The sequence below is a fragment of the Nevskia ramosa DSM 11499 genome (genome assembly GCF_000420645.1).
GTDB classification, from domain to species: domain Bacteria; phylum Pseudomonadota; class Gammaproteobacteria; order Nevskiales; family Nevskiaceae; genus Nevskia; species Nevskia ramosa.
Map to the genome: position 1 here is coordinate 575,868 of NZ_ATVI01000005.1, position 56,336 is coordinate 632,203.

General features: G+C 65.3%; 54 protein-coding genes (2 of these 54 cut by a window edge). 20 read left to right on the plus strand and 34 right to left on the minus strand.

Annotated elements, in window-relative coordinates:
• The 4 genes in view from G513_RS0103385 to G513_RS0103400 are tightly spaced (at most 16 nt apart) and all read right to left on the minus strand, a layout consistent with a single transcriptional unit that may run on beyond the window.
• Positions 1-884, minus strand: partial view of a glycosyltransferase gene (locus G513_RS0103385; RefSeq protein WP_022975417.1) — the 5' portion only. Its footprint begins 220 nt before the window's first position; 884 of the gene's 1,104 nt are visible here — the first part of the coding sequence; its start codon is at positions 882-884; the stop codon falls past the left edge of the window.
• A 16-nt stretch (positions 885-900) separates the two neighbouring features.
• On the minus strand, positions 901-1,851 hold the full coding sequence (locus G513_RS0103390) for a hypothetical protein (RefSeq protein WP_022975418.1): 951 nt from the start codon (positions 1,849-1,851) through the stop codon (positions 901-903).
• Complete coding sequence (locus tag G513_RS21155; RefSeq protein WP_051144318.1) at positions 1,848-2,819, minus strand: diacylglycerol/lipid kinase family protein; 972 nt, start codon at positions 2,817-2,819, stop codon at positions 1,848-1,850. Before G513_RS21155 ends, G513_RS0103390 begins: the two co-directional genes overlap by 4 nt.
• Positions 2,816-4,003: a CDP-alcohol phosphatidyltransferase family protein gene (locus tag G513_RS0103400; protein ID WP_156891369.1), complete on the minus strand. Its 1,188-nt coding sequence runs from the start codon at positions 4,001-4,003 to the stop codon at positions 2,816-2,818. Before G513_RS0103400 ends, G513_RS21155 begins: the two co-directional genes overlap by 4 nt.
• 113 nt (positions 4,004-4,116) lie before the next feature.
• Between G513_RS0103400 and G513_RS21160 the strand changes: the two genes are divergently transcribed.
• From G513_RS21160 to G513_RS0103430, 6 genes are all read left to right on the plus strand, one after another.
• Positions 4,117-5,019, plus strand: a complete 903-nt coding sequence (locus G513_RS21160) for a metallophosphoesterase family protein (RefSeq protein WP_022975421.1) — start codon at positions 4,117-4,119, stop codon at positions 5,017-5,019.
• Positions 5,020-5,081: 62 nt separating this feature from the next.
• Entirely contained in the window at positions 5,082-5,528 is a 447-nt protein-coding gene (locus tag G513_RS0103410; protein ID WP_022975422.1) for an HIT family protein, read from the plus strand.
• Entirely contained in the window at positions 5,528-6,721 is a 1,194-nt protein-coding gene (locus G513_RS0103415) for an LptF/LptG family permease (RefSeq protein WP_022975423.1), read from the plus strand. Before G513_RS0103410 ends, G513_RS0103415 begins: the two co-directional genes overlap by 1 nt.
• A complete protein-coding gene (locus tag G513_RS21165; RefSeq protein WP_022975424.1) occupies positions 6,718-7,806 on the plus strand; it encodes an LptF/LptG family permease in 1,089 nt (362 codons plus the stop codon). Before G513_RS0103415 ends, G513_RS21165 begins: the two co-directional genes overlap by 4 nt.
• A gap of 84 nt (positions 7,807-7,890) precedes the next feature.
• A complete protein-coding gene (locus G513_RS0103425; RefSeq protein WP_051144345.1) occupies positions 7,891-9,054 on the plus strand; it encodes a hypothetical protein in 1,164 nt (387 codons plus the stop codon).
• Positions 9,051-9,851, plus strand: coding sequence for an NTP transferase domain-containing protein (locus tag G513_RS0103430; protein ID WP_022975426.1), 801 nt, complete (start codon positions 9,051-9,053; stop codon positions 9,849-9,851). The genes G513_RS0103425 and G513_RS0103430 overlap by 4 nt, the downstream gene beginning before the upstream one ends.
• A gap of 4 nt (positions 9,852-9,855) precedes the next feature.
• Here G513_RS0103430 and G513_RS0103435 read toward each other — a convergent pair whose 3' ends face one another.
• The 10 genes from G513_RS0103435 to G513_RS21175 form a co-directional block, all read right to left on the minus strand.
• Complete coding sequence (locus G513_RS0103435; protein ID WP_022975427.1) at positions 9,856-10,353, minus strand: hypothetical protein; 498 nt, start codon at positions 10,351-10,353, stop codon at positions 9,856-9,858.
• Positions 10,354-10,557: 204 nt separating this feature from the next.
• Positions 10,558-11,181, minus strand: a complete 624-nt coding sequence (locus G513_RS0103440; protein ID WP_022975428.1) for a sterol desaturase family protein — start codon at positions 11,179-11,181, stop codon at positions 10,558-10,560.
• Positions 11,181-11,951, minus strand: a complete 771-nt coding sequence (locus G513_RS0103445; protein ID WP_022975429.1) for a phosphocholine cytidylyltransferase family protein — start codon at positions 11,949-11,951, stop codon at positions 11,181-11,183. The genes G513_RS0103440 and G513_RS0103445 overlap by 1 nt, the downstream gene beginning before the upstream one ends.
• 142 nt (positions 11,952-12,093) lie before the next feature.
• On the minus strand, positions 12,094-12,885 hold the full coding sequence (locus G513_RS21170) for a S1/P1 nuclease (RefSeq protein ID WP_022975430.1): 792 nt from the start codon (positions 12,883-12,885) through the stop codon (positions 12,094-12,096).
• Positions 12,885-13,394 (minus strand): peptidylprolyl isomerase, encoded by a 510-nt coding sequence (locus G513_RS0103455; protein ID WP_022975431.1) that lies wholly within the window; start codon positions 13,392-13,394, stop codon positions 12,885-12,887. The genes G513_RS21170 and G513_RS0103455 overlap by 1 nt, the downstream gene beginning before the upstream one ends.
• Positions 13,395-13,461: 67 nt before the next feature.
• On the minus strand, positions 13,462-14,199 hold the full coding sequence (locus tag G513_RS0103460) for an SDR family oxidoreductase (protein ID WP_022975432.1): 738 nt from the start codon (positions 14,197-14,199) through the stop codon (positions 13,462-13,464).
• The gene (locus G513_RS0103465) at positions 14,196-15,500 is read right to left on the minus strand and encodes an FAD-binding oxidoreductase (protein WP_022975433.1); all 1,305 of its coding nucleotides are present in this window, start codon (positions 15,498-15,500) and stop codon (positions 14,196-14,198) included. The genes G513_RS0103460 and G513_RS0103465 overlap by 4 nt, the downstream gene beginning before the upstream one ends.
• Positions 15,497-17,962: a UbiA family prenyltransferase gene (locus G513_RS25310; protein ID WP_022975434.1), complete on the minus strand. Its 2,466-nt coding sequence runs from the start codon at positions 17,960-17,962 to the stop codon at positions 15,497-15,499. The genes G513_RS0103465 and G513_RS25310 overlap by 4 nt, the downstream gene beginning before the upstream one ends.
• Positions 17,959-19,806 carry a 1-deoxy-D-xylulose-5-phosphate synthase gene (gene dxs / locus G513_RS0103475; RefSeq protein ID WP_022975435.1) on the minus strand — a complete coding sequence of 616 codons (1,848 nt, stop codon included), beginning with the start codon at positions 19,804-19,806 and terminating at the stop codon, positions 17,959-17,961. The genes G513_RS25310 and dxs overlap by 4 nt, the downstream gene beginning before the upstream one ends.
• 27 nt (positions 19,807-19,833) lie before the next feature.
• The gene (locus G513_RS21175) at positions 19,834-20,103 is read right to left on the minus strand and encodes an exodeoxyribonuclease VII small subunit (protein ID WP_051144319.1); all 270 of its coding nucleotides are present in this window, start codon (positions 20,101-20,103) and stop codon (positions 19,834-19,836) included.
• Between the two features lie 92 nt (positions 20,104-20,195).
• Here G513_RS21175 and G513_RS0103485 point away from each other — a divergent pair, with 92 nt between their 5' ends.
• From G513_RS0103485 to parE, 4 genes are all read left to right on the plus strand, one after another.
• Positions 20,196-20,627 (plus strand): DUF6249 domain-containing protein, encoded by a 432-nt coding sequence (locus tag G513_RS0103485; protein ID WP_022975437.1) that lies wholly within the window; start codon positions 20,196-20,198, stop codon positions 20,625-20,627.
• Positions 20,628-20,654: 27 nt separating this feature from the next.
• Complete coding sequence (locus G513_RS0103490) at positions 20,655-21,266, plus strand: RNA polymerase sigma factor (protein WP_022975438.1); 612 nt, start codon at positions 20,655-20,657, stop codon at positions 21,264-21,266.
• Positions 21,263-21,670, plus strand: a complete 408-nt coding sequence (locus tag G513_RS0103495; protein WP_156891371.1) for a hypothetical protein — start codon at positions 21,263-21,265, stop codon at positions 21,668-21,670. The genes G513_RS0103490 and G513_RS0103495 overlap by 4 nt, the downstream gene beginning before the upstream one ends.
• A gap of 115 nt (positions 21,671-21,785) precedes the next feature.
• Complete coding sequence (parE, locus tag G513_RS0103500; RefSeq protein ID WP_022975440.1) at positions 21,786-23,726, plus strand: DNA topoisomerase IV subunit B; 1,941 nt, start codon at positions 21,786-21,788, stop codon at positions 23,724-23,726.
• A 32-nt stretch (positions 23,727-23,758) separates the two neighbouring features.
• On the opposite strand, the gene G513_RS21180 is transcribed toward parE, so the two are convergent.
• Genes G513_RS21180 through nthA form a run of 5 tightly spaced genes read right to left on the minus strand, consistent with a single transcriptional unit; the run spans position 23,759 to position 26,475 of the window.
• Positions 23,759-24,811 (minus strand): HoxN/HupN/NixA family nickel/cobalt transporter, encoded by a 1,053-nt coding sequence (locus tag G513_RS21180; protein ID WP_022975441.1) that lies wholly within the window; start codon positions 24,809-24,811, stop codon positions 23,759-23,761.
• The gene (locus G513_RS21185) at positions 24,805-25,179 is read right to left on the minus strand and encodes a nitrile hydratase accessory protein (protein WP_022975442.1); all 375 of its coding nucleotides are present in this window, start codon (positions 25,177-25,179) and stop codon (positions 24,805-24,807) included. The genes G513_RS21180 and G513_RS21185 overlap by 7 nt, the downstream gene beginning before the upstream one ends.
• Entirely contained in the window at positions 25,176-25,529 is a 354-nt protein-coding gene (locus tag G513_RS26340; RefSeq protein ID WP_211219595.1) for an SH3-like domain-containing protein, read from the minus strand. The genes G513_RS21185 and G513_RS26340 overlap by 4 nt, the downstream gene beginning before the upstream one ends.
• Positions 25,529-25,852 carry an SH3-like domain-containing protein gene (locus G513_RS26345; protein ID WP_211219596.1) on the minus strand — a complete coding sequence of 108 codons (324 nt, stop codon included), beginning with the start codon at positions 25,850-25,852 and terminating at the stop codon, positions 25,529-25,531. Before G513_RS26345 ends, G513_RS26340 begins: the two co-directional genes overlap by 1 nt.
• Positions 25,849-26,475 carry a nitrile hydratase subunit alpha gene (gene nthA, locus G513_RS0103520; RefSeq protein ID WP_022975443.1) on the minus strand — a complete coding sequence of 209 codons (627 nt, stop codon included), beginning with the start codon at positions 26,473-26,475 and terminating at the stop codon, positions 25,849-25,851. The genes G513_RS26345 and nthA overlap by 4 nt, the downstream gene beginning before the upstream one ends.
• Before the next feature lie 161 nt (positions 26,476-26,636).
• On the opposite strand from nthA, the gene G513_RS0103525 reads away from it, so the two are divergent.
• Positions 26,637-28,178: an amidase gene (locus G513_RS0103525; RefSeq protein ID WP_022975444.1), complete on the plus strand. Its 1,542-nt coding sequence runs from the start codon at positions 26,637-26,639 to the stop codon at positions 28,176-28,178.
• Positions 28,179-28,232: 54 nt separating this feature from the next.
• On the opposite strand, the gene G513_RS0103530 is transcribed toward G513_RS0103525, so the two are convergent.
• The 4 genes from G513_RS0103530 to G513_RS25640 all read right to left on the minus strand — a co-directional run bounded on the left by G513_RS0103530 (position 28,233) and on the right by G513_RS25640 (position 31,020).
• A complete protein-coding gene (locus tag G513_RS0103530) occupies positions 28,233-29,771 on the minus strand; it encodes a ShlB/FhaC/HecB family hemolysin secretion/activation protein (RefSeq protein WP_156891373.1) in 1,539 nt (512 codons plus the stop codon).
• Positions 29,772-29,888: 117 nt separating this feature from the next.
• Positions 29,889-30,266: a hypothetical protein gene (locus G513_RS0103535; protein WP_022975446.1), complete on the minus strand. Its 378-nt coding sequence runs from the start codon at positions 30,264-30,266 to the stop codon at positions 29,889-29,891.
• A 159-nt stretch (positions 30,267-30,425) separates the two neighbouring features.
• Positions 30,426-30,806 (minus strand): hypothetical protein, encoded by a 381-nt coding sequence (locus G513_RS0103540; protein ID WP_156891375.1) that lies wholly within the window; start codon positions 30,804-30,806, stop codon positions 30,426-30,428.
• Between the two features lie 70 nt (positions 30,807-30,876).
• Positions 30,877-31,020, minus strand: a complete 144-nt coding sequence (locus G513_RS25640) for a hypothetical protein (RefSeq protein WP_169560490.1) — start codon at positions 31,018-31,020, stop codon at positions 30,877-30,879.
• Between the two features lie 82 nt (positions 31,021-31,102).
• On the opposite strand from G513_RS25640, the gene parC reads away from it, so the two are divergent.
• Both parC and htpX read left to right on the plus strand, forming a co-directional pair.
• Positions 31,103-33,352, plus strand: coding sequence for a DNA topoisomerase IV subunit A (parC, locus tag G513_RS21195; RefSeq protein ID WP_022975448.1), 2,250 nt, complete (start codon positions 31,103-31,105; stop codon positions 33,350-33,352).
• Positions 33,353-33,419: 67 nt separating this feature from the next.
• Positions 33,420-34,292 carry a protease HtpX gene (gene htpX / locus G513_RS0103550; protein WP_022975449.1) on the plus strand — a complete coding sequence of 291 codons (873 nt, stop codon included), beginning with the start codon at positions 33,420-33,422 and terminating at the stop codon, positions 34,290-34,292.
• Between the two features lie 148 nt (positions 34,293-34,440).
• Here htpX and G513_RS24630 read toward each other — a convergent pair whose 3' ends face one another.
• From G513_RS24630 to metG, 6 genes are read right to left on the minus strand one after another with little or no spacing between them, the layout of a single operon-like run.
• Positions 34,441-35,709 (minus strand): EAL domain-containing protein, encoded by a 1,269-nt coding sequence (locus tag G513_RS24630; protein ID WP_084711321.1) that lies wholly within the window; start codon positions 35,707-35,709, stop codon positions 34,441-34,443.
• A 25-nt stretch (positions 35,710-35,734) separates the two neighbouring features.
• The gene (gene epmB / locus G513_RS0103560; protein WP_022975451.1) at positions 35,735-36,745 is read right to left on the minus strand and encodes an EF-P beta-lysylation protein EpmB; all 1,011 of its coding nucleotides are present in this window, start codon (positions 36,743-36,745) and stop codon (positions 35,735-35,737) included.
• 20 nt (positions 36,746-36,765) lie between these two features.
• Positions 36,766-37,479: an endonuclease III gene (nth, locus tag G513_RS21210; RefSeq protein ID WP_022975452.1), complete on the minus strand. Its 714-nt coding sequence runs from the start codon at positions 37,477-37,479 to the stop codon at positions 36,766-36,768.
• A gap of 7 nt (positions 37,480-37,486) precedes the next feature.
• Positions 37,487-38,128 (minus strand): RnfABCDGE type electron transport complex subunit B, encoded by a 642-nt coding sequence (locus G513_RS0103570; protein WP_022975453.1) that lies wholly within the window; start codon positions 38,126-38,128, stop codon positions 37,487-37,489.
• Positions 38,125-38,484, minus strand: coding sequence for a hypothetical protein (locus tag G513_RS0103575; protein WP_022975454.1), 360 nt, complete (start codon positions 38,482-38,484; stop codon positions 38,125-38,127). The genes G513_RS0103570 and G513_RS0103575 overlap by 4 nt, the downstream gene beginning before the upstream one ends.
• The gene (gene metG, locus G513_RS0103580) at positions 38,481-40,625 is read right to left on the minus strand and encodes a methionine--tRNA ligase (RefSeq protein WP_022975455.1); all 2,145 of its coding nucleotides are present in this window, start codon (positions 40,623-40,625) and stop codon (positions 38,481-38,483) included. Before metG ends, G513_RS0103575 begins: the two co-directional genes overlap by 4 nt.
• Positions 40,626-40,779: 154 nt before the next feature.
• On the opposite strand from metG, the gene G513_RS0103585 reads away from it, so the two are divergent.
• Positions 40,780-42,480, plus strand: a complete 1,701-nt coding sequence (locus G513_RS0103585; RefSeq protein WP_022975456.1) for an acetolactate synthase large subunit — start codon at positions 40,780-40,782, stop codon at positions 42,478-42,480.
• Here G513_RS0103585 and sbcB read toward each other — a convergent pair.
• Positions 42,477-43,922 (minus strand): exodeoxyribonuclease I, encoded by a 1,446-nt coding sequence (gene sbcB / locus G513_RS0103590; RefSeq protein WP_022975457.1) that lies wholly within the window; start codon positions 43,920-43,922, stop codon positions 42,477-42,479. The two genes, G513_RS0103585 and sbcB, sit on opposite strands and share 4 nt — an antisense overlap.
• A gap of 87 nt (positions 43,923-44,009) precedes the next feature.
• Here sbcB and apbC point away from each other — a divergent pair, with 87 nt between their 5' ends.
• From apbC to dcd, 3 genes are read left to right on the plus strand one after another with little or no spacing between them, the layout of a single operon-like run.
• Positions 44,010-45,092 (plus strand): iron-sulfur cluster carrier protein ApbC, encoded by a 1,083-nt coding sequence (apbC, locus tag G513_RS0103595; RefSeq protein ID WP_022975458.1) that lies wholly within the window; start codon positions 44,010-44,012, stop codon positions 45,090-45,092.
• A 17-nt stretch (positions 45,093-45,109) separates the two neighbouring features.
• Positions 45,110-45,724, plus strand: coding sequence for a hypothetical protein (locus G513_RS0103600; protein WP_022975459.1), 615 nt, complete (start codon positions 45,110-45,112; stop codon positions 45,722-45,724).
• A 41-nt stretch (positions 45,725-45,765) separates the two neighbouring features.
• The gene (dcd, locus tag G513_RS0103605; protein ID WP_022975460.1) at positions 45,766-46,332 is read left to right on the plus strand and encodes a dCTP deaminase; all 567 of its coding nucleotides are present in this window, start codon (positions 45,766-45,768) and stop codon (positions 46,330-46,332) included.
• 57 nt (positions 46,333-46,389) lie between these two features.
• Here the strand turns inward: dcd and G513_RS0103610 are convergent, their stop codons facing one another.
• The 3 genes from G513_RS0103610 to rlmKL all read right to left on the minus strand — a co-directional run bounded on the left by G513_RS0103610 (position 46,390) and on the right by rlmKL (position 49,754).
• Positions 46,390-46,749 (minus strand): DUF1428 domain-containing protein, encoded by a 360-nt coding sequence (locus G513_RS0103610; RefSeq protein WP_022975461.1) that lies wholly within the window; start codon positions 46,747-46,749, stop codon positions 46,390-46,392.
• The gene (locus G513_RS21215) at positions 46,746-47,342 is read right to left on the minus strand and encodes an SRPBCC family protein (protein WP_022975462.1); all 597 of its coding nucleotides are present in this window, start codon (positions 47,340-47,342) and stop codon (positions 46,746-46,748) included. Before G513_RS21215 ends, G513_RS0103610 begins: the two co-directional genes overlap by 4 nt.
• A gap of 138 nt (positions 47,343-47,480) precedes the next feature.
• Positions 47,481-49,754 carry a bifunctional 23S rRNA (guanine(2069)-N(7))-methyltransferase RlmK/23S rRNA (guanine(2445)-N(2))-methyltransferase RlmL gene (gene rlmKL, locus G513_RS21220; RefSeq protein ID WP_022975463.1) on the minus strand — a complete coding sequence of 758 codons (2,274 nt, stop codon included), beginning with the start codon at positions 49,752-49,754 and terminating at the stop codon, positions 47,481-47,483.
• A gap of 228 nt (positions 49,755-49,982) precedes the next feature.
• Here rlmKL and G513_RS25935 point away from each other — a divergent pair, with 228 nt between their 5' ends.
• Complete coding sequence (locus G513_RS25935) at positions 49,983-50,633, plus strand: YjbF family lipoprotein (RefSeq protein WP_169560492.1); 651 nt, start codon at positions 49,983-49,985, stop codon at positions 50,631-50,633.
• 85 nt (positions 50,634-50,718) lie between these two features.
• Here the strand turns inward: G513_RS25935 and yjbE are convergent, their stop codons facing one another.
• The gene (gene yjbE / locus G513_RS0103630) at positions 50,719-50,988 is read right to left on the minus strand and encodes an exopolysaccharide production protein YjbE (RefSeq protein WP_022975465.1); all 270 of its coding nucleotides are present in this window, start codon (positions 50,986-50,988) and stop codon (positions 50,719-50,721) included.
• Between the two features lie 221 nt (positions 50,989-51,209).
• Between yjbE and G513_RS0103635 the strand changes: the two genes are divergently transcribed.
• Together G513_RS0103635 and G513_RS0103640 are read left to right on the plus strand one after the other, a co-directional pair.
• Positions 51,210-54,128, plus strand: a complete 2,919-nt coding sequence (locus G513_RS0103635) for an SLBB domain-containing protein (RefSeq protein ID WP_156891382.1) — start codon at positions 51,210-51,212, stop codon at positions 54,126-54,128.
• Between the two features lie 54 nt (positions 54,129-54,182).
• A protein-coding gene (locus tag G513_RS0103640; protein WP_022975467.1) for a YjbH domain-containing protein crosses the window boundary here: on the plus strand, positions 54,183-56,336 show its 5' portion. The gene runs 30 nt beyond the window's last position; only the first 2,154 of its 2,184 coding nucleotides appear in the window; it begins with the start codon at positions 54,183-54,185; its stop codon lies beyond the right edge, outside the window.

Genomic DNA, 56,336 nt, shown 5'->3' on the forward strand with positions numbered 1-56,336 from the left:
ACGCTGCGGCGCAGTTCGCCGACCGGCGTCGCCACCACCGGCAGCGCCGCCTGCATCGCTTCATGGGCGGCGATGCACATGCCCTCGTGATGCGAGGGCTGCACATAGCCGTGCAGGCTGGCCAGAAACGCGGCGGGTTGATCGATGAAGCCCATCAGCCGGACGTTGTCGAGGCCGAGCCGCTCGATCCGCGCCGCGAGCGCCGCCGCTTCCGGACCTTCTCCGCCGATCAGGATTTCCAGCCGCCGTGCGGCCGCCGGATGCTGGTCGCGCAGCCAGGCGGCAGCATCGATCAAATCCTCATAGCGCTTGTTCGGATGCAGGCGGCCGAGGCTGCCGATCCTGAAGCGGCCTGCGGTGGCGCAGACCACTGCTTGCGGCACATCCCCACGAGCACGGAAGATCGGCCAGATGTCGATCAACGCGGGCGCCACGCCGAGCGTTTCCTCGGTGAATGTGGCGACCGCCTCGGAATCAGCGACCCAGCGCGCCGCCCAGCGGCCGGTCAGTCGCAGCAGCAGGCGATTGCCCGGCTTCAGGAAGGCGTTGTGCTGCCAGCTCAGCACCGGAATGCCGAGCAGGCGACCAGCGATCTGGCCGTAGACGCAGGCACGGCTCAGCGAAGTCCAGATGAAGTCCGGACGATCCTCGCGCAGCAGCGCCAGCAATTTGCGGAAGCTCGGCAGGAGGTCCGTAGGGCCGCTGCCGATCAGCATCCAGTCGAGGCCGGCGCGGTCGAAGCGCTCGGCGGCGCGGCGGTCCTGAGGCATCAGCGCGACTACTTTCACCGTGTCGCCATGGCGCTGAGCGGTCGCGATCAGTTCCGGCACCGGAAACGCGGCGCCGCCGCCGTTCAGGCCGTTGATCAGATACAGGATGCGCATCGCGCCAGGCCAGCCGTCAGCGGATCGCGCCGCGTCGCCGCAGTTCCCAGAGCACCCGCGGTGACGCGAGGATCGGGTGGCGCCGCTGCCAGGGCGTCAGCTCCATCTTGACGCCGCTGTGCCGCTCGATCTTCCACAAGAGGTAGTCGACGCCGCCATCGAAGGTGTACGCGCTCTTGACCAGGCGCACGAAGTTCAGCGGCTTGCCGAGACCATGGCGCAGCGCCCAGCCGGCGGCGGCAGACTGCCGATCCGATGCGCTGAGCTGAGGCGTCAGCGAGCCGTCTTTGGCCGTCGTGTAGGCGAGGCCGGCGGCATCCCAGGCCAGCGGCAGCAGGGTTGTGTAGCGATCGCCGCCGAAGGCCATCAGGCTGTCGGTGCGGCTGGCTTTCTCCACTCTCAGCTCGGCGCTGTAGGTGCGCTTGTACAAGGCCTGCCAATAGTCCCCGGCCGCGCCGGATTCGGGGCCGAGGCGGGCGGCCCAGCCAGCGGCGCTGATCACCGCTTCGCTGATCGAAGTGACGACATCCTTGCGGGCATCGTCGTCGCGGCTCCAGGCCAGTGCAGCCGGTTGCGAATAGCGCGCCCACATCGTTGTGTCGAGACCGCCACGGCGCATGCCGCGCCGGAACTGATCGGCCCTGAGCACGGCGACTTTCGCGCGCAGCTTGCGGCCATCGATCTCGGGTTCCAGATACAGGATGTTCGGCGGCAGCAGCCGGTTCGCGGCGGCTGGCAGGCGCTTGCCGTACCAGCTGCGCAGCGAATCGACCAGCACGTAGTAGTCGAGCACGCCATCGAGCTCGCCTGAGCGCAGATTCGAGCCGTAGAACAGCACGGCGACCACCGAGCCATGACCGCGCTCGGCAAGCATCGCCGCGACCTGATGGATCGCCGGTGGCAAGGGCAGCGAAAGCTCGTCGGCGATCGCTGTCTGCAGCGTTTCACGGGCAGGATTGGCGGTCATGCGGGGCTCGGCGAATAGAAAGCGATGCGCGGGCCGGTGTGCAGTTCGACAAATCCATACGGGCCGGCGGTGTAAGCCTCGCCATCGACCACCAGCGGCGCCTGCAGGCGCAATGCCAGCGATTGCGCGCCGCCGCTGCGATAGGCGTGCGAGTGACGCATCCAGTGGCTCGGCTTGCCGCGCAGCAGACCCGGCAGGCTGCGCACGAAGCGCGGCGGCGGCGCGTCGATATCAAGCCAGCGCAGCGGTGAATCGCCGTGGTCGTAGAACGGCCAGAGGCCGTTGAACAGGCTGTGCAGGCTGGTGGCGAGGAACAGGAAGCGCGCGCCTTCGCGTTCCGGCGCGCCGTCGACGGCGATGCCCATCATGGTGCCGGCCTGCCAGTCACTGTGCGGACCACCCGCCAGCGTCTGCCAGAGCGCGCCGGCCATCGTCGCGGCAACCGCCGGGCCGTGCATGAAGCCGCGATCGTGGACGGCGCCGAGTGCCAGCTTCCAGCCTTTGTAGAACGCCGCCGCGCCGACAAAGAAGCCGAGCACCGGCGGCCGCGAGCCATCCGGCCAGCGCAGTTCGATCGGCTGCCGCTCCGCGACATGGCCGCGCTGGCCGCTGGCCAGGGCATCGAGCAGCCGTTGCAGCGCCTGCGGACCATGACCAGCGCCGCCGACATCGGAGGTCGCCAGATTGGCGTTGCCGCCGGCAACCAGGCTCAGCATCGGCAGCCGCGTGCCGAACGCCGGAGGCAGCGCGGTCATCGCTTCGCGCAAGGTGCCGTCACCGCCGTCGACGATCAGATGGGTGACGCCGCGCGCGCCGTACTCGCGGACCACGGCGGGCACATCGTCGGCGGTGGCCGCATCGATGCGCAGCAGTTCGACCTGCCGAGGCACCACGACTTCGCCGAGGCGGTCGCCGATCCGGCGGTTGCGCTGGCTGTTCGGGTTGCGGATCAGGCCGATCCGCATCATGCCGCCAGCCAGGACCGCAGCGGGCCGTGACGACGGGCGGCGAGGCCCTGAAGGATCTGCACGGCGTGCACGACCAGGCTCAGCGCTGTCCACAGCGCAACCAGCAGGATGCCGAGGTCCGGCCGGCCGACGAGCGCGAATGGCGTCAGGATCACCAGGTTCGGATTGCGCCGCGCGGTGATCAGGCGGAAGAAGCTGTCGAAGCGCCGCCAGACGTGCACGTGCATGTCGAACAGCGACATGAAGATGCCTTCCAGCACCCGCTGCACGACATAGCCGATCAGGATCACCCAGAGCGCCAGATCGGCGTACGGCGTCGGCGTGCCATAGGCGACGAGGCCGACGATCCAGGCCCACCACCAGAACGGCGGATGGATCAGATCGATGCCGTGATCGAAGACGTTGCCCATCGGCGATGAGGTGAGGGTGACACGGGCCAGCTTGCCGTCGACGGTGTCGAGGAAGGTCATCAGCCAGCCGCTGGCGAGGCCGAGCAGGTAGTGGCCGTTCCAGAACGCCCAGAACGAGATCAGCACGGCGATGAAGCCGATCAGGGTGACCTGGTTCGGGCTCATGCCTCCATGCGAGCACCAGCGCGTCACCACTTCGGCCGGGCGTGGCCACCAGAACTTGGTGACGAAATCGGTGACGCCCTTGTAGCTGCCGCTGAACATGCGCCGTTCGACGGCGGCCAGCGTTTCCGGTGTCAGCCGCAGCAGATATGGCGATTCCTTCTTGCGCAGCTCGTGGTTGTAGTTGCCGCCGACGTCTTCCGCCGATAGCGGCTGCACCTCGGCTGGCAGGCTGCCTTGGCCGCGCTCGATCAGCGCGATCACCGCCGACAGCAGGGCGGCGTCGACATTGGCGGCAACCGCGCGCTGCGTTTCGCCGTCGATGATCACGGTGTTCGGCCGTATTGCCAGGCCCTTGATGATCGAGACATCGAAGACCCAGTCGTTCGACACGATCACGACCGAGCCGCCCGCCAAATCGTCAACGGCATCGCCGAGGCGATCGAAGCTGCGGATGTCCTTCACGCCGGCAATCTTGAGGCTGCGGTTTAGGCGCTCGGTCGAGCTCATGCCCCAGAGGCGAGTCGGATTGCGGCCGATGACCACGCCGAGCGTGGCGGGCGCGGAAGGCGAGGGGCGCAGGGGCTGGCGCGGAGATTCAGGGGGATTCATCAAAAGCTGCCGTGAAAAAGCGCCGTATTATGGTGCAAAGCGGCAGGGTCTGACGGTCGCGCCGGCCGCGGTTTCAGCTCGCGCGCCGCCTCATTCCGCAACGATCAAGAACCATGTTCCGGCTGGCCCATTTTTCCGATCCGCACCTGCATCACGCCGAGGCGCCGCCGAGCTTGGCGGAACGCTTTTCCAAGCGCTCCTTGAGCCGCTTGTCCTGGGCGCGCGGGCGGGGTGCTTTGCAGCGGCCGGAGATCCTCGCAGCCGCGATTGCCGACATCCAGGCCCATGCGCCGGATCACTGGCTGTGCAGCGGCGACATCACCAATCTGTCCCTGCCGGACGAGTTCGCCGCTGCCGGTCGCTGGCTGGCGACTTTCGCCAGCGTCGACAGCCTGTCGATCGTTCCCGGCAACCACGATGCCCTGGTGCCGGTGCCCTGGGCTGAGAGCTGGGCGCATTGGCAACCGTGGATGCGCGGAGATGACGAGGCGGGATCAGTCAGCGCCAGCCACTTTCCGTATCGCCGCGTGCGCGGGGACATCGCGATCATCGGCTTGTCGTCCGCGGTGCCGACGCCGCCCGGCTTTGCCGGCGGCCGGCTCGGAGCCGCGCAGCTCGATGCATTCGCCGAACTGCTGCTGTCTTCGCAGCGCGATGGTCTGGCCAGAGTGGTGATGCTCCATCACCCGCCGGCTGATGGCGTGGTGCGTGCGCGCAAGGCGCTCGAAGATCGGGCCGCGTTCCGCAAGCTGGTCGCTCGCTGCGGCGCCGAACTGATCCTCCACGGTCACTCGCGGGACGCGCGTTTCGATCCGATCCGCGGACCGGATGGTCTGGTGACGGTGCTGGGCGTGCCATCGATCTCGGCGGTCCCCAATCCGAAGGACGAAGGCGCGCGCTGGAACCTGATCGGCCTGGCCCGCGACGCCGGCCGCTGGACGATCGAGGTCACCGCCCGCCGCTGGTTGCCGGCGGCATCGGCCTTCGTCACGGCAGCGCATTACCGGATCGTCTGAGGCCGCGGTCGCGGTTGCGGGCCGCACAAGCTAATCTTGCCCATCGTTTTTGCCCGCTCCGCATGCCGAATCCCACCGCGCTGAAGTTCGCCTGGCCCCGTTCCCGGATCGCCGAGACCGCCTGCTGGACCGTGCAACTGCGGCCCAAGCAGCCGACGCTCGGCAGCCTGGTCGTGATCTGCAAGGAGCCGGTGACGGCGTTCTCGGCGATCAGTGCCCGGGCGTTCGCCGAACTGGCCGAGGTCACGCAAGGTGTGGAGCGCCTGCTCGCGGGGTTCAACGGCTATGAGCGGATCAACTGGCTGATGCTGATGATGGTCGACCCGGACGTGCACTTTCACGTCATTCCGCGCTACGCCGGAACCCGCGAGCACGCCGGCCTGAGCTTTCCCGACGCCGGCTGGCCGAATCCGCCGGCGCTGGCCGAAGCGGTCAGCTTGAGCGATGCGCAGCTCGAAGCGTTGAGCGTAGAACTGAGTGCCCGCTGGTCAGGAGCGGAGGCCCGCTGATGCCGACCATCCTTGATCGCTACCTGCTGCGGCAGCTGCTGCCGACCCTGCTGCTCTGTCTCGGCACGGTGCTGATCGCGCTGCTGCTGGAGCGCCTGCTGCGGCTGTTCGACATCCTTGCCGAGAACAGCCACGCGCTACCGGCGGTGTTCAAGCTGGTGCTGAATCTGGTGCCGTACTACCTCGGGTTAGCGCTGCCGGCCGCGTTCTTCGTGGCGCTGTTCGTGGTCGTCTCCAAGCTTGGTGACGAGAACGAGCTCGATGCCTATCTCGCCGGCGGCCAGTCGATCGCCCGACTGACTCGGCCGTTCCTGGCGGTGTCGATCGTCCTTGCCGTGCTCAGCGCCTGGGTGTTTGGCTGGCTGCAGCCGTACTCGCGCTACGACTACCGCGCGGTGATGTATTCGGCGCTGAACGCCGGCTGGGATGCCCGTCTGCAACCGGGCACCTTCGCCAGCGCCGGCAGCGGCTACATGCTGACGGCCGATGAAGTCGACAAGACCGGTCGTGGCCTGCGCCATGTGTTCATCCGCCGCGAAGTCGCCGGCCGCGAGGAACTGACCACCGGCGAAACCGGCGCGCTGACGCCGTCCGAGGACGGCAGCCGGCTGACCCTGAGCCTGGTCGGCGGCGATCACTACCGCGACCGACCGGGCGCCGGTCTGCTGGCCGTGCACTTCGCCACGCTCGACAGCAACACCGCGTTCACCCCGGATGCGCCGCCGTTCCGCGCCCGCGGCGGCAACGAGCGCGAGCTGAGCTTCCCCGAACTGCTCGGCGGTGGTCTGCCTGATCCGGCGACACCGCTGACGCCCGCGAAGATCGCCGGCGAGCTATACGGCCGCATTGCCCGCACCTTGTCCTTGCCGCTGCTGCCGCTGCTGGCGATCCCGCTGGGCATGTCGGCGAAGCGCGGCAAGCGCACCGCCAGCCTGATCGTCGCTGCCGTGCTGATGCTGCTGTTCCATCACGGCCTGCAGCTCGGCGAAAGCCTGGCGGAATCCGGCAAGGTCAATGCGCTGGCCGGCGTCTGGACGCCGTGGCTGCTGTTCGCGGCACTGTGCGGCTACATCTACAGCCAGAGCCTGTCGCGGCCTGGCGACAATCCGGTGACCCGGGTCGTCTCGGCCATCGAGGATTTCGTCGGTGCGATCGTCAGCCGCCTGCGGCCACGCAAGCGAGCCTCGTCATGAGGACCTTGTTCTTGGGCGGCTCGCTCGGCGGCTATCTGCGCGGCATGCTGGCGATGCGCTGCTTCGCCGTGGTCTGCGGGCTTGGCGGTCTGTTTCAGGTGCTCGATCTGCTCGAGTCCTCGACCGACATCCTGAGCCGCGGCCAGGGCATGCTCGGCATCGCCTATTACAGTTTGCTGCGCACGCCCAGCGTGCTGCTGCAGGCGTTTCCGCTGGCTGCGCTGCTGGGCGCGATCTTCAGCTTTTCGACCCTGTCGCGGCAGAACGAGATCTGCGCGATGCGCGCCGCCGGCCTGCCGTTCCGCCGCGTACTGCTGGCCTTGCTACCGGTGGTGGTCGGGATCGTCCTGCTTCATGGCCTGCTCGCCGAAGCGATCGTGCCGAAGACCCAGAATGCGCTGACCGCCTGGTGGGCGAGCCTGCCACCGTCGCCGGACAAGGATCCGGATGACGAGTTGCTGTGGCTGCGCACCAATGGCGCGGTGGTTGGCCTCGAACAGGTGATGCCTGACGGCAAGCGGCTCGATGGCGTGCGCATCTATCGCCGCGATGAGGCTGGCTCGCTGCTCAGCCGTACCGTCGCGACCCGAGCCCAGTACGAAGACCGCCGCTGGACCCTGATCGATGCGGTGACCACCGATCTGCGCGCCGGAAAGAGCGAAGCCGTGCAGCCGAGGCTCGATTGGGAGACGCCGCTGAAACCGGCCGATCTGATGCGCCTGTCGGCAGCCGAGCCCTATGTATCCGGTGGTCTCGCTTCGGCGGTGCTGGCTGGCACGCAGTCGGGCACCAAGACCGAATCCTTCTACCGCACGCGGCTGGCCCGTTCCTGGACCGATCCGCTGGCGGCGCTGGTGATGATGCTGCTCGCCACGCCGGTGGCGATCGCACTGACCCGCGGCGGTGCCGGCGGCGTTCAGGTGCTCGGCGCGCTGGCCTGCGGCCTGGTCTTCCTGCTGGTCAACGGCCTGATGGCCGCGCTCGGCGAAGCCGGTACCCTGAGCCCGCTGCTGGCAGCCTGGCTGTCACCGGCGAGCTTTGTCCTGTTGGGCCTGTTGCTGGTGTTCCGGCTCGATCGGCGCTGAGCCGCGCCCAGCCCTCGCATCAAACTTCTTTCTGCATTGACGATCGAGCCTCCGAAGGCCCGCCTGACCCGAGACCGCGCTGCCATGACTGCCGCCACCGCCCCCGCATCCGTGCATCGGAGCCCTCGTGGCCCGCTGACGATCATCCCGGTCGAAACCGCCGCCGAGAAGAAGCGCTTCATCCGCTTGCCGGCACGCCTGCATGCCGATGATCCGAACTGGGTCACGCCGCTGGACATGGAGCGCAACGAAGCGCTTTCGCCGAAGCACAACCCACTGTTCGCCCATACCGACGTGCAGCTCTGGCTGGCGGTACGCGATGGCGTCGACGTCGGCCGGATCAGCGCCCAGGTCAATCGCGAAGCCACCGATGGCGTCGGCCACTTCGGCATGATCGCCGCCGAAGACGATGCCGAACTGATCGAAGCGCTGTTCGCGACGGCCGAAGCCTGGCTCAAGGCGCGCGGCATGCGCGAATCGCTGGGGCCATTCAGCCTGTCGATCAACGAGGAAACCGGCCTGCTGATCGAAGGCCACGACACGCCGCCGATGCTGATGATGGGCCACGATCGCCCGTATCTGGCAGCGCGCATCGAAGCGCTCGGCTACGACAAGGCCAAGGATGTCTTCGCCTACCTCAGCGACATCACCAAGCCGCTGCCGAAGTCGATCTGCACGCTGATGCGCCGGCCGCTGCCGGATACCTTCAAGCTCCGCCATCTGAGCTTCAAGCAGTACGAGAAGGACATCGAATCGATCAGTTCGATCTTCAACGATGCCTGGGCCGCGAACTGGCGCTTCGAACCGCTGACCGCCGCCGATACCAATCACCTCGCCAAGGCGATGCGGCCGATCCTCAACGAGAAGCTGGTCTGGTTCGTCGATGTCGACGGCGAGCCGGCCGGCTTCGGTGTCTGCCTGCCGAACATCAACGAAGCGATCCAGGATCTCGACGGCAAGCTGCTGCCGTTCGGCTGGGCGAAGCTGCTCTGGCGTCTGAAGGTCAAGGGCGTGAAGACGGCGCGCGTGCCGCTGATGGGCATTCGCCGCAAGTACGCCACCGGTTTCGTCGGCGCCGTGCTGCCGTTCCTGATCATCGACGCGATGCGCACCGAGGCCCGCAAGATCGGCTACACCAGCGCCGAGCTGTCGTGGATCCTCGAGGACAACATGCCGATGCGGCGCATCAACGAAGGTCTTGGCGGCATTGCCTACAAGACCTATCGCATCTACCGGAAAGCGCTTTGAGCCACGTCGTTGCGGGCGGCCTGACCGCCCTGGTACTTGCCGGCTCGCGCGGGCCGGATGATCCGATGGCGCGCGCCTTCAGCGTGCCGCACAAGGCGCTGATCCCGGTCGCTGGCGTGCCGATGCTGCTGCGAGTGATCACCGCACTCGGTGCCACGCCGGAGATCGCCCGCATCGTGGTGATCATCGAAGCGCCGGAGGTCGTCCAGGTGCTGCCAGGTCTTGCCGCTGCTGCGAACGGCAAGCCGGTGGATACCTTCCTGGCCGCCGGCAGCCCCAGCCTCAGCGTCGTCGCGGCACTCGCGCAGTACGAGACGCCGCTGCTGATCACCACCGCCGATCACGCCTTGCTGCAGCCGGTCTGGGTCAGCCATTTCCTTGAGCATGTGCCGGCCGGTGCTGACGCCGCTCTGGGCCTGGCGCGCTCCGAAGTCGTGCTGGCCGACATGCCGGACACCCGGCGCACCTGGCTGCGCTTCGTCGAGGGTTCGTACAGCGGCTGCAACCTGTTCTATTTCGCGACACCGAAAGCGCAGGCGCTGGCCGAGCTCTGGAAGCAGGTCGAAGCGCTGCGCAAGCAGCCGGTGGCGATGCTGCGCCTGCTCGGCTGGAGTTACGCGCTGCGCTATCTGCTTGGCAGGCTGCGGCTGTCTTCGGCAATCGCAAGGCTCGGCGAGCTTGCCGGTGGCGCCAAGGCAGCCATCGTCGAAATGCCGTTCGCGCGTGCGGCGGTCGATGTCGACAAGCCAGCGGACAAGGAACTGGTCGAGAGCCTGCTCGCTGCAGATCAGCGCTGAATCTTCAGCGGTCGCGCAGCGCAAGTCGTTCGCTTCCGCCGAGCAAAGCAGCACTGACGGCTTCAGCCAGCGCGTCCTCGATGTCGACGATCCGGCTGGCGGAATCACCAACGCCCATCGGCGCGCTGGTGACCGATAACTGTCCGTGGCCGACGACGGCGCCGTCGCGCTCGGCGTAGATCGTCAAGGCCAGGTCGGTGTGCACCTGGGCCAGGCCGCTGACCATCGAGCGCACGTAGCTGTTGCCCTTGTCGTAATCGGTGATCGCGACATCGACGCGATAGCGGGCAAGACCTTCGCTACGCGCTTCGGCCGGGAGTCGATCGCGAATCTTGGCCGCCACCCGCTGACCGTCGACTTCGAGCAAGGCGACATGAGTGGTTGCCGAACGAAAGCCGATCGTTACCGGACCGTCTTCCGGCAGCAACGGGGCTGCTACTGCTACGCCGCCAACAATCAGCAGCGCAGCGCCAGTCAGCAGGCGAATCGAGGTGGGAATCATCGGTGTCTCCGGATCTGCTGAGCGGCGACCTCGCGAGGCGCGACGAACCGGTTTCAGCGTCGCCAGCGTCGCTGTTGGTCAGCCGTCGAGATAGAGCCTCGCGTCCGGGATTCATGACTTGCCCGCCGCTTGGGTTTCAGCACCCGGCCGCTTGAAACGAAAAACCCGGCACCAGGCCGGGTTTTTCATCTGTGCTGTAGCCGTTCAGGGCGCCATGCGCCGCGTGCCCATGATCCAGTCCCACAGCGGGCTCGACACGCCGTAGCCGGTGTTGCCGTTCACGAAATGGTGCTGCATGTGGTGCACCTTCAGCTTCTTGAACAGCGGCTGCTGCCAGGCGTAGTGATGGAGCGCGTAGTGCAGGGTGTCGTAGATCACGTAGCCGACGATGAAGCCGCCGAACACGGCCATCAGCACCGGGCCGGCGAAGGCCAGCGCGAACAGGCTGTAGAACCCATACGCGAGCGGGATGCTGACCGAAGGCGGCATCACCAGACGCAGGCGATCGTTCGGGTGATCGTGATGGACGCCGTGCCAGATGAAGTGCAGGCGTTCTCCGATCTTGCCCGGCGGCGTCCAGTGAAACAGGAAGCGGTGCAGGAAATACTCGGTCGCCGTCCAGATCGCCAGGCCGCCCGCGAAGGCGGCAAGCCAGGTCAGCACGCCGAGGCCCCCAGTGAAGGCCGTCCAGGTCATCCACGCGAACAGCGGCAGATACAGCGCCATCGGCACCCAGAAAGGAATCTTCGACAGCGCTTCCATCCAGTCGGCCTCGAACATCCGGATCGACTCGTTCGGGCTGCGACGCATCGGGCGCGCGGCGGCCATCAGGCGGCTCCGCTCCGGGATGAAGGAATTGCGGCCGGCGCTGGCCAGCCGGCGACCAGTTCCTCGTTGCGGGTGACATCGGCGAGGAAATCCATCTCGCCCCAGCCCAGGCCTTCGATCGACTGGTAGCCGACTTCGCCGCTGTCCTTGGCGATGCGATCGATCACCGACAGATACCAGAGCTTCAGGCCTTCCGGCGTGCGCATGATCCGCTCGACTTCGCCGACGAAGCGCGCCGAGCCTTCGGTGGTGAAGCGCAGGAAGCCGATCGATTCGCCGTTGACGATCGACGCATCGAGCTTCTTGCCGATCGCGCAGAGGCGCTCGTCGACGGTCTGCACCTTCATGTCGTCGGCGTCGTACCAGTCCTTGCGGTCGATGGTGACGGTGATCGGATGGCTGATCTTGCCGAGCACGCGCTCGACGATCGCGGTCTCGATCAAGGTGTCGCCGTTGAGGATCAGGCACTCGCCGCGCAGTTCGCTGCGGGCGATCCAGCAACTGGCGAGGTTGTCGGCGGCTTCGTAGAACGGGTTGTACAAGGTGCGCACCGTGATGCCGGCCGGCGTATGCGCTTTCAGCACTTCCTCGACCTGCTCGGCGCCGTAACCGACGACGACCACGGCTTCACGGACGCCGCCAGCCACGAGGCTGATCAGCTGCCACTCGAGCAGGCTGCGGCCACCGAGTTCGATCAGGCACTTCGGCCGCGACGCAGTCAGCGGCAACAGACGGCGGCCCTGACCGGCGCTGAGGATGATCGCCTTCACGAACGGCGACCGGACAACTGGGAAGGAGACAGGCAGTAGCGCATCGGATCAATCTCGGCAGCTCGCGCGCAGGCGCGAAACGTTGCAATTCTAAGACAATTCGTCCGGCGGCTTGTGACAGCGGCCGCCGCCAGTGAATGGCTCAGCCGGGAAACAGCGTTCCGAGCAGCGCTGCCAGCCGGATACCGGCAAGATTCAGGCGAACATCGACGGTGCCCTGCCAGGCGGTCAGATAATCCGGGCCGGGTTCGCGATCCGCCGGATAGAAAGCCGGCGCCGAAACGATCAGGCAGGACTCCATCGCCCAGGCATCGGCGGCAAGCGGCCCCAGTTCGACACCGGAGGCTTTCGAAGCCAGCCGTTCGACGTAACGCTGCCAGTCCGGCTCGATCGCTTCGATCAGCCCGACATCCCAGAGCTTGTGCAGGTTCGAGCCTTCGCCACGCCATTGCAGCTGCACGGTGTTGCCACCGCGATCCTCGGCGCGCCCGCCGTGCAGCGGCTGGTGGACGTCACCGACGAAGTGCACGAGTTGCTTCAGCGCGACTCGCCGCTGCTCGGCGCTCGCTTTCCTGTCCTTCAGCACCAAGACGGCGCTGTCGATCGCGGCGACCACACAGCGGCCCCCGGGGCAATCACGCGGCGGTTGATAGTGGCAGTCGCCAATCGGGAAATTGATGTAGTGCAGCGGGCCGGTGCGTTCGTCGCGAACTTCGTCCGCCCAGTTGGCAACGCCGGCCAGGGTCGGTTCCGGCTCGTCGACCAGGATCGTTGCAATCGCCGCGCGGGCAGCGGGGCCCAGGCGGTCGGCTGCGATCTGGCCGACGATCCGGTGGCCTTCCGGCCCCCAGGCCCGCAGTTGCGGCGAGCTCAGCAGCAGGACCGTGGCGAGCAAAGCGAGATGCAAAGCGCGCGACACGGCCCTGCGCTTCATCAGACGCGCGAAACCTTGACGATGACCACCGGCTCGACCGGCACATCCTGGCCGAACGGACGGATACGGCCGGTCGGCGTGCTGCCGATCTTGTCGAGCACGTCGGCGCCGGCGGTCAGCTTGCCGAACACCGCATAGCCCCACTGGCCCGGCTTGCCGTCGAGGAAGGCGTTGTCGGCGTGATTGATGAAGAACTGGCTGGTCGCCGAATGCGGGTCGCTGGTGCGGGCCATCGCGATCGTGCCGCGGGTGTTCTTGAGGCCGTTGTTGCACTCGTTCTCGATCTGCTTGCCGGTCTTCTTCTCGCTGTAGTCCGGCGCCACGTAGCCGCCGCCCTGGATCATGAAATCCTTGATCACGCGGTGGAAGGCCAGGCCGTCGTAATGGCCGGCGTCGACATAGGCGAGGAAGTTGGCGACCGTCTTCGGCGCTTTCGCGGCATCGAGCTCGATCGTCATGTCGCCAAGGCTGGTCTGCATCAGCACGGATACGGTTGCGGCGTCGGTCATCGTTTTCTCTTCAGGTTGCGTTGGAGTGGGCGCAGTTTAAGCGGCCAGCCGGCTTGAGGTGGAACGCTCAGAGCTTCAGCTTGCGGAAGATCGCTTCCGGCACGTTCTTGATGATCTGCATGATCGGCCACCAGAACCAGGGCGTGTACAGCACCGGCTTGCCCTTCTGCACGGCCTTGACGATGGCCTTGGCGACGGTCGCTGGCATGGCCCACAGCGGGCCTTTCCTGAACGCGGCGGTCATCGGCGTATCGACGAAGCCCGGCTTGACGGTCAGCACATGAACACCTTTCGGATGCAGTCGCTGGCGCAGGCCGCTGGTGAAGGCGGTGACCGCCGCCTTCGCCGAACCGTAGACGTAGTTCGACTGCCGGCCGCGATCGCCCGCCACCGAGGAGATCACCGCGATGCAGCCGTGGCCCTGGGCTTCGAAGCGGTTGCCAAGCTCGGTGCACAGCACCATGTGGCTCAGCGCATTGGTCTGGAACTCGGCGAGCATCAACTCGCTGGACGCTTGCGCGGCAACTTGGTCGGTGAGCGTGCCGTGGGCGATCAGGGCGGTGTCGAGGCCGCCGAGGCGTTGGGTGGCTGCATCGAGCAGTGCCGGATAAGCGCCCAGCTCGCAGGCATCCATCACCCAGGTTTCGGCCTGTGCCGCACCGCGCAGGCGCAGATCGTCGGCAATCGCGGTGAGGCGATCGGGGTTGCGGCCGACCAGGAACAGCGCGTCGCCAAGGGCTGCGAACTCGCGCGCCGTCGCTTCGGCGATCGCCGAGGTGGCACCCATGATCAGGATTCGTCTCATTGCGGGTATTCAGTGACTCGTCGCCAGAACGACGAGGAAAAGCGGGGATCGACATGGCCGGCAAAAGCCTGCCATTGCGGGAAGTATTGGCGGAACGCGGCTGCTGACATCCGCGCGTCCTTGGCCGGGTAGACGGCGCCGCCGGCGGCCATCGTCATGGCATCGAGTGAGTCGAGCAGCGCGAGGGTTTGCGCGCCGCGATTCGGGAAGTCGATCGCCAGGGTTGCGCCGGGGCGCGGGAACGACAGCATCCCGCGGGCGGCCATGTTGCCGAAGGTTTTCAGCACCACCAGAAACGAGCCGAGCTTCGACTCGGCGATCCGCCGCAGCATCTCGCCGATCACGGTTTCGGCATCCTGCATCGGCACCACGCACTGGTACTGGTAGAAGCCGTGCGGGCCGTAGATGCGGTTCCATTCGAGCACGGCATCGAGCGGATGGAAGAACGGCTGCCAGTGCCACAGCGCATCGCGGGCCGTTGCCGCCGGGCGCCGGTAGTAGAGCGCGTTGAACGCAGCCAGGGTCAGCGGATTGATCAGCGACAGCGGCGGCGTGATCGGCAGCCGGATTCCCCTTGGAGCGGCGTAGCTGGCCGGCCCCTCGGCGTGATTGCCGCGAATGAAGATGCCGCGGCCGGTGTTGGCGCCAGTCGCCGAACTATCGATCCAGGCGACGGTGTAGGCCGATGCGGCTTCGGCTTCCGCCGACAGCGCAAAGAACTCGGCCAGCGAGCCAAAGCGTTCGCTGCTGCCGCGGATCCACGGCCCGGGCACGCGCAGCAGTTGCAAGCTCGCGCGGCGGATCAGGCCGGTGAGGCCGAGGCCGCCGACGGTCGCGGCGAACAACGCAGCATTCGCGGTCGGCGAGCAGTGCAGCACCTGACCATCCGAACGCAGCAGTTCGAAGCCGAGCAGCTGATGACCGAAGCTGCCGGCGCGATGATGGTTCTTGCCGTGCACGTCGTTGGCGATCGCGCCGCCGACGGTGACGAAGCGGGTCCCCGGCAGGGCCGCCGGAAACCAGCCCTGTGGCAGTGCCAGTTCGATGATCTCGCCGAGCGACACGCCGGCCTCGACCTCGATCACGCCGCTGTCCCGATCGAAAGCGATGTAGCGATCGAGCCCGCGCGTGCCGAGCAGCGCGCCGCCGCCGTTCAGGCAGCTATCGCCATAGCTGCGACCGAGGCCGTAGGGCAACAGGCTTCCCGTGGTCGTCGGCAAAGCGTCGAAGCGGCTGCCGAGCTTTATCAAACGCTGCTCCGGTGCCGGCAGCCGGCCCCAGGAAAGCGCCTGCCGGCTCATGTCGGCCACAAGGCCAGCAGCACGCAGAAGCCCATCACCGTAAACAGACCGAGGCTGATGCGATCGGTCAGCGCGAAGACGATCGGATCATCGGTCATCCGGCCACGGGCGCTGAGCATCCAGACCCGGCTGATCCAGTACAGCATCAGCGGGCAGGTCAGCCACAGCGCGTGGGAATCGCCGTAGCGCGCGAGCGATTCCACGCTGTTGACGTACAGCGCCATGATCACCACCGCGGCATAGCCGGCGCTGATGCCGAGCGACAGCAGCGCCGGCAGATCGCTGGCCTGATAGCCGCGTCCGGCGGCCGAGGCAGCGCCAGCCTTGGCGACCTCGAACAGTTCCGTGTAGCGCTTGGCCATCGCCAGGCTCAGGAACAGGAACATCGAGAACGCCAGCAGCCAGAAGGTCACCGATACCTCGGTGGCGGCACCGCCGGCGATGATCCGCAGGGTGTACAGACCCGCCAGGGTCATCACGTCGATGGTCGTCGCGCGCTTCAGCCACAGCGAATAGGCCAGCGTGAAGCCAAAGTACAGCGCCAGCACTCCTGCGAATACCGGCCCTGTCCACAGTGCGATGGCGACAGCGAATAGCAGCAGCAGGCTTGCCGCGATGACGCCGCGCTTTGCCGACAAGCGCCCCGACGCGAACGGCCGCAGGCACTTGCGACGATGCTGGCGATCGGCTGCGAGATCGAGCAGATCGTTGACCAGATAGACGCTCGATGCGGCCAGTCCGAACGCCAGGAAGGCGAGCAGGCTGTCGAACAATACCGCCGGCTCGCCTATGCGGTGGGCGAGCACGGCGGGCACGAACACCAGCAGGTTCTTGACCCACTGATACAGGCGCATCGCCTTGATCCAGGTCTTCGGCGATGAGACTTCCGGCGCAAACACCGGCCCGGCTTCCGCAATCGCGAAGGCACGCGCAGCGAGCCGTGCATTGCCGACGACGATCGCGTTGCGCGCCGAGCCCCAGACGGCGAGATCGGCCGCTTCGTTGCCGACATAGTCATAGCCGCGTTCGCCGAAGCGCGCGACCAGCGCCCGGCGTTTGCCGTCGCCGTGCAGGTTGTCGCCATCGCCGGTGGCGATCACCTCGTCGAAGATGCCGAGATGAGCGGCGACCGCATCGGCGATCGAGTGATGCGCTGCCGTCGCCAGTACCAGACGGCGGCCGCCGTCACGCTGCTCGCGCAGCCAGTCGAGCAAGTCCTGGCGCCAGGGCAGGGTTGCAACATCGAGTTCGCTGCGCGCTGCCACTTCGCGCTTGAACGCCGCCTTGCCCAGGTTCATCCAGCCCGGCAACTGCAGCAGGGCACCCGGTGAACGCTTGGCCAGATCGAGCAGCGCTTCGTGCAGCGTATCGACCGGCGTCAGCGTGCCGTCGAGATCCACGCACAGTGGCAGTGCCTGGGGCAGCCGTTCGAGCGGTGCCTCGGGCATCGTTTCCGCCAGCGGATCTGATCCTGCGAGGCTCATCGTGGGCAGTGGCTCCAGATTACGACGGTGACGGGTTTCCAGCCAGGCGGCGGCAATCAGGCCCAGCAGCACGGCGAACCATAGCGTTGCCAGCCGGCACAGCAGCATTGCGATCACCGCCGTCGCCAGTGGCGCGCCCTCCGCGACCAGCAGGGCAGGCATCGCCACTTCCATGCCACCGAGGCCGCCTGGCATGAAGAAGGCGAGTCCGCCGGCCAGCACAGCCATGCCATAGACGCCGACCGCCGCCGGCAGCGCGATGCTGAGCGCCAGGCTCTGGCAGATCCAGTACAGCGCCAGGCCTTCGACGCCCCAGGCGACCAGGCCGAGCAGTAGGCCGCCGGCAAGTCGGCCCGGCAGCAACAGGGTTTTCGAAGCACGCAACAACTTGGCGAGGCCGGCGAGGCCCGCGGCCAGCCGGCCATGGCGCCGTGATGCCAGGCGATCAAGGCCATCGGCAAGCGCCGGCCGGCCCAGCGTCACGACAACGGCTGCGACCACGAGCAGCGCAACCACCGGCAGCGGCCACCAGCGCAGATCCTGCAACACGATCAGGCTGGCGAGCACGGCGATCGCCAGCACATCGAGCAGGCGTTCGACGAACAGCGTCGCCATGCTGTCGGCATACGGCACTTGATAGCGATCGTGCAGGTACAGCGAACGCACCGCTTCGCCAGCCTTGCCGGGACTGACCGTGAAGGCGAAGCCGGCGATGTAGATCAACCGATGCGGTCCCGGCGGCACGCGGTGCCCCAGCGTCGCGAGATAGCGGGACCAGCGCTGGAAGCGCAGCGCGTAATTGAGCAGCGACGCGCCGAGTACCAGACCGAGGCCACTGAAGCCGAGGCCGCGCAGCGCGCTGGCCAGCGTCTGCGTGTCGGCGATCAGCGCGGCGGCGAGATAGGCGGCAACGCCAAGCCCGGCAATCGCGATCAGCAGCGGTCGGCGCAGCCGCGCAGGCCGGGTGGCTGCAATCACGCGCGGCCCCGGTCGCTGCTGTCCTCAACGCTGCCGGGCTGATCGCCGACAACTCTCAGCCGTGCCTGGATCGCGCTCAGCACACCGGCGGCATCGAGTCCGCAGTCCGCCAGCAATTGTTCGCGGCTGCCGTGGGCGACGAAATGATCCGGCAGGCCGAGGTTCAGCACCGGGCGGACGAGGCGCAGCCGTGCCAGCGCCTCGACGACCGCGCTGCCGGCGCCGCCGCTGACGACGTTGTCCTCCATCGTCACCAGCAGGCTGTGGTCGCGCGCCAGGCTGGCGATCAGAGCTTCGTCGAGCGGTTTGACGAAGCGCATATCGGCGACCGTCGCATCGAGCAACGCGGCGACATCGAGCGCGGTGCCGACCATCGCGCCGAAGGCCAGCAGCGCGACTCGCGCCGGCCGTCGCGACGAACCTCTGCGCAGCAAGCGGCCGCGGCCGATTTCCAGCGGCTCGGCAGCGGCGATCGCAGCGCCGGGACCGCTGCCGCGCGGGTAGCGCACCGCGCTCGGCCCGGCGTGGGTCAAGCCGGTGGCGAGCATGCGCCGGCATTCCTGCTCGTCGCTCGGCGCCATCAGGACCAGGTTCGGAATCGCCCGCAGCAGGCTCAGGTCGAAAGCACCGTGATGGGTCGCGCCATCGGCGCCGACCAGACCGCCGCGATCGACCGCGAACAGCACCGGCAGGTTCTGGATCGCGACGTCGTGGATCACCTGGTCGAGCGCGCGCTGCAGGAAAGTCGAGTAGATCGCGACCACCGGCTTCAGCCCCGCGCAGGCCATGCCGGCGGCGAGGGTGACGGCGTGCTGCTCGGCGATGCCGGCGTCGAAATAGCGATCCGGAAATGCCTGGGCGAATTCGACCAGGCCCGAGCCTTCGCGCATCGCCGGCGTGATCGCGACCACGGCCGGATCGAGCGCGGCGGCTTCGCAGAGCCAGTCGCCGAACAGCTGCGAGTAGGTCGGGCGTGCCACGGCGGCAGGCGCCGGCATCGCGCCGGTGACCGGATCAAAACGGGTGACGCCGTGGAAGCCGATCGGATCGGCTACTGCCGGGGCATAGCCCTGGCCCTTGACCGTGAGTACATGCAGGAACTGCGGACCGCGCGCTGCTTTCAGGCTTTCGAGCGCGGGCAGCAGCGCGTCGAGAGTGTGACCGTCCACCGGTCCCGAATAAGTGAAGCCGAGCGCTTCGACCAGCCCGGCGAGCGAGCCAGAGCCCGCCGCCGGATGGCTGCGGCCGAGTTGCCGGGCAACCGTGTCGCGCAGCGCGCCGACGTTCTCCGAGATCGACAGATCGTTGTCGTTGAACACCACCAGCAGATCGAGCCCGAGCGTGCCGGCGTGGTTCATCGCTTCGAAGGCCATGCCGGCGGTGATGCCGCCATCGCCGATGACGGCGACGCTGCGCCGGCCTTCGGCGCGAAGCTTTTCAGCCGCCGCGAAACCGGCGGCGGCGGAGATGGCGGTGCCGGCGTGGCCAGCGCCGAAGGCATCGAAGGCGCTCTCATTGCGATCGAGGAATGGCGCCAGTCCGCCGTGCTTGCGGATCGTTTCCAGGCGCGCGCGGCGGCCGGTGATGATCTTGTGCGCATAGGCCTGATGGCCGATGTCCCAGATCAAGGTGTCGCGTGGCGTATCGAACACCCGGTGCAGCGCAAGGGTCAGTTCGACGACCCCGAGGCTGGCGGCGAAATGACCGCCAACCCTGGCCAGTGTCTCGATCAGGCAGCGGCGGATTTCACCGGCGAGCGCCGGCAGTTCGGCGACCGGCAGCCGGCGCAGCGCGGCTGGATCGTCGATCGCGCCGAGTCGCGCGTAGCCGGAAGACTCGTTCATCGAAGCGAGGCTGGAGACGGGAAGGGCTCAGCGGCCGGCAGGCGGCGCGCCAGTGTCGATTACCGGATCAGCATCGAGCAGATTGCGGACTCGCAGCTCGGCGGTTTCCAGCGAAGTCCGGCAGACCTTGGTCAAGCCCATGCCGCGCTCGAACAGGCTCAGGGATTCTTCGAGCGGCAGATCGCCACGTTCCATCCTGGCGACGATCGCTTCCAGTTCGGTCAGCGAAGCTTCGAAACGGGAGACCGGATCGTCGGTCGCGTCCGGTGCGGGAGGGGAAATTTTCTTGGCGGTCATGGCCGCTATTGTAGGCGTTGCGTCGCGTGCATCTGAACGATGGCTCCGGCGCATCTGACTCCCCGAACGACACGAACCACCAGGAGCACTTCATGTTTCTCGTATCCGCAGCCGAATTCGGCATCGACCTCGGCAAGCACGTCGGGGACAGCAGTTCCAGCTTCACCCTTGTTGAAGCGCTGGTGCCGCTGGTCGCCGTCATCATGGTGTTCGGTATGCCGATCATCATCGTCCTCGCTGTGCTGCGCTATCGCGCCAACCGCCAGCGTTCGATCAACGAGATGGTGCTGAAGCTCGCCGACAAGGGTCAGCCGATTCCACCCGAGCTGTTTCTGGAGCCGGGCAAGAAGCGCAAATCCGATGTCAGCTCTGGCCTCAGCCTGATCGGTGCCGGTGCTGGTCTGATGGGTTTCTTCTGGTTCGCCGGTGCTGAAGAGGGCATCGGCATCGGCCTGATTCCGCTGGCGATCGGCGTCGGCCAATTGATTGCATGGAAGCTCGAACAGCAGAAAAAGGACCTCTGAAGCCCACGCGAACGGAAACGACTCGACGTGGCCAGCGAGGCAGTCAAGACGGCAGCGGCAGAGCCGGTGTGGGCCGATGGCCCGCCGGACTCCGCACTCGTTGCCCGGGTGCTCGCCGGTGACGATCGCCACGCCTTCGCGGTGCTGGTACGTCGTCATCAGGGCTCGGTGCGCGCGTTGCTGCGCCGGCTTTGCAAGGGCGATGACGCCTTCGCCGACGATCTCGCCCAGGAAACCTTCCTGCAGGCACATCGCAAGCTCGACCAGTTTCGCGGCGATGCTCGCTTCAGCACCTGGATCTACCGGATCGCCTACAACAGTTTCCTGATGGCGATCCGCTCGCGCCACGAGGAAGAACAACTCGACGAGAACACCGCCGAGCCCGAGGAACACGACGGCCCGCAGGACCTGCATCCCGAGCAGACCACGGCCGATCTCCAGATGGATCTGCAACGGGCGATGGCGATCCTGTCGCCTGCGGAAAGAGCGGTGATTGCCCAGTGCTACTATCTGGACCGCAGTCACGAGGAAGCGGCTTACGCCCTCAACTGCCCGCTGGGCACGGTGAAATCGCATATTTCCCGCGCCAAGCAGAAGCTGAAAGTGCACTTGCAGGTCTGGGAGCCGAGGATGTCATGACGACTGAACCCAACAAGACCCAGGACAAAGCTATGGACGGATCGACCTTTCCCGTTGGCCGTGGTGGTTCCATGCATGGTCCGGTACCGGGTGATGACGCCTGGATCGAATCGCTGCTGCAGGAAGATGCGGCGCGGCAGCCGCATATTGCCGACGATGGTTTCGTGGTCCGCGTGCTGATGAACATGCCGGCGCCGCGCAAGCCGGCACCGCGCTGGATCGTGCCGATGGCGGCGATGGTCGGCAGTGCGGTGGCCGTTGGCCTGACGCCAGCCGGTGTCTGGTTCGCCAATACGCTGGTGCAGTTGCTCGACATCCGCAATTTCTCGATTGCCCATCTGAGCGTGCTGGTGCCGCTGGCGGTGTTCTACGTCTGCTCGTTTTCGGCGATCCGCGAACGCTGAACGCGCGTCGAGCGGGGCAGGCGGCTGGACCAGCCGGCCTTGCGACGCGGCGGTCCATTGGGTACCGTCCCGCGTCTTTCGCAGCCCTGCGAACCCAAGTCTCCCGATTGCCCTGATGGCCACCCCGAACAACAACGCCTACGGCGCCGACCAGATCGAAGTTCTGAGCGGCCTGGACCCGGTGCGCAAGCGCCCGGGCATGTACACCGATACCTCGCGGCCGAATCATCTGGCGCAGGAAGTCATTGACAACTCGGTCGACGAAGCGCTCGCCGGCCACGCCAGGCGCATCGACGTGGTGCTGCTCGCCGACGGTTCGCTGAAAGTGTCGGACGATGGCCGCGGCATGCCGGTCGACATCCACCCGGAGCACGGCGTTTCCGGTGTCGAGCTGATCCTGACCAAGCTGCACTCAGGTGCGAAGTTCTCGAACAAGGCCTACGGCTTTTCCGGCGGTCTGCACGGCGTCGGCGTGTCGGTGGTCAATGCGCTGTCGAAAGTGTTGGAAGTGCGCGTGGTCCGCGGCGGTGGTGAGTGGCTGATCGGCTTCGCCGATGGTCACAAGGCCAGCGAACTGACCCGGGTCGGCGACGCACCGGTCAAGAAGAGCGGCACCACGGTGCATTTCTGGCCAGACGAAAAATACTTCGACTCGCCGAAGTTCTCGGTGCCGCGTTTGAAACAAGTTCTGCGCGCGAAAGCCGTGCTATGCCCGAATCTGAAGGTGACGCTCGACGATCAGGTCAACAATGAACAGACCGTCTGGCAGTACGAGAACGGCCTGCTCGACTACCTCAAGGATTCGCTGAACGGCGCCGAAGTGCTGCCCTCCGAGCCCTTCATCGGCAAGTTCGCCGCCAAGCGCGAAGAGGCCGAGTGGGCGCTGTGCTGGGTCAACGGCGGACCGGAAGCGGTCGCTGAAAGCTATGTGAATCTGATTCCGACAGCGCAGGGCGGCACGCACGTCAACGGTCTGCGTACCGGCCTGACTGAAGCGATCCGCGAATTCTGCGAGTTCCGCAATCTGCTGCCGCGTGGGTTGAAGCTGTCGCCGGACGATGTCTGGCAAGGCTGCAGCTACGTGCTCAGCATCAAGATGCTCGATCCGCAGTTCGCCGGCCAGACCAAGGAAAGGCTTTCGTCACGCGAGACCGCCGCCTTCGTTCAGGGCGTGGTCCACGACAGTTTCAGCGTCTGGCTGAACAAGCATCCGGAAGCGGGCGAACAGGTTGCCCAGCTGGTGATCGCCAACGCCAACGCGCGGATGAAGCTGGCCAAGCAGGTCGTCCGCAAGAAGATCACCAGCGGCCCGGCGCTGCCCGGCAAGCTGGCTGATTGCGTGCTCACCGATCTCAATCAGACCGAACTGTTCCTGGTCGAAGGCGACTCCGCTGGAGGTTCGGCGAAGCAGGCGCGGGACCGCGACACGCAGGCGATCATGCCGCTGCGCGGCAAGATCCTGAACAGCTGGGAAGTCGATGCCAACGAAGCGCTGGCGTCCGATGAGATTCACAACATCAGCGTCGCGATCGGCGTCGATCCAGGCTCGTCGGACATCACCGGCCTGCGTTACGGCAAGGTTTGCGTGCTCGCCGATGCCGACTCCGATGGTCTGCACATCGCCACGCTGCTTTGCGCGCTGTTCTTGAAGCACTACCGGCCGCTGATCAAGGCCGGCCATATCTACATCGCGATGCCACCGCTGTTCCGCATCGATGCCGGTAAGCAGGTGTTCTACGCGCTCGACGATGCCGAGCGAGAAGGCATCCTCGATCGCCTGCAGGCTGAAGGTAACAAGGCCAAGATCAACGTCACCCGCTTCAAGGGCCTGGGTGAGATGAACCCGCTGCAGCTCCGCGAAACGACGATGAGCCGCGACACCCGGCGTCTCGTTCAGCTGACCCTGGATGGAACCGTCGACACCGGTATTCCGGACGAGGAAGGTGCGGAAGTGCCGGTCACCGTCGACGCGATCATGGACATGATGCTGGCCAAGAAGCGGGCAGGGGATCGCAAATCCTGGCTGGAAGAGAAAGGCGACAAGGCGGAGATCTGAGTGCCGCTCCGTCACGGCACTGCGCAGCGTGCTCAGGCCGTGCGTCGAACCGGTAGTTCGTCGTAGCGCTTCCAGCGGTAGATCGCCGCCGACAGCAGCCAGCTGCCGATGAATACGCCGATGACGATGAACCCGATGTTCTCGAGCCCTGCGTCGAGTTGATCGACAACGGCGCGAATGCTTGCTGGCAAGTCGAGCTTGGTCGCCAGCAAGCCGATGACTTCGATGCCGCCGATGATCACCGCGACCAGAATCGACACGCTGGTGATCGTCAGGTTGTACCAGAGCTTGCGCACCGGATGATCGAAGGCCCAGCCGTAGGCGCCGACCATCAGCACACTGTCGGCGGTGTCGATCAGCACCATGCCGGCGGTGAACAGCGCCGGGAACAGCATCGCCGACCAGAGCGGGATGCCGTCGCTTGCATGGGTCGCGGCAATGCCGAACAGCGCGATCTCGGTGGCGGTATCGAAACCCAGACCGAACAGAAAGCCAACTGCGGCCATGTGCCAGCTCTTGCTGACCAACCTGAACAGCGGCCGGAAGATCCGCGCCAGCAAGCCGCGGCCAGCAAGCAGTAGGTCGAGATCGTCGTCATCGACGGTTTCGCCAGCGCGGACCCGAAGGAAGCTTTTCCAGACGCCTTTCAGGATCACCAGGTTGGTGACCGCGATCAGCATCAGAAAAAAGCCGGACACGCAGGTCGACAGGATGCTGCCGATCTCGCGATAGCCGTCCATTCGCGCCTGCATGGCCGATGCCGCGAGCACGATCGCGCCGACGGCAATGATGATCAGCGACGAATGCCCGAGCGAGAACCAGAAGCCGACTGTCAGCGGCCGCTTGCCTTCCTGCATCAGCTTGCGAACGACGTTGTCGATCGCCGCGATGTGGTCTGCGTCCACCGCGTGGCGCAGGCCGAACACATAGGCAAGCAAAGCAGTGCCGAGCAGGGCGGTGTTGCCCTGGAAGACCGCAAGGGTAAGCGCCCAGACCGTGATGTTGAGCCCGATCAGCAGTGCGAACAATGCGACCAGCTTGCTGCGCTGGCCCCCCGAGGCGTCGCTGAACGCCGCTTTCAGCAAACCAGCACCGGCTCGCGTCGCGCCACGTGGCTGTGGCGGCCGGTCGGGCGTTCGGCGATCTCGTGTTCCAGCGCGTGCAGCGTGTCGGGATCGGTCAAGCCCTTGGCGATCAGCAGCGTTTCCAGACTATCGACCCAGTGCTGGTAGTAGGTATCGCCGAGATCGGCATCGCCATTGGCCTTCACGGTTCTGATCGTTGCGCCGAGCGTTTCCGCCCACTCGTTCCAGGTGAAGGCGCCGCTCTGGTGGCTGCGGATCACTAGCGCGAAGATCTGCGCTTCCCAAGGCTCGCGGAACACCGGGCCGGAGGCGTCGGCGGGAATCGCCGGCAGATCGGCCGGCAAGGTGGGTACTTCGTGTTGGCTCATGCGGCCGGGTCCAGGTACGAGTCGAACAGGTCGATGTAGACCGAATCGATGGGCGAGGCATCCGGCCCCCAGAGTTCCTGGGCGCTGAAGCGGACGCTGAACACGTGCTGCGGCTGATGGCCGAGACCGTGGGCGACGGTGTCGTTGAACGAGAAGGTGCCGTTGTCCGCCCGGACCGTGCCGTGCTTGCCGCGGATGTAGCGCGGCAGCCGTGTGTGGTTGAGCGGATGGATGTTCTTCGCGATAACCGCATCGCCGGGGTTGAAGCGCGCGGCTTCGGTATTCGGCATCCGGGTCGATGCACCGGCGGCAAGCAGTGGCGCCACCATCTCCAGCGGCAGGGCAGGCATCAGTGCGGCTCCTTGCGGCCGGCAGCTGCGAGTTCGGCGACTTTCGCCATCATTTCGGCGTCGGTGATGGCGCCAGCGGATACCAGCAGGGCCTCGATCGAATGCAGCCAGTGCTCGTAGTACGAGGTGCGCAGATATTCGTGGCCCGGCATCCGCTCGATCTCGGCGCGAAACATGTCGACGTTGAAGAAGCCGCCAGCGAAGCCGCCGAAGAACAGCGCAAACACGCGCTTTTCCCAATCGGCATGAAACACTGGCTCCTGCGCTTCGCGGTCGATCGGCCCATAGGCCTGCATGCCGCCCATGTCGTGAACGCCATTCATGTCGAAGCTCCGGTGGTTTTCGGCAGGCCGGTGCCGATCATCGAATCGCGGGTCACCAGTTCGAGCAGTTCGGCTTCGCTCAGATGTTCGGTCCCGGCGGGCCGCTCTGGAAGCACGAAGTAGCGCAGCTCTGCATTGGAATCCCAGACCCGCACTTCGGTGGTCGCCGGGATCTCGACTCCGAATTCCTTGAGTACGCCGCGCGGGTCAATCACTGCGCGAGAGCGGTAGGGCGCGGATTTGTACCAGACCGGCGGCAGGCCCAGAGTTGGCCACGGATAACAGCTGCACAAGGTGCAGACCACCATGTTGTGGACGCCGGGCGTGTTCTCGACCACCACCATGTCCTCGCCCTGGACGCCGGAATAGCCGAGTTCGGCGATCGCCTTGCTGCCATCGGCGAGCAGGCGGGCCTTGTAGGCGGGATCGGTCCAGGCTTTGGCCACCACCTGCGCGCCATTGCGGGGGCCGATCTTCGTTTCGTAGGTGTCGACGATGGCATCGAGCGCCGCGGTGTCGACCAAGCCCTTCTCGGTCAGCAGGGCTTCGAGCGCCTTGACCCGCAGCACCACTTCGGGGAACGGCGCGTCGTGGCCGTGTGCATGGTCGTGATCCTTGGACATGGGCGCTTCCTATTTCGAGGAACGGCAGGTTCCGAAACTAGCTGCCGCGCAAGCCAGCCGTCAATCGGGGGGCGGCACGCGCTTGCGTTGATGCCGGTCGGCGGCAGAATCTTCCGCCATCACCCGTGTCAGGCCCATCCGGATCAGGAGTCGCCCGCCTCATGAAGAAGCCCACTCACGATGAAATGGCCGAGGTTGCCCGCGATCTCGGCATGCACATGTCGGCCGCCGAAATCGATACCTTCCTGGGGCTGATGGACGGTACGGTCGCCGCCTATTCGGCGCTCGAGGACCTACCGGACGAACTGCCAATCGTGAAGTACCCGCGAACGCCGGGCTATCAGCCGCCGCCAGACGAAAACCCTTACAACGCGTGGTACGTGAAAAGTCGCATCGAAGGTGCGCCTACTGGTCCGCTTAAGGGCAAGACCTTCGCGATCAAAGACAACATCTGCGTCGCAGGCGTGCCGATGATGAACGGTTCGTCGACGCTGCAGGGTTACCTGCCGGATGTCGATGCCACGCTCGTGACCCGCATCCTCGACGCCGGCGGCACTGTACTCGGCAAGTCGCATTGCGAACACTTCTGCTTCTCCGGCGGCAGCCATACCGGCTCGCTCGGGCCGGTGATCAATCCGCACAAGCCCGGCTATTCGTCCGGCGGTTCGTCATCGGGCAGTGCGGCGCTGGTGGCGGCCGGCGATGTCGATATGGCGATCGGCAGCGACCAGGGTGGCTCGATCCGGATGCCGTCGTCGTGGTGCGGCACGGTCGGCATGAAGGCCACCCACGGCCTGGTGCCGTACAGCGGCATCATGGCCATCGAGGCGACGCTCGACCATATCGGTCCGATCACCGCGACGGTCGCCGACAACGCCTTGCTGCTTGACGTGATCGCCGGCTCCGACGGACTGGACCCGCGTCAGATCGAGGTCAGGCGAGGCGATTACCTTGGTGCCTTGAACCAGTCGGTGAAGGGCATGCGCATTGGCGTGGTTCGCGAAGGCTTTGGCCACGCCAATTCGGAAGCGGATGTCGATGCCGCCGTGAGGAAGGCGGCAGCGCAGTTCGGAGCATTGGGCGCCACAGTCGAAGAAGTGTCGATTCCGATGCACACGGTCGGCATGATCATCTGGTCGTCGATCGCCCATGAGGGCGCGACCACCCAGATGATGCACGGCAACGGTTTCGGTTTTAACTGGAAGGGCCTCTACGTCACCAGCCTGCAGCGCGCCCACGACGCCTGGCGGCAGCGAGCCGATGAACTGTCGGACACGGTCAAGTTGACGATCCTGTTCGGCCACCACGTGCTGAAGAAGTATCGCGGCCATCACTATGCCAAGGCCCAGAACCTCAATAGACGCTTGCGGGCGGCCTATGACGAGGCGCTGTCAAGCTACGACCTGTTGCTGATGCCGACCACACCGATGAAGGCGACGAAAATTCCGCCGGCCGACTGTGGCCCGGAGGAAAGCTGTGCGCGCGGCCTGGAGATGATCGCCAACACCGCCCCCTTCGATGCCAGCGGCCACCCGGCGATCTCGATCCCCTGCGGTACATCTAAGGGCCTGCCGATCGGTCTGATGTTGATCGGCAGGCATTGGGACGAAGCGACGATCTACCGCGCCGCGCACGCCTATGAGCAGTCGGTCGGCGGTGGTGCAACGGCTGGCCGAAAGCAAACTGGCCGCCGGCGTCGCTGATCGCCGGATTGATCCGATCCGCGAGGGAAGACGGCGGTCGGCCCTGCGGTTGACCTAGTAGGTAATGCTCAGCCGTGCACCGAGCCGGCGCTCGTCGTCGGCGAGTAGCGACGGTCCCGAAGCCAGGACCGGCTCGGCGACGAAACCGGTGAACTCCACCGTGCTGCCCAGTCGCACGGTCGCTTCGAGGCCAACCGCTGCGCGTTCGGCGGTGCCGGCCGTGACCGGTGGCGGATCGCGGAAACGGGCAGCGCCGTATTCGGCGAACAGGGTCGGTTCGAATGACAGCCAGCCCAGAGCCCAAGGCCGATGGTTGATCGTGGCGCGCGCGCGCCAGCCCTGATCACCAGCCGCCGTGCCGGGCTCGAAAGCGCGCTGGGCGTCGCCGCCGAGCACCACCTGTTCGTTCTGCGGCAGCGCCGCCGAGGTGAACTGGGCGGAAGCTTCGATCGACGGCGTGAACGCTGCGTCCGGCTGATAGCTCAGACGGATGGCCGGCCGGGCCATCGAGAACTGGCCGCGTCCGCCACCACCGGCCGGCACGAACGGCGAAGAGGTGAAGCCCTGGCTCAGATCGACGCCGCCCTGCAGTTCGAAGATATGGCTGTTGCCGACCGCGAACCGGGTGGCGCCGCTGACCACGATATTGGCCTTGGTGTAGCGCTCAGTCAGCAGGCGTTGATCGTCGAAATCGAAGGTCTGCTGCACGCGGGCAACGCGCAGGCTCAGGGTGACGCGTTCCGTGTAGGTGGCATGCAGCGGCACCAGCCAGGAAACGCCGGCTTCGGAGATTTCGCCATCCAGTCCTGCCGGGAAAACGGTACCCATGGCATCGATCGCCGGCACCTTCGGCTTGAGTTCGACATAGCGGCCGTCGACGCCGAGCACGCCGGCGGTGGTGACCCGGGTCAACGAGCCCGAGGCTTCGTGATAGGGGCCGCTCTGGTCGTCGCGCAACTGTGGTGGACGCACTGCCGCGCCGATACCGACCAGCGCTTCGGTGCCATCGCCCCATGAGTAGCGGGCCTGACCATCGGCGATATAGCGGCCGGAATAGCGATTGCCGTTGGTCGCGAAGCCGGCGCGCAGCTGCAGGCGATCGCGGCCATCGGTCGGGTTGTCGATGACCAGCTTCGAGGAATCCGGGCCGTCCGGGACCAGCTGCATCTGATAGTTGTCACCGGCACGTTCGCTGAGCGAATCGGCCAGCACGCGGCGTTTTTCAAGATCGGCGGCGGTGACGAAGCGCTTCTTTTCGATGCCGGCGAAGTACGCCTTGATTCGGGGTGAGGCTTCCACCGAGCTGATCCTGCCGCGCTGCACTTCGATGTACAGCGTCGAGCCGTCGACGCCGTAACGGGTCAGCGCGGCCGGATAACCGAGCAGGTAGCAGCTGGCACCGAGGCCGCGGACGATCTCTGCCGGGGTCGTGGCGACAGACGCCACACGCACCACCTGAGCCGTACCGAGCTTGCAGAAATCGGCGACGTAGAAAGTCAGCGCGCCGGCCTGGACCTTCAACTTGGCGTAAGGGCGAATTTCTGCCGCCGGCACCATCTGCGGTTCAGCCGGCGGGGGCAGGGCTATGGCCAAGGTGCGGATCCTGATTGGGAAATGACGGCACGGCGGAAAGATCGACGATGCCCGAATACGAAAAGCCCGGCACGCTGCCGGGCTTTTCGAGACTGCTTAAAATACTGCCAGCCGCGCTTACCGGCCGGTGGTCAGCGTGATCGTCAGCGGGCTGGCCATCGTGACCTTGACGCCGACTTCGCCCTGGATGTTGACCAGGTCTGCATTCAGGAACGCCGGGCCAGGCAGCGGCACGATGATGGTCTGCGTGGTGGCTTGCTGCGGCGAGGTGCGAAGCAGGGCCGGCGGCAGTGCGTTGGCGACGTTGGCAACGCCAGCGACGGTGTCATTGGCGATATCCGGCAGCGCCTTGACGATGTTGCCCAGCGAAACGCCTGGCTCGGCGAGCACGGCCTTCACGACCAGAAGGGTGTTCTGGACGATCGGTCCGCCAGCCTGCGCTGGGATCGACATCACTGAGGCGAGGGCGGCGGCAGCAAACAGGGTCTTCTTCATTACAAATCTCCTTTGGTTCAGTCTGAGCCCGAATCCGTTTGGGGGGTTGGACACATCAACAGATGCAGCAGGGGGTGAAATCGTTATTTTGCAGCGACATCGAAAACGACAAAACCGGCATCGAGTGCCGGTTTCGTTATCCGTCGACCGCTTGAGTCCTTACTGCGGACCCGTGGTCAGCGTGAAGGTGACTGGGCCCGATGCGCCGACCTTGACGCCGATGCGGTCCGGCAGGTTGACCAGGGTCATGTTCAGGAATTCCGGGCCCGGCAGCGGCACGATGACGGTCTGCGTGGTCGACTTCACCGGCTGATTGGTCAGAATCGGCACCAGCGCGTTGACGAAGTTCAGACCGAGCGGCGGCAGCTTGCCGACGATCAGGGCACGGTCGGTCAGCAGCGTCGTGAGGGTCAGGCCAGGGGCCTGCAGGACGGCAACGCCGGTTCCCACCAAACCGCGTACCAGACCAACGGGTTCAGCTTGTGCGGCTGTGGCAAACAGGGCTGACGTCGCAACTGCAGCAATCAAGATCTTTCTCATGGGTTTCCTCGGTGTTCCCTGTGCCAGAATTTTTAGTTGTCACGCTTTGAACGAGCGTTTGGCAACGTTATCAGCCGTTTGTCGCGCTGTCGATGCCGTTGACCCCCGGAATGATTGATTTTTTCCATGCCGAAAAGTGAACGCTCGTTGCCTGACGCTCGATTACAACATCAAGCCGACGATCGTCATGGTTGCCGCGCGCCTGCTCGGACATGGTCAAATACGGCCCCTCCGGATGCCCCGGCCCCGCTGCATCAGGGCCCGGTGATGATCGCTGCCGCTGACCCAGCCTGAACATGACCCCAATCGAACCGACTGAAACCGAACGCCTGCCTTTGCGGCTGTTCGCCGAAAAGGCATATCTCGACTACTCGATGTACGTCGTGCTGGACCGCGCCCTGCCGCACGTCGCCGACGGCCTGAAGCCGGTCCAGCGCCGCATCATCTATGCGATGAGCGAGCTGGGCCTGAGCTCGACCTCGAAGCCGAAGAAATCTGCCCGTACCGTCGGCGACGTGATCGGCAAGTTCCATCCGCATGGCGACAGCGCCTGCTACGAAGCGATGGTGACGATGGCCCAGCCATTTGCCTATCGCTACCCGCTGGTCGATGGCCAGGGCAACTGGGGTTCGGCGGATGATCCGAAATCGTTCGCGGCGATGCGCTACACCGAAGCCAAGCTGACCCCGTATGCGTCGACCCTGCTCGGCGAACTGGAAATGGGTACTTCGGACTGGGTGCCGAACTTCGACGGCACGCTGCAGGAGCCGAAGCTGCTGCCGGCGCGGCTGCCGAACATCCTGGTCAACGGCACCACCGGCATCGCCGTCGGCATGGCCACCGACATCCCGCCGCACAATCTTCGCGAGCTGGCGCTGGCCTGCAAGCTGCTGCTGAAGAATCCGAAGACCACGCTCGACGAGCTGATGACCGTGCTGCCGGGCCCGGATTTCCCGACCGGCTGCGAAATCATCAGCGAGCCGGCCGAGCTGCGGAAGCTGTACGACACCGGCAACGGCATGGTCCGCATGCGTGCGCGCTGGGAGCGCGAGGACGACAACGTCGTCATCACCCAGCTGCCGCACCAGGTCTCACCGGCCAAGATCCAGGAGCAGATCGCCGAGCAGATGCGGGCCAAGAAGCTGCCGCTGGTCGAGGATCTGCGCGATGAATCCGATCACGAGAACCCGACCCGCATCGTCATCATCCCGCGCTCGAACCGGGTCGACATCGATGCGCTGATGACCCATCTGTTCGCGACCACCGATCTCGAGAAATCGGTGCGCGTGAACCTGAACATGATCGGCCTCGACGGCCGGCCGCGGGTCAAGAAGCTGCCGGAAATCCTCAGCGAATGGCTGGTCTACCGCGTGGCGACGGTCAAGCGCCGTCTCGAATACCGCCTGAAGAAGGTCAACGAGCGCCTGCACATCCTCGATGCCTTGCTGATCGCCTTCCTGAACATCGACGAGGTGATCCGGATCATCCGCTACGAGGAAGACCCGCACGCCGAGTTGATGGCGCGCTTCGGCCTCAGCGACATCCAGGCCAACGCGATTCTCGATCTGCGTCTGCGTCACCTGCAGAAGATCGAGGAGATGCAGATTCGCGGCGAGCAGGCCGAACTGGCTGCCGAACGCGCCAAGCTCGAAGACCTGCTGGCCTCGGAAACCAAGCTGCGCAATCTGGTCGGCAGGGAAATCGACGAGGACGCCAAGAAGTACGGCGACGATCGCCGCTGCCCGCTGGTCGCCCGCGCGCCGGCCGTGGCGCTGGAAGCGACGGAAATCCTGCCCAGCGAGCCGATCACCGTGGTGCTGTCGAAAGCCGGCTGGATCCGCGCCGCCAAGGGCCACGAAGTCGACGTCACCGGCCTGAGCTACAAGACCGGCGATGAATACCTGACTTCGGTGGCCGGGCGTACCAATCACCTGCTGATCCTGCTCGACTCGAAAGGCCGTGCCTACACGCTGAACCCACGCGAACTGCCGAGCGCACGTTCGCAGGGCGAGCCGGTGACCACCAAGCTCGATCTGCAGGACGGCGCCAACATCATCGCGCTGATCGCCGGCGACGCGAGCGAGCGCTACATGCTGGCCGGCAGCGATGGCTATGGCTTCTACGCCAAGCTCGACGATCTGCAGGGCCGCAACAAGGCCGGCAAGGCCTGCCTGACCCTGGAAGGCACGCCGCTGCCGCCAATGCAGTTGAAGAAGCCGGCCGAGGAGCGGATCGCCGTTGCCACTGCCGAAGGCCGCCTGCTGGTATTCCCGGCCAGCGAACTGCCGGAACTGGCCAAGGGCAAAGGCAACAAGCTGATCGGGCTCAAGGGTGAGGACCGCATCGTCGCTGCCTGCGTGCTGCCAGCCGGTTCGGGGCTGGAAGTCACCAGCCTGAAGCGCCGCCTGACGATCAAGGCCAGCGATCTGGAATCCGGCTATCACGGCGCTCGCGCGTCCCGCGGCAATCCCCTGCCGCGTGGCTATCAGAGAGTTGACGCGATGAGCGCGGTGGCCAGTGGCCGTACCGGTGAGTCTGCTGCCTGAGCCTCTTGAGAATCGATAGTCAGCCGCCAATATTCCCGAACCTGAACACGCATCACGGAATGCAGCCATGAAACGCATCGGTCTTTTCCTGCTCACCAACATCGCAATCATGCTGGTACTGTCGGTGGTCGTCAGCCTGCTCGGCGGCGACCGCTTCCTGACCCAGAACGGTCTGAACCTCGGCAGCCTGCTGATCTTCTCGGCGGTGTTCGGCATGGGCGGCTCGTTCATCTCGCTGGCAATGTCGAAGTGGATGGCCAAGCGCTCCACCGGTGCCGTGGTCATCGAGCAGCCGAAGAGCGCCGCCGAAGCCTGGCTGCTGGCGACCGTCGAACGCCAGGCCCGCGCGGCCGGCATCGGCATGCCGGAAGTCGCGGTCTACGACGCGCCGGAAATCAACGCTTTCGCTACCGGCATGTCGAAGAACAATGCGCTGGTCGCGGTATCGACCGGCCTGCTGCGCTCGCTGAACCAGGACGAGACCGAAGCCGTGCTCGGCCACGAGATCGCCCACGTCGCCAACGGCGACATGGTCACGCTGACCCTGATCCAGGGTGTGCTCAATACCTTCGTGATCTTCCTGTCGAGAGTCATCGGCTACGCGGTGGATTCGGCGCTGAAGCGCAGCGACGATCGCGGCGGCCCGGGCATCGGCTACTACGTCACCTCGTTCGTCATGCAGATCGTGCTCGGCTTCGCGGCCTCGATCGTCGTCGCCTGGTTCTCGCGCCGCCGCGAATTCGCTGCCGATGCCGGCGGCGCGCACTACGCCGGCAAGCGCAAGATGATCGCCGCGTTGCAGAAGCTGAAAGCCCAGCACGAGCCATCGACCTTGCCGCAGGGCATGCAGGCGTTTGGTATTGCCAGCGAGGTGAAGAGCTTGTTCATGACGCATCCCCCGCTTGAAGAGCGCATCGCTCGACTTCAGGCGTCAGCCTGATGGGGGGATGCTGCTCCCGATCGCCTTGCGACCGATCCCCGAGTAAAGCGTTCGGGGGCCCTCGGTCGGTGGCGATCGTGAGCACCCGCCTTGGGAACTTTTGCGACAAAAAAGGCGACCCTCGGGTCGCCTTTTTGCTGCGCGCCGCTCAGCGCTTCACCCCTAGATCCTCGCCGAGCATCACCACCTCGGGCTCCTGCACGTGGTAGCCCTGGATGAAGTGGATGCCCATCTGCCAGAGCTTGGCCATCATGTCGGCGCGCTCGACGTGGCTGACGATGGTTTTCATCCGATGCTGCTTCGCGGCTTCGATCAGATCGCCGAGCCGTTTCTGGACTTCGCGATCGGCGAATGACTGCGTGTACGAGGCGTGGAATTTCAGGAACTGGGCCGGGATGTAGTCGAGCATCTGCCGGGAGTTGCTGCCGACGCCGAAGTGTTCGATGGCGACACCGGCGCCGAGTTCGACCAGTTCCCGGGTCAGCGCGCGGGCTTTGCGGATGTGATTCTGCAGCACCAGTTCCTGGGCCTGGAAGACCACTTCGCTTGCCTTGAGCCGCTGACCGTCGAGCAGGCCGCGCAGCCAGAGGATGAAGGCTTCGGCATCGCGCACGGTGTCTTCGGACAGCTTGATGAACAGCGTGGCCGCATCGCGGGTGCCGCGACGACGCTGGACGATATCGAGCGCCGTGGCGATCACCCAGCGATCGACCGAGCGCATCAGATTGAATTTCTGGGCAGCCGGCAGGAACTCCGTGGCGCGCCACTCGCGGCCGTCTTCGTCGACCATGCGCACCTGCAGATCGAAGTGGGTATGGCGGCCACCTTCGAGGCTGGCGATCGACTGGAAGGCCAGCCGCATTCGGTCCTCGGCGAGCGCGCGGCGGGTCAGGCCGGCGATGCGCGCGTCCTCGCGATCGTTCTGCACCGCGGGTGCGATCACGCCGACGCCGATCACCGTGTTGCCGCCCTTCAGCGAAGCCGCACGCGCTTCGCCGACCAGCTTGTGGAGCATCGCGTCGAGCGTGTCGGCGGTGCCGGTCTGGAACCAGGCGAGCGTGACCGAGAGTTGTACCTCCTGATCGCGGATCGTGAAGATTTCCTCGTGCAGCTCGCGGCGCAGGGTTTCGGCCAGCCGCTCGATGCCGGCGAGATCGGCGCGCTGCAGGATCAAACCGGTTTCGTCGATCGACAAGGCATAGCGCGCATCGTCCGGCGTCAGTCGTGTGTTGATCGCCGCCGAGACCAGCCCGGCCAGCGCTTCGGCCTCGACGAAGCCGATGCGCTCTTCGATGCCGGCCCAGCCGTCGATATGCAGTAGCAGCGCGGCGCGCACGCTACCCGGTGCAGGCGAGGATGCGGCGAGCGCCGCGCGGAATGCGGCCCGGGACGGGGCGGGCTCGCGCGGCAGATTCATGACCGTGGCGTGATGGGCAGCGCCGCTACCACGGCAGCTGGGTCTTGGCCGGCTCGCCGGCGATTTCGCGGACCAGACGCGGCACCAGATAGCCCGGCAAGCGCGCCGCCAGCTCCCGCATGATCGTCTGTGCTGTCAGTTCACTCACGTCGAAATGTGCGGCGCCTGCCACCCGGTCGAGGACGTGAAGATAGTAGGGCAACACGCCGGCGGCCAGCAGCCGCTCGGACAGCTCGGCCTGTGCGTCCGTCGTGTCGTTGACGCCCCGCAACAGCACGGCCTGGTTCAGCAATTGCGCGCCGGTGCTGCGCAGCGCGACACAGGCGGCGATCACCGAGTCGTCGATCTCGTTGCCGTGGTTGGCATGCAGCACGATGATCTTCTGCAGACGGCTCGCCGTGAGCCAGCGGAGCAGCGCGCCGTCGACCCGTTCCGGCAACACCACCGGCACTCGCGTGTGCAGGCGCAGGCGGCGGATCCACGGTCGGGTGTCCAGCGCGTCGGCGAACACGGCGAGCTTGTCGTCGGAGAGCGCCAGCGGATCGCCGCCGGACAGGATCACTTCCTCGATCGAGTGATCGGCGTCGAGTTCGGCCAGCGTCTCGCGCCATTGGCCACGTGCGGCCATGGCATCGCCATACGGGAAGTGACGCCGGAAGCAGTAGCGGCAGTTCACCGCGCAGGCACCGGTGGCGATCACCAGCGCCCGGCCGCGGTACTTGTGGATCAGCCCGCCACCTTTCAGCTTGGCCATGTCGCCGACCGCGTCGACGCCGTAGCCAGGCACCTCGTCCGCTTCGGCCGGCCGTGGCCAGATCTGCAGGAACAGCGGGTCGTTCGGGTCGCCAGGCCGCATGCGTGCCACGAAGCTGCGCGGCACCCGGATCGGAAAGTCGTGGAGATGCTCGGCGGCGAGCGCGGGATGCGCGGCGTCGATTCCCAGCGCCGCCAGCAGATCCGCCGGCCGCGTGATCGCATCGGCAAGCAGGGCCTGCCAGCGCGGGCGGTTCAGCGTCGGGGAAAGGCCGTCATCCATGCGTGTGTGTCCGGGTTGGGTCAACGCGCTGCAGTTTTGCGGGCTGTAGGTTTCCTTCTGACCACCGGCTTGCCCTTCAGTGCCGTTGCCGTGTCGCCTGCTGCCGGGGTCTTCGCCGTGTAGCCGCAGAGATCGACGATCGAGCAGCGCCAGCATTCCGGCTGCCGCGCCTTGCAGACGTAGCGGCCGTGCAGGATCAACCAGTGATGAGCGTTGAGCAGGAACTCCTTGGGCGTCACTTTCTCCAGCTTCGCGGCGACCTTGTCGGCGGTCTTTTCCGGTGCCAGGCCGGTGCGGTTGGCGATCCGGAAGATATGCGTGTCGACGGCGATCGTCGGTACGCCAAAAGCGACGTTCAGCACCACGCTCGCGGTCTTCGAGCCGACGCCGGGTAGCGCCTCGAGTGCGGCGCGATCGTTCGGCACCACGCCGCCGTGCCGCGCCAGCAGCAGCTCGCAAAGCTTGATGACGTTCTTCGCCTTGGTCTGATAGAGGCCGATGGTCTTGATGTAGTCGCGCAGCTTGGCCTCGCCGAGCGCCAGGATCGCTTCCGGCGTGCTGGCGATCGGCCACAGCTTCTCGGTGGCCTTGTTGACGCTGACATCGGTGGCTTGCGCCGAGAGCACCACGGCCACCAGCAGTTCGAAACTGTTGCGATAGACCAGTTCACTGCGCGGGTCCGGATTGGCGGCGGCGAGGCGACGGTAAAGCTCGATGCGGTTTTCCAGTTTCATGAGGAATTCAGGGCTGGGTCTGCTGTCTGCGCAGCCGCGCGCGGGCGATTGCGGCGCCGATGTCGATCTCCTTCGCCTGCGCCGCCAGCACTTCGCCACGGCGCAGCCGGCGGGCTTCATCGCGCTGCTCGCGCTCACGGGCCAGACGAACCTTGCGTCGCTCGTGCAGCTTGCGCCAGCGCTCGGCCATCGCCGCGGCCGGCGTCAGCGTGGCGGGCCGAACTTCGAGCGAGATGCAGTCGACCGGGCAGGGTGGCAGGCACAGATCGCAGCCCGAGCAGTCCTCGTCGATCACCACGTGAAGGAATTTCGGCGCGCCGAAAATCGCATCGACCGGGCAGACCAGCACGCACTTGTAGCAGCCGATGCAGCGCGTCTCGTCGATCACCGCGATGGTCTGGATCAATGCCTGGTCGACGGTCAGCGGTGCATCTTCCGGCCATACCGCAGGGTCCGGCGACAGTGGCGCCAGTTCAAGCGCGGTGGCCAGTGCGGTGATCGTCGCCAGTCCGCCGGGCGGGCAGCGATTCAGCGTCGTGCTGTTGTTGGCTAGCGCCTCCGCGTAAGGCCGACAGCCATCGAAGCCGCAGCGGCGGCACTGTGTCTGCGGCAGCAGTGCATCGAGGCGAGTGACCAGATCGCCGATCATTTCAGCGATTCAAGGTACATCCGACGGGCCAGCGTCGCCGCGACCACGGCCGCTGCGAGTTCGATCAGCAGTAGTCGCAGCACCGGCCAGGACGGCAGCGCCAAGGCCAGCAGCGCGTAGCCCAGCCCGGCCAGGAACGCGCCGCCGAAACACAGCGCACACAGCGCCAGCATCGCGGTCAGCCGGGTCGGGCGGCCGAAGCTGCCGGCGATCAGGAACAAACCGGCGCCGGCCAGCATCGCGCCGATGATCGGGTTCGCGCGGTCAGTGCCCCAGGCGCTCAGGCCGAGGGCGATCAGCACGGCACCGGTCGCAGTGCAGTAAAGCTTCGCCGCGAACGTGAGGTCCAGATTCACTTCACCTTCATGCCCGGCTGCGCGCCGTCATCCGGCGCGAGCAGGAACGGGCCACCTTCGTCACCGCTGGCCGCCAGCACCATGCCTTCGGACATGCCGAAGCGCATCTTGCGCGGCGCCAGATTGGCGACCATCACGGTCAGCCGGCCGACGAGTTTTTCCGGCGGATAAGCGCTCTTGATGCCGGCAAACACCTGCCGCTTGCCGAGCGCGCCGAGATCGAGTGTCAGCCGCAGCAGCTTGTCCGCACCTTCGACGCTTTCGGCGTTTTCGATGCGGGCGATGCGCAGATCGATCCTGGCGAAGTCTTCGATGCTGGCGTGGGTGGCGTCGCCGGCTTGGCTTGCTGTCGGAGCAGCCACCGCGGCCGGAGCTGGTTTCGCAGGCTTGGCTTTAGGCGCTCCTGTTGCGGTTGGCGCAAGGCTTTCGGTGGATGCAGCGATCATTGCCTTGATTGCAGCCGGGTCGATACGCGTTGCCAGCGGTTCGAAGGTCCGCACCGCGTAGCCGAGTTGAGCCGCCTTGATTCCGCGACCGGCTGCATCGCCCAGGAAGTGCAGCGCCTTGGTCGTGAGGGTCGGCAGCACAGGCGCCAGCAGTACGGTCAGAACCCGGAAGATCTCGACGAACGCCGTCGTCGATTCATGAAGCGCAGTGCGGACTTCATCCGCCGAAGTGAACGATATCTCGCGGCCGGTTTTGGTGCGGAAAGGCCCGAGGCTGTTCTGTTCGATCAGCTTGGCCAGCGACCAGGGTTCGACATCCTGAATCCATTGATTGGCGGTGTCGGCCAGTGCCATGGTCTGGCGCAGGGCTTCAGCATAATCACGGCGGGCATAGGCTTCGAACACGGCGTCGGGCTTGGCGCCGAAGTAATTCGCCAGCGTTTCCGTGATCTCTGCCGAAAGCGTTGACGACAACTGCCCTGAGAAATACTTGTTCAGGAACGGTGCACAACGACTGGCAATATTCACGTACTTGCCCACGATGTCGCTGTTCACGCGCGCCACGAAGTCATCGAGATTGAGATCGAGATCGTCAACGCCATCCGACAGCTTCGCCGCGAAGTAGTAGCGCAGATATTCCGGGTTCAGACCAGCATCCAGGTAGGTGCGCGCCTTGATGAACGTCCCGCGCGACTTGCTCATCTTCGCGCCGTTGACGGTCAGATAGCCGTTGACCGATAGGCCGGTCGGCTGGCGATGACCGGCGCCTTTCAGCATCGCCGGCCAGAACAGGCCGTGGAAGTTGATGATGTCCTTGCCGATGAAGTGCCACATCTCGGCGGTGGAATCCGGGCCGATGAACTCGGCGAGCCTGGCTTCGTCGTTGCCGAGCAGGGCGCTCAGGCTGGCGAAGTAGCCGATCGGCGCATCGAGCCAGACGTAGAAATACTTCCCCGGCGCATCCGGAATCTCGAAGCCGAAGTACGGCGCATCGCGCGAGATATCCCAGTCGCGCAGGCCGCCATCGAGCCATTCACGGAGCTTGGCCTTGACGCTGGAATGCACTTGGGCGTGTTCCAGCCACTGCTGAACTTCGGTTTGCACTTCAGGTTTAGACAGCGTGAAGAAGTAGTGCTCGGATTCCTTCAGCACTGGAGTCGCGCCAGAAACCACGGACTTCGGGTTCTTGAGGTCGGTCGGCCCGTAGGTCGCGCCGCAGTTTTCGCAGTTGTCGCCGTACTGGTCGGCGGTGCCGCACTTCGGGCATTCGCCTTTGATGTAACGATCCGGCAGGAACATTTCCTTGACCGGGTCGTAGGCCTGCTCGATGAAGCGGCTGGCGATGTAGCCCTTCGCTTTCAGCTTCGTGTAGATGGATTCCGACAGCTTCCGGTTCTCGTCCGAATGCGTCGAATGGTAGTGATCGAAGGCCACGCCGAAGGCCGCGAAATCGGCCGCGTGGGATTCCTGCATGCCGGCGATGAACGCTTCCGGGGCAACGCCGGCCTTCTCGGCGGCCAGCATGATCGGCGTGCCGTGGGCGTCGTCGGCGCAGACGTAAGTCACCTCATTGCCGCACATGCGCTGGAAGCGCACCCAGATGTCGGCCTGGATGTAGCCGACCATGTGGCCGAGGTGCAGCGGGCCGTTGGCGTAGGGCAGCGCGTTGGTGACGAGAATCTTTCGGGCGGACATGGTGCGAGGGCGGCTTGAAACGAGGCGCGATTATCGCACGCAGGCTCGGTCTTTCTGGTTGGGTTCGCCGGCCGGCTGAACTGCGGCGAGGCGATCCAGTCCAAGCCACGCATGCCCGGACCGCCGCCATGCTCAGACAGGTAGACCCAACTCCATGAACGATGCAAAGGCCGTTGACTCGGCAACGGATGGCAAGACCATCAAGGCCGCCGAGCTGTTCGTACGCTGCCTTGAAGCCGAAGGCGTCGAAATCATCTTCGGCCTGCCCGGTGAGGAAAACGCCGATCTGATGATCGCGCTGCTGGATTCGAAGATCCGCTTCATCCTGGTGCGCCACGAGCAGGCAGCGGCGTTCATGGCCGATGTCTACGGCCGTCTGACCGGGCGCGCCGGCGTCTGTCTGGCCACGCTCGGGCCGGGCGCGACCAATCTGGTCACCGGGTTGGCCGACGCCAATCTCGACCGCTCGCCGGTGGTCGCGATCATCGGCCAGGGTTCGACGCGCCGGCTGCACAAGGAAAGCCACCAGAACATGGACGCGATCGCGATGATGCGGCCGATCTCCAAGTGGGCGCAGTCGATCATCGCCGCCGATTCGATCCCGGAAATCCTGCGCAAGGCGTTCAAGCTCGCGGAGGCCGAGAAGCCTGGCGTCTGCGTCATCGAACTGCCGGAGGATGTGGCCAAGCATCAGATCGTCGGCACGCCGATGCCGGTCTACAGGACGCGCAGGCCGACAGCGGATGCCCGAGCCGTCGAACAGGCGGTGGCGATCCTGGCCAACGCCAAGAACCCGGTGATCCTCGCCGGCAACGGCGCGCTGCGGGACCGTGCTGCCGTACAGCTGAGCGCCCTGGCCCACAAGACCGGCCTGCCGGTGTTCAACACCTTCATGGGCAAGGGCGCGCTGACGCGTTCGGACCCGCACAACCTGTTCACCATCGGCCTGCAGGCGCACGACTACGGCAATCAGGCGATGGCGTCCGCCGACGCGGTGCTGGTGATCGGCTATGACCTGGTCGAATACAGCCCGCAGTTCTGGAATGCCAAGCGCGACAAACAGATCATCCACGTCGATTTTCTGCCCGCCGAGGTCGATCAGGATTACGCCGTGTCGGCCGATGTGGTCGGCGACATCGCCGGCACCCTGGCGCAGATCAGCGCGCTGCTCGATCGCGATTACAGCGCGCGGTTGCCGCTGCACGACATCGGCAAGTGGCAGCCGCTGCGCGAGCAGATCGCTGCCGATCACGGCTGCGAACGCAATGACACCGGGTTTCCGATCAAGCCGCAGAAAGTGCTCTGGGACGTGCGCGAGTTTCTGAAGGCGGACGACATCCTGCTATCCGATGTCGGCGCCCACAAGCTGTGGATCGGCCGCTATTACCCGGCGGAAACGCCAAACAGCGTGATGATCTCCAACGGCTTCTGCTCGATGGGCTTCGCGCTGCCCGGCGCCATCGGCGCCAAGTTCGCCGCGCCTGAAAAGCGCGTTCTGGCGATCTGCGGCGACGCCGGCTTCCTGATGAACCTGCAGGACCTGGAAACTGCCGTCCGCTACCAGCTCAACATCGTCGTGATGATCTGGGTCGACGGCAGCTACGGCTTGATCGAATGGAAGCAGCAGAACGAGTTCGGCAAGCACTTTCCGCTTGAATTCAGCAATCCGGACTTCGAACTGCTGGCGCAATCATTTGGCTGCTGGGGCCGCACCCTGACGACGACCGGGCAACTGCCAGGCGCGCTGGAAGAAGCGTTCCGCCAGCCCGGCCCGGCGCTGATCGCGGTGCCGGTGGACTACCGCGAGAACGTGAAGCTGACCGAGCGCATGGGGCAGCTGGTGGCCAAACTTTAACTGCGCAGCAAAGCCTCCAAACCCGATTCTTCCGGCCACACCGCCAGCTGCGCCAGCACCCGTAGCCGCTCTGGATTGCCTTCGCGTTCCGCCAGCATCGCGACCTGTTCGCGGTAGGCGTTCAGGGTCAGGCTGGCGACGCCGGTGTCGTAGCGCAGCTTGCCGGCGACGAAGTCCTGCCAGCGCGCGCGTTCGTCTTCGTCGAGCGTGTCCGGGTAGTGGCGGGCGCGGTAGCGGAACAACAACTCGTCGTAGCGTGAGTCGGCAAAGCTGCCGTGCAGGCGGGCGATGGTGTCCGGACCGGCGTTGCGCACTCTCGCCAGGCGCGGCTTGTCGGCATCGGGCAGGAAGCCGCCGTACAGCGACAGCTCCGGATCGGCCCAGTCACGCGGCTCCTGGGTGAACACTTCGCGAACCTTGTCTCGCAGCGCATCACCGGCAGCGAGCAGCCGGGCCTGATTGGCGAGACAGGCGGCAATATCGATGCCCCAGCGCTCGGCATCCGCGCCACGCAGCGTGGCGAGCGGCGACAGCATCGGCGACTTGTTCAGGTGCACGCCTTTCAGCGGCAGGCGGGTGAGGCCATCGGGCAGATCGTCGTTCGAGGCGAAGACGCGATCGCGAAGATCGTCGGCATCGAGTTCCAGCAGTTCGTCGATGTCGCAGCTCAGATCGAAAGTCAGCACGCAGTTGCTGTTGGTCGGGTGCATCGCGATCGGCGCGATCACCGCCATGCAGCCGCGCATGGCCGGAATCTTCGAGGACACGTGGACGACCGGCGCCATCTCGTGGACGTTGAGCAGGGTCGCTGCGAATTTCTTGTCACGCAGTTTCAGTGCGTGCTCGAACAGCCGCGGCTGCGCGGTCTTCAGGCGCTTGGCGACGGCGATCGTGGCATCGACATCGCTGAGCGCGTCGTGGGCTTTCTCGTGGACCAGGCCATTGGCCTTGCTGAGACGTTCCAGCTTGAAGGTGGTGGCGCCATTGTCGCCGACCGGCCATTCCAGCCCCTGCGGCCGCAGCGCATGCCAGAGGCGAACGACATCGATCAGATCCCAGCGCGAGTTGCCGCCGCGCCATTCGCGCAGATAGACCTCGTGGAAGTTGCGATAGAGCAGATAGCGGGTGACTTCGTCATCGAAGCGGATCGAGTTGTAGCCGGCTGCGCAGCTGCCGGGCACGCTGAACAGCTCGTCGATCTGGCGCGCGAACTCGTACTCGGGCAGGCCTTCATCGCGGGCCTGCTGCGGGGTGATGCCGGTGATCAGGCAGGCTTCCGGATGCGGCAGCACGTCGATCGCAGGCGCGCAGAAGATCACCAGCGGCTCGCCGATCGACTCCAGGTTTTCATCGGTACGCCGAGCGGCGAACTGCGAGGGGCGATCGCGGGCCGGGTCGGTGCCGAAGGTTTCGTAGTCGTGCCAGACGAAGCTGAAGCTCATGAGGGAGTAAGTGAGTGCTGGGCGGACGGGCGAGGGCGGCGGAATGCGAGACAATAGCGCAGCCTTTCCACCGTTCGTGAACCGCCCGTGCCCGCTACCCGCGAATCCTTGCTTGCTGCGCTCGATAGCTACATTCATCCGCTGATCGGCCGCGGCCTGGTCAGTGCCGAATGCATTGCCGAACTGACGCCGGGCGACAGCCCGCAGGTCGCCATCGAACTCGGTTTCCCGGCGGCCGGCATCGCGGCCGGTATCGTCGATGACGTGAAAGCGCTGCTGCTGGCCGCCTGTGGTGTCGAGGTCCAGGTGCGTATTGGCTGCCGGGTGCTGCCCCAGGCAGTGCAGAAAGGCCTGAACCCGCTGCCGGGTGTCGCCAATATTCTCGCGGTGGCGTCGGGCAAGGGCGGCGTCGGCAAGTCGACGGTGGCTGTCAATCTGGCGCTGGCGCTGCAGGCGGAAGGTGCGCGGGTCGGCATCGTCGACGCCGATGTCTACGGGCCGTCACAGCCGCTGATGCTCGGTTCGCGCGAGCGACCGAGCTCGCCGGACGGCAAGCGCATCAACCCGATCATCGCGCACGGCCTGCAGGCGATGTCGATCGGCTTCCTGCTCAAGGACGATGCCCAGCCGGCTGTCTGGCGCGGGCCGATGGCGACGCAGGCACTGACCCAGATGCTGACCGACACCGTCTGGGACGATCTTGATTACCTGATCGTCGACATGCCGCCGGGTACTGGCGATATCCAGCTCAGTCTTTCCCAGAAAGTCCCGGTGGCCGGCAGCGTCATCGTCACCACGCCGCAGGACATCGCGCTGCTCGACGCCCGCAAGGGTCTGGAGATGTTCCGCAAGGTCGGCATTCCGGTGCTCGGCGTGGTCGAGAACATGGCGACTCATGTCTGCACCAACTGCGGCCACGAGGAAGCGATCTTCGGTATCGGCGGCGGCGACAAGCTGGCGCGGGAAGCCGGTACCGAACTGCTCGGCCAGATGCCGCTCGACATGCGCATTCGTCTGCAGGCCGACAGCGGCAATCCGACCGTCGCCGCCGATCCGTGCTCCGAACTGAGCCTGCGCTACCGCGACATCGCCCGCCTGGCCGCCGCGCGTCTGGCCTACGGCGTGGCTGGCGAACTGGCCTTCCCGAACCTGTCGATCAGCGACGACTGATCCTTGTCCGCCCCGCGATGCTGAACCGGTCCGTCAGCTGGGTCTGGATCGCGCTGGCGCTGGCTGCGTGGGGTGGCTGGAATGCCTGGACGCATCGCGAAGTCGCGCAGCCGCCGGGCGTGCTGGTCGCTGAAGCCCCTGCCCAGACGGTGCTCTCTGGCGATGAGGCCGCGCCATTCGAGCATCGCGGTTATCGACTGACGCCGCTGGCGGGTTTCGCGCTCGAAGCGCGCGTGCTGACGACCGAAAGCTATCGCTTCGACCGGCTGGCTGGGCTGGTGCCCGTCGACGTCGGTCTTGGCTGGGGCGCGATGTCCGATAGCGCCGTGCTGGCACGAATCGAGCTCAGCCAGAGCGGGCGTTTCATGTACTGGCACGTCGCGCAGTTTCCGATTCCCGAGCAGCAGATCATCAATAGTGCCGCGAACATGCACCTGATCCCGGCGACGCCGGTGATTGCGCGGCGGATTTCAGCGCTCAGGCGTGGTCAGCTGATCAGCCTGCGCGGGCGGCTCGTCGAAGCCGTGGCGCCGAACGGCATGCAGATTCGCAGCTCCTTGCGCCGCGACGATACCGGCGCCGGCGCTTGCGAAGTCATCTGGGTCGAAGACCTCGAAGTGCTTCAGCGATAATCACGTTCCGAAACCCCGCAGCCAGACCGAACCCGCCGCCGATGAGCATCAAGTCAGACAAGTGGATCAAGCGCATGGCCGCCAGCGACCGGATGATCGAGCCGTTCGAGCCCGGCCAGATTCGCACCGCCAACGGCAACAAGATCGTCAGCTATGGCACCTCGAGCTACGGCTACGACGTGCGCTGCGCCGACGAGTTCAAGATCTTCACCAACATCAATTCGACGATCGTTGATCCGAAGAACTTCGACGAACGCAGCTTCATCGACCTGAAGTCCGACGTCTGCATCATCCCGCCGAACTCGTTCGCGCTGGCGCGCACCGTCGAATACTTCCGCATCCCGCGCTCGACCCTGGTCATCTGCCTAGGCAAGAGCACTTATGCGCGCTGCGGAATCATCGTCAACGTCACTCCCCTCGAACCCGAATGGGAAGGCCACGTGACCCTGGAATTCTCGAACACCACTACCCTGCCGGCGAAGATCTACGCCAACGAAGGCGTGGCACAGATGCTGTTCTTCGAGAGTGATGAGATCTGCGAGACCAGCTATGGCGATCGGGGCGGCAAGTACCAGGGGCAGACGGGAGTGACCTTGCCGAAGACTTGAGTCAGCGAGGGCCCCGATGCGAAAGCATCGGGGCTACGCTAGCCGGCGACAGGCGGCTCAAGCCGCAACCAGCACTTTGAAGCCGCCGAAGAACATCCGCTTGCTGTCGAACGGATGGGTGCTGGGATCCATCATGCCGGCCATGCGCGGGTCAGCCATGAAGGCGGCGTTGATCTTGTCGCGCGCCTCGCGTGATTCGAAGACGATCCACGAGAACACCACGACCTCGTCGTCCTTCAGCAGCACGCTCTGCGGAAACGAGGTGAGCACGCCGGCCTTCACGTCATCGGCGACACATTCGCGGATTTCCAGCGCACCCAGCTCGCGCAGGATCGCGGCCGCTTTCTCGGCCAGCTCGCGATAGGCGTCCAGCTTGGCTTTCGGAACTGGCAGGACAAAGCCGTCGACGTAGTTCATGACTGCTCCTCATTGTGCTTGGGGGTGTTCTGCGGGGATTCGGTGCGGCTGGATTCGGTCGCGCCTGCCGGTTGCTCGGCAATGGTTTTCAGGTTGGCCAGGCCATCCTCGAAATCCTTGCCGATCATCTTGTCCATGCTGACAAAGACGCTCATGACTTTCGAGATGAACGGCATCGCTCCGGACATCGTCCAGCTGACTTCGGTCGCCGTGGCCGTCGGCGTCATCGCGAATTCGACCTGATTGCTGGCCTTGAACGGCTTGATGAATTCCAGCTTCATCTCGACCTTCGACGACGGCGAACTGGACGAGATTTCCATGCTGCCAGTACCGACCTTGGCGCTTTCCCAGGCGTGCGTCGCGCCGACGCCGCTGGCCGGTCCGCTGTAACGGCCCTTGATCGCCGGGTCCTTGCGCTCGTAGGGATTCCAGCGGTTGAACTGGTGCAGGTCGTTGATCAGCGCAAAGACCGTTTCCGGCGCGGCGTCGATACGGGTCGAGCGCTGGACGCGGAAGCTGTCAGGCTTGAGCGCGGCGGCGATCAGGATGCCGGCCAGGGGCACGGCGATGAGGGCGACAATCAGTTTGAGCATGAGGCTTCTCCGGTTCGTTCGAGTGAGAGAGCCGAATCGGCCGGCGATCATCGCCCGCTCGAATTTCTGCTCTTGTCTCTACGTCGAACGGCTGTCGGCAAAATCGACAGCGATTCCGGAGATTCTTGAAGGAAAATCCTAAGACTTTGCTTTGCCTTGAATTTTGGTTTCCGCGGCCTGACCGGCCAGGCGCCAGACGGCACCGACTTTCCTGATCGCCCAGGCGCGATGCGCGGCCGGCGGACGTTTGAAGTCCTCGTCCAGCGTCTTCGGCGTGATGTCCTCTACATCGAGCCCGTGCGGCTTCAGATCGTCGAGCTTGAAGCGCTTGCGATTGCATGAGAAATACAGCACGCCGCCCGGCGCCAGCAATTGCGCGGACAGGGTGATGATCTCGACGTGGTCGCGCTGGATGTCCAGCGTGCCGTCCATCTTCTTCGAGTTCGAGAAAGTCGGCGGATCGCAGAAGATCAGATCGAACTGCGGCGGGCGGGACTTGTCGGCCTGCTCCTTGAGCCAGGCGAGGCAATCGGCGCGATAGAAGCGATGCGGATTTTCCTTGGCGCTGCGACGCTCGACATCGACCATGCGGATGCCGTTCAGGCGCAGGTTTTCGCGGGCCCAGTCCAGATAGGTGTTCGACAGATCGACCGACACGCTTTCGATCGCGCCACCCACCGCCGCTTGCGCGGTGGCCGAGCCGGTGTAGCAGAACAGGTTCAGGAAACGCGCGCCCTGCGCTTCGGCGCGGATGCGCATCCGCATCGGCCGATGATCGAGGAACAGGCCGGTGTCGAGGTAATCGGTGAAGTTCACCTGCAGGCGGCAGCCGTGTTCGTCGACCACGTGCAAGGCGCCGCTTTCACCCTGACGACCGTACTGCGAATCGCCCTTCTGCTGACGCCGTACCTTCAGGTGAATGTTCGAGATCGGCACTTCCAGCACCTGCTGGATCGCGTTCAAGCCTTCACGCAGGCGGCGCTCGGCGTGGACCGGATCGATGGTCTTCGGCGGCGCGTATTCCTGCACGTGCACGTGCAGCTGATCGGTCTGATAGAGATCGACGGCGAGTGCGTAGTCGGGCAGGTCGGCGTCGTACAGGCGGTAGTTGCTGACGCCGGTGCGCTTCGCCCATTTGCCGAGATGCTTGAGATTCTTGCGCAGGCGATTGGCAAAATCGCCGTCGACGATCTGCGCCGGCAGCGCGGCTTCCGGATCGCGCGCGGCGATGTCGAAGGTCAGCAGCTTGCAGGGCAGGTCTCCGTTGTAGAACGCGTACATCCGTTCGGCACGCAGGCCGAGGCGCGGGCCGAGATCCGGACGACCTGTGAACACACCCGCGCGCCAGCCGTGGAAGTGCTGTTTCAGCAGCGCCCCGAGCAGGCTGTACAGCTTGACCATCTCCGCCTCGCTGCCCATGCGCTCGCCGTACGGCGGATTGGTGACGACCAGGCCCGGTGTTTGCGTCGGCGGCCGCATCAGGGAGACATCGGCCTCGGTCAGCTTGATCTTCCAGGCCAGACCGGCACGCTCGATGTTGCCGCGCGCGGCTTTCAGCGCGGCCGGATCGAGATCAGCGCCGTACATCGTCGGGACGCGCTCGGCGCCGGTTTCCCGACGTGCTTTCGCTTCATCCATCAACGCGCGCCAGTTATCGATCTCGCAGGTCGTCAGCGCCAGGAAACCGTGTCGTGTGCGCATCAGGCCCGGCGCGACATCGCCAGCCATCAATGCTGCTTCGAGCAGCAGGGTGCCGGAGCCGCACATCGGATCGAACAGACTGCCGCCGCGCGCAAATACTGCGGGCCAGCCGCTGCGGATCAGGATCGCAGCGGCGAGATTTTCCTTCAGCGGCGCGCCGCCAGTCGCCAGACGATAGCCGCGCCGGTGCAGGCTTTCGCCGGACAGATCGAGGCTGATGGTGGCCTGCGCGCCGTGCAGGTGGACGTGGATCTGCACGTCGGGGTCTTCGGCGTCGACGTTCGGTCGGCGGCCGTGAACGTCGCGGAAGCGATCGGCGAGCGCGTCCTTGACTCGCAGCGCGGCGAAATGAGTGTGGGTGACGGTATTCGAGCGGCCGGCAACATCGATCGCGAAGCTGGAATCGACATCGAACCAGGCGGTCCAGTCGATGCGCTTGGCACCTTCATACAGCGCATCGGCATCCGCGATCTCGAAGAAATCGAGCGGCAGCAGCACGCGGCTGGCGAGTCTCGACCACAGGCAGGCGCGATAGGCGTCGGCCCAAGTACCGGCCGCAGTGACACCGCCGCCACGCTCGGCGACTTCGCTCAAACCCATGGCTTTCAGCTCATCGACCAGCAGCGGCTCGAGGCCGCGCGCACAGGTGACGAACAGCGGGCCGGGCAGCGGCGCGGAGGCAGGAGAGAGGGTCGGGCTTTCGTCAGTCACGGCAGGGGGCAGGCGTCCGGCAGGGGGCAGCGGACGGGGCCGCAGGATTCATCGCAGTGCCACCGTCTGGCACGATACTGGCAGCGGTTACACTGCCCGCCCCTCATTTTACCGGTGATCGTCATCGACCATCCGCTGCCCCATATCAAACAGTCATCTGAATCCGCTGCTGACCCGCTCTTCAACCGCCGCCGAGTACTGCTCGCAGGGCTGGGTACGGTCGGCGGGTTGCTGGCAACCGGCTGTGCCAGTCCATCGCTGGAGCTGATCGCGGCGCCATTCAAGAAGCCTGGCAGTCTGCTCGGTCATGATGGTTATGCGCTCACCAATGAGCAGATCGACGACATTCCCTACGCGAGCATGGGTGTGCGCATCGGCGGCAGTGCGCCGGTGATCATGATCCTGGCCAACATCAATGGTGCCAAGCTGCATTGGGCTTCGGCCGATCGGGTGGTTTTGATCACCGAGCGTGGCCGGCTGGTCAAGACCATCGGCATGCCGCGCGATCTGCTCAGCACTCGCTGGACCGGTGCCGATTCGCTGCTGCCGGTGCTGCGTCGGGTTCCCGGCACCGAGGATTCGCGAGTCGGTCGCATCATTGATCTGCGTCCGAAAGATGACTTCAGCGTGCCGGTGGAGTCGCGTTGCGAATGGCTAGGCGAGGAGACCCTGACCCTGGTCGGCCGCAAGCGGCGCACGGTGATGCTGAGCGAGCACATCAAGGTCGAGAAGTGGCGCTGGAAGGCGGAGAACCGCTACTGGTTCGATGTCGACAGCGGCTTGATACTGAAATCCCGCCAGCAGTACTGCCCGGAAGTGGCGGCGATCACGATGGAAGTACTGAGACCAGCCATCGAGCCACCGCCCGACGCGGTTTGAGGCCTTGCTGACGGGCGGCAATCACCATGCCAAGCCCAACAAAAAAGCCGCTCCGAAGAGCGGCTTTCGTGTTGCTGCAATACCCTTAGCGGGTCGTTGCAGTCGCCGTCGAAGTCGAGGTCGACGTTGAGGTCGAAGTCGAGTTGGCGCCATCGCTGGCACCCAGCACGTACACGGCGATACCGGTAGCGGCGCCAGCGCCGATCGCGATGATCGTGGCAACGTTGCCATTGGCAAACGTAGAGGCCTTCTCAACGCTGCCCGCGGCACCAGCAGGCTTCGGGTCGGCAGCGGACGCCAGGGTCGAGGTGGCGGCGAGCAGGGCGAGGGTCAATCCGGTGACTACATGCTTCATATTTGTAAGCTCCTGAGAGGTTCGGGCGACTCGGGACGCCCCAGCTGGAGGTGCATCGAGACTGCCGTCAGGATAGCCGTCAGCTTCGACAACGTCCAGCACTGAATGCCCTGCGGTAGCAACGACAGGCCGTAGCCGAATATTCCACAGTGGCGCAGCCGAGCCGTTATCCTTACGATCCGCCGGCGTTGTCGGCGAATTTCAAACTTCTGAACGGATTCATGCCCATTGTGAGAACGCGGATCTTCCCGACTGCCTCCGCCTTCGTGGCCGGCCTGCTGATCGCCTGCCTGCCGTGGACCGCCGTTCAGGCTCAGTTGCCGTTCGATCCGTCAGCGATCGATCAGTTGACGCCGGAGCAGCGCCAGCGTGCACTCGAAACGCTGGGTTCCGGCAGCAGCGGCGGCGGAGCCGTGGCTTCGCCTGATGGCAGTTTCCGCGACAAGAAGCTGTCGACGCAGACCGGGACTGGCGACAACCCAGATGTCCGTAACGCCACTTCCGGCGGCAACAATAATTCCAGCCGCAATGCGTATGGCAACAGTTCAAGTCGGCAGCGCCTGCAGGATTGCCGTCCCCTGAACAGGTCCCAGACCTCGAACGGTCGGCGTGCCGATAGAAGTGACGGAGCCGATAGAAGCGACTTGATCGATGGCGACGGCTATCCGTTGACTTCGGAGACGGAATCGGAATTTTCGGCCAACGGCAGCCGCCTGCCGGATTGCCCGCCGGGCACCGCTTACCGCAACGGCCAGAAGAGCCCCAAATTGCCTGTCGAGTACGGTGACAGCGAAGACCTGCCGCTGCGGCCGTTTGGGCAGGATCTGTTCATCGCCGGTGCCACCACCTTTGCGCCAGCGACGGATATTCCGGTACCCGCCGATTACGTCGTCGGCCCGGGCGATTCGGTGCGCGTGCAGCTGTTCGGCAGCGAGAATGGCAATTACAGCCTGCTGGTCGGCCGCGATGGTCAGATCAATTTCCCGAAGCTGGGGCCGATCGCAGTTGCAGGACAGCGTTTCGAGAACGTCCGCCAGTTGCTGTCGGAACGGGTGAGTCGCGAACTGATCGGCGTGCAGTCGAGCATTTCGCTCGGCGAGTTGCGCTCGGTGCGCGTGTTCCTGCTTGGTGACGTGCGCCAGCCTGGTTCTTACACGGTCAGTTCGCTGGCGACGATCACCAATCTGCTGTTCGTCGGTGGCGGCATCACCGAAGTCGGTTCGCTGCGCAAGGTGCAGCTGAAGCGCAACGGTCGCCTGCTGCAGACGCTGGACCTCTATTCCCTGTTGCTGCGCGGCGATTCCACGGGTGACTTGCGCCTGCAGCCCGGCGATGTGGTGTTCGTGCCGCCGGTCGGCGCGCGAGTGTCGGTGGGTGGCGCCGTCAAGCGGCCAGCGATCTACGAGCTTGACGGCGAACAGACGCTTGGCGCCATCGTGCAACTGGCCGGCGGCCTGCTGGCCACGGTCAACACCAGCACCGCTCAGATCGAGCGCTACGAAGGCAACCGCCGGTCGATCCGTCAGATCGAGCTGTCGAAGGCTGCCGACCTCAGCCTGCCGGTTCGCGATGGCGATTTCCTGCGAGTCGGCCCGGTGGCGACGGCGATCGACGACAAGGTGCGAGTCATCGGCTATGTGAAGTACCCGGGTCCGTACCAGTGGAGCCGCGGCTACGATCTGCGCAGCTTGCTCGGCACTGCCCAGATCAAGTCCAGCGATGCGCGCTCCGAGGCCTATCTGCCGCTCGGCTTGATCGAGCGCACCAATCCGGCGACCGGTGTGCGCGGCTGGATCAGCTTCAATGTCAGCACCGCGGTCGACCCCGCCAGCGCTGCGATTCCGCTGGAGCGCGATGACCGCATCGTCATCCTGACCCGCGAGGACATTGCCTTCCTCGACTCTAAGGAAGTCCGTGCGGTGGCCAGCGGCAACACCAGGACGGCCAGCGACTGTGAAGCGCTGAAGCTGATTGCCGATGTTGCCAACTCAGAACGCGCGGCGCGGTTTCTGAAGGCCTACACCGCCGAGAACACGCGCGAGAACAAGCTGATGACGCGCGTTGATGTCGATCACGAACGCTGCCCGGATCTGTTCCGCGCCGCACCCCGGGCCTTGCAATATCTGCTCGAAGAATCGACAGCGGTCTATGGCGAAGTGCGCCGTCCGGGTATTTACCCAATCGCTCGCGGCACGCCGCTGAATACCTTGATCGACGCTGTCGGTGGCTTGAGCAACGAATCGGATGCCGCCAATGTCGAGTTCGTGTCTTATGACGCGGCGCTGAAGAACGGCAAATCAAGCTACCAGACACTGAACGTCGGCGATGCGGCCACTCTGGCGCTCTCTGTGAACCCTGGCGACCTGTTCAACTTCAAGCCGCTGTATCTCGGCCAAGAGGTCGGTACGGCGCGGGTGATGGGCGAGTTCCGATTCCCCGGCTCCTACGGCATCCTGCGTGGCGAGCGCCTGAGCCAATTGATGAAGCGCGCTGGCGGCGTGACGCAGAACGCCTATCCCTATGGCGCGGTGTTCACCCGTGTGGCTGCCCGTGATGCCGAACGCGAGTCCTATCGGCGCGCAGCCAGCGATCTGCAGGAAGCGATGGTCACCGCCGTCACCAGCGGTGCACTGGGCAAGGATGCGTCGAACTCCGCGCAGTTCCTGGGTACCGTGATCGCGCGCTTGCAGAATGCCGACGCGGTGGGCCGGGTGGTCATCGAGGCCGATCCGGCGATTCTCGAAGCGCGTCCGGAGATCGATCCGCTGATTGAGCCGGGCGATCTGCTGGTGGTCCCCAAGCGGCCGATTTCGGTAACCGTGATCGGCCAGGTGCTGAATCCGGGCAGCCTGGCGTTTGCGCCGGGCGCGAAGCTGAAGGACTACATCGAGCGCGCTGGCGGCTACTCGCAGGCTTCCGACGATGGCCGAGTGTTCGTGATCCTGCCGAACGGCACCGCCAAGAAATTCAGGAACAGCTTCTGGAACTACCAGACTCAGGACATTCCGCCCGGCAGCGTCATCGTCGTGCCGCGCGATGCTGCACCGTTCAATCTGGTGGCGTTCTCGGAGCGGCTGTTCGGCCTGCTGTCCAATCTCGCGATCTCGGCCGCTGCGCTGGCCACCATCAGCCGCAATTGATCGACTGCTCATCTGAAGCACCGTTCGCCATCCGGCCCTCGCTGTTCGTCTGACATGACTGCCCTGATCGCGGGTCCGCGCCGGATGGGCGGCGTGGCGCTGGTGCTGACGACGGCTGTAGTCAGTCTGAACCAGGCACGAGCGGCCGATTTCGTCGACCTCAACGATCTCGGCGGTGTCGGCCTGCTGCAGACGCCGAGTGCCCGCTTCATGGAGCAAGGCAGCTTCGGCGGTGGCATCGCGGCGGTGAAGCCGTACAACCAGATTCAATTGTTCGCACAGCCGTTACCGTTCCTGGAAGCGACATTCCGGTATACAGATGTGACCGATCGTCCGTACGGTCCTGAATCGTTCAGCGGCGCCCAGTCTTACAAGGACCGCAGCTTCGCGTTCAAGCTGCGGCTGCTCGAAGAGGGGCCGAACAACCCGGCACTGGCGATCGGCATCCAGGATTTCGGCGGTACCGGTGTCTTCGGTGGCGAGTACATCGTCGCCAGCCGGCGCTGGTACGACTTCGATTTCAGCCTCGGCCTCGGCTGGGGGCGTCTGGGCGAAGGCGGCGATCTGCGCAATCCGCTGAGCCAGTTGTCGAGCCGCTTCGATCGCGACCGCACCGGCACCGGTACGTCGACCAGCACGCCGGGCGGCAGCGGCTTCGGGCGTCTGTTCACCGGTCGAACCGTCGGCGTCTTCGGTGGCGTGCAATGGCAGACGCCGCTTGATGGCTTGAGCCTGAAAGCCGAATACGACGGCAACGATTACAGCAACGAACGCGGCACCGGCTCGTCGATTCGGCAGAGTCTGCCGGTCAATTTCGGCGCTGATTACGCGATCACCGACAACTTCCGCGCCGGCATCGGCTACGAGCGTGGCGAAGTGCTGACCTTCCGGGTCTCGATGCGCACCAATTTCGAGACTGGCGGTGGTCCGCCGAAGGTGCTTGATCCGCCGTTGCCGAAGATCGCCGTGCGCGATCCGGCAACGCTCGGCATCGATGCGCCGGTGCCGCTACCGAAACCCGAGTTCGATGCGCTGCTCGCCGAGGTCAAGAAAGCGCTGAAGGAACAGGATTTCACCCTGTCGGCCTTCGATGTCGAAGCGGACCGGCGGCAGGTCTACATCTGGGTCGAGCAAGGTCGCTATCGCAGTGCGCTGACCACCACCGGCCGAACCGTGCGCGCAACCAGCGCCGTGCTGCCGGCCTGGGTCGACCGGATCACCGTGATCGGTGTCGATGCCGGCGTCGAAAGCTGGCGGCTGGCAGTGCAGCGCAGCGAGTTCGAAAAGATCGCCGAGTATCGCGGCAGCCCCGAAGAAGTGCGCTACAGCGCCGATCTCGATCCCGTGCAGCCCGATCACCCCGAGGCCGATGCCCAGGATCTGATCAAGCTGCCAGCGTTCAGCTGGGACATGGGCCCCGGCGTGCGCCAGCAGATCGGCGGGCCGGACGGCTTCTACTTCGGCCAGATCCTGTGGCGAGTGTTCGGTGATGTGCGAGTCACCGAGAAGCTCTCCTTGAGCGGAACCGTATCGCTGAACCTGCTGAACAACTTCGAGAACATCCGCCTCGAATCGAACAGCCAGTTGCCGCGGGTGCGCAGTGACATCGTCGAATACCTGCAGCAAGGCCAGCAGGCGGTCACCAAGCTTGAAGCGAACTACATCACCTCTATCTATTCGGGTGTCTATGCGCGCGCCTCGGCCGGCTTGTTCGAGGACATGTACGGTGGCGTTGCCGGTGAACTGCTGTGGCGGCCGCATTTCCAGCGCTGGGCGCTAGGCGTCAACGCCAACGTCGTGCAGCAGCGCGATTACGCGGTGCGCTTCAACTTCCGCGATTACCGCGTCGCCACCGGCCATCTGAACTTCTATTACGCGTTCCCGTGGTACCGGCTGCGCACCAAGATCAGCTACGGCCGCTATCTGGCCAAGGACTACGGCACCACGGTCGAGCTGGCCCGCGAGTTCAAGAGCGGCGCCACGCTCGGCGTGTTCGCGACCTTCACCAACGTGCGAGCGAGCGAGTTTGGAGAGGGCTCGTTCGATAAGGGCTTCTTCGTCAGCATGCCGCTCGATCTGTTCTTCCAGCGCTCGACCCGCGGCTACGGCAGCTTCCTGTTCCGTCCGCTGACTCGTGACGGCGGCCAGAAGGTGCGCGATGGCATCGACCTCTACGGCGCGACTGATGCCGGCAACCCAGAGAGGATC

Coding starts and splice junctions, on each gene's coding strand:
- G513_RS0103390 (WP_022975418.1), bottom strand. CDS start 1,851: ATGACCGCCAATCCTGCCCGTGAAACGCTGCAGACAGCGATCGCCGAC.
- G513_RS21155 (WP_051144318.1), bottom strand. CDS start 2,819: ATGATGCGGATCGGCCTGATCCGCAACCCGAACAGCCAGCGCAACCGC.
- G513_RS0103400 (WP_156891369.1), bottom strand. CDS start 4,003: ATGAATCCCCCTGAATCTCCGCGCCAGCCCCTGCGCCCCTCGCCTTCC.
- G513_RS21160 (WP_022975421.1), top strand. CDS start 4,117: ATGTTCCGGCTGGCCCATTTTTCCGATCCGCACCTGCATCACGCCGAG.
- G513_RS0103410 (WP_022975422.1), top strand. CDS start 5,082: ATGCCGAATCCCACCGCGCTGAAGTTCGCCTGGCCCCGTTCCCGGATC.
- G513_RS0103415 (WP_022975423.1), top strand. CDS start 5,528: ATGCCGACCATCCTTGATCGCTACCTGCTGCGGCAGCTGCTGCCGACC.
- G513_RS21165 (WP_022975424.1), top strand. CDS start 6,718: ATGAGGACCTTGTTCTTGGGCGGCTCGCTCGGCGGCTATCTGCGCGGC.
- G513_RS0103425 (WP_051144345.1), top strand. CDS start 7,891: ATGACTGCCGCCACCGCCCCCGCATCCGTGCATCGGAGCCCTCGTGGC.
- G513_RS0103435 (WP_022975427.1), bottom strand. CDS start 10,353: ATGATTCCCACCTCGATTCGCCTGCTGACTGGCGCTGCGCTGCTGATT.
- G513_RS0103440 (WP_022975428.1), bottom strand. CDS start 11,181: ATGGCCGCCGCGCGCCCGATGCGTCGCAGCCCGAACGAGTCGATCCGG.
- G513_RS21170 (WP_022975430.1), bottom strand. CDS start 12,885: ATGAAGCGCAGGGCCGTGTCGCGCGCTTTGCATCTCGCTTTGCTCGCC.
- G513_RS0103455 (WP_022975431.1), bottom strand. CDS start 13,394: ATGACCGACGCCGCAACCGTATCCGTGCTGATGCAGACCAGCCTTGGC.
- G513_RS0103460 (WP_022975432.1), bottom strand. CDS start 14,199: ATGAGACGAATCCTGATCATGGGTGCCACCTCGGCGATCGCCGAAGCG.
- G513_RS0103465 (WP_022975433.1), bottom strand. CDS start 15,500: ATGAGCCGGCAGGCGCTTTCCTGGGGCCGGCTGCCGGCACCGGAGCAG.
- dxs (WP_022975435.1), bottom strand. CDS start 19,806: ATGAACGAGTCTTCCGGCTACGCGCGACTCGGCGCGATCGACGATCCA.
- G513_RS21175 (WP_051144319.1), bottom strand. CDS start 20,103: ATGACCGCCAAGAAAATTTCCCCTCCCGCACCGGACGCGACCGACGAT.
- G513_RS0103485 (WP_022975437.1), top strand. CDS start 20,196: ATGTTTCTCGTATCCGCAGCCGAATTCGGCATCGACCTCGGCAAGCAC.
- G513_RS0103495 (WP_156891371.1), top strand. CDS start 21,263: ATGACGACTGAACCCAACAAGACCCAGGACAAAGCTATGGACGGATCG.
- parE (WP_022975440.1), top strand. CDS start 21,786: ATGGCCACCCCGAACAACAACGCCTACGGCGCCGACCAGATCGAAGTT.
- G513_RS21185 (WP_022975442.1), bottom strand. CDS start 25,179: ATGAGCCAACACGAAGTACCCACCTTGCCGGCCGATCTGCCGGCGATT.
- G513_RS26340 (WP_211219595.1), bottom strand. CDS start 25,529: ATGCCTGCCCTGCCGCTGGAGATGGTGGCGCCACTGCTTGCCGCCGGT.
- G513_RS26345 (WP_211219596.1), bottom strand. CDS start 25,852: ATGAATGGCGTTCACGACATGGGCGGCATGCAGGCCTATGGGCCGATC.
- nthA (WP_022975443.1), bottom strand. CDS start 26,475: ATGTCCAAGGATCACGACCATGCACACGGCCACGACGCGCCGTTCCCC.
- G513_RS0103525 (WP_022975444.1), top strand. CDS start 26,637: ATGAAGAAGCCCACTCACGATGAAATGGCCGAGGTTGCCCGCGATCTC.
- G513_RS0103535 (WP_022975446.1), bottom strand. CDS start 30,266: ATGAAGAAGACCCTGTTTGCTGCCGCCGCCCTCGCCTCAGTGATGTCG.
- G513_RS0103540 (WP_156891375.1), bottom strand. CDS start 30,806: ATGAGAAAGATCTTGATTGCTGCAGTTGCGACGTCAGCCCTGTTTGCC.
- G513_RS25640 (WP_169560490.1), bottom strand. CDS start 31,020: ATGTCCGAGCAGGCGCGCGGCAACCATGACGATCGTCGGCTTGATGTT.
- parC (WP_022975448.1), top strand. CDS start 31,103: ATGACCCCAATCGAACCGACTGAAACCGAACGCCTGCCTTTGCGGCTG.
- htpX (WP_022975449.1), top strand. CDS start 33,420: ATGAAACGCATCGGTCTTTTCCTGCTCACCAACATCGCAATCATGCTG.
- G513_RS24630 (WP_084711321.1), bottom strand. CDS start 35,709: ATGAATCTGCCGCGCGAGCCCGCCCCGTCCCGGGCCGCATTCCGCGCG.
- epmB (WP_022975451.1), bottom strand. CDS start 36,745: ATGGATGACGGCCTTTCCCCGACGCTGAACCGCCCGCGCTGGCAGGCC.
- nth (WP_022975452.1), bottom strand. CDS start 37,479: ATGAAACTGGAAAACCGCATCGAGCTTTACCGTCGCCTCGCCGCCGCC.
- G513_RS0103570 (WP_022975453.1), bottom strand. CDS start 38,128: ATGATCGGCGATCTGGTCACTCGCCTCGATGCACTGCTGCCGCAGACA.
- metG (WP_022975455.1), bottom strand. CDS start 40,625: ATGTCCGCCCGAAAGATTCTCGTCACCAACGCGCTGCCCTACGCCAAC.
- G513_RS0103585 (WP_022975456.1), top strand. CDS start 40,780: ATGAACGATGCAAAGGCCGTTGACTCGGCAACGGATGGCAAGACCATC.
- sbcB (WP_022975457.1), bottom strand. CDS start 43,922: ATGAGCTTCAGCTTCGTCTGGCACGACTACGAAACCTTCGGCACCGAC.
- G513_RS0103600 (WP_022975459.1), top strand. CDS start 45,110: ATGCTGAACCGGTCCGTCAGCTGGGTCTGGATCGCGCTGGCGCTGGCT.
- dcd (WP_022975460.1), top strand. CDS start 45,766: ATGAGCATCAAGTCAGACAAGTGGATCAAGCGCATGGCCGCCAGCGAC.
- G513_RS0103610 (WP_022975461.1), bottom strand. CDS start 46,749: ATGAACTACGTCGACGGCTTTGTCCTGCCAGTTCCGAAAGCCAAGCTG.
- G513_RS21215 (WP_022975462.1), bottom strand. CDS start 47,342: ATGCTCAAACTGATTGTCGCCCTCATCGCCGTGCCCCTGGCCGGCATC.
- yjbE (WP_022975465.1), bottom strand. CDS start 50,988: ATGAAGCATGTAGTCACCGGATTGACCCTCGCCCTGCTCGCCGCCACC.
- G513_RS0103635 (WP_156891382.1), top strand. CDS start 51,210: ATGCCCATTGTGAGAACGCGGATCTTCCCGACTGCCTCCGCCTTCGTG.